53 protein-coding genes, 2 tRNA genes and 1 other RNA gene (2 of these 56 cut by a window edge) are annotated in these 56,548 nt (G+C 62.4%); 42 read left to right on the top strand and 14 right to left on the bottom strand.

Features of this window, described 5'->3' with window-relative positions; all coding sequences use genetic code 11:
* On the top strand, window positions 1–636 hold the 3' portion of the coding sequence (gene mta, locus U8L64_RS15940; RefSeq protein ID WP_333398264.1) for a glucan 1,4-alpha-maltotetraohydrolase. Its footprint begins 1,020 nt before the window's first position; only the last 636 of its 1,656 coding nucleotides appear in the window; its start codon lies off the left edge, out of view; its stop codon occupies window positions 634–636.
* Between the two features lie 169 nt (window positions 637–805).
* Here mta and U8L64_RS15935 read toward each other — a convergent pair whose 3' ends face one another.
* Both U8L64_RS15935 and U8L64_RS15930 read right to left on the bottom strand, forming a co-directional pair.
* Complete coding sequence (locus tag U8L64_RS15935) at window positions 806–1,924, bottom strand: hypothetical protein (protein WP_054094616.1); 1,119 nt, start codon at window positions 1,922–1,924, stop codon at window positions 806–808.
* Complete coding sequence (locus U8L64_RS15930) at window positions 1,921–2,064, bottom strand: hypothetical protein (RefSeq protein WP_156715329.1); 144 nt, start codon at window positions 2,062–2,064, stop codon at window positions 1,921–1,923. Before U8L64_RS15930 ends, U8L64_RS15935 begins: the two co-directional genes overlap by 4 nt.
* Window positions 2,065–2,314: 250 nt before the next feature.
* Here U8L64_RS15930 and malE point away from each other — a divergent pair, with 250 nt between their 5' ends.
* The 15 genes from malE to U8L64_RS15850 all read left to right on the top strand — a co-directional run bounded on the left by malE (window position 2,315) and on the right by U8L64_RS15850 (window position 18,146).
* Window positions 2,315–3,502: a maltose/maltodextrin ABC transporter substrate-binding protein MalE gene (gene malE / locus U8L64_RS15925; protein WP_333398263.1), complete on the top strand. Its 1,188-nt coding sequence runs from the start codon at window positions 2,315–2,317 to the stop codon at window positions 3,500–3,502.
* A gap of 67 nt (window positions 3,503–3,569) precedes the next feature.
* Entirely contained in the window at window positions 3,570–5,135 is a 1,566-nt protein-coding gene (malF, locus tag U8L64_RS15920; protein ID WP_333398262.1) for a maltose ABC transporter permease MalF, read from the top strand.
* Window positions 5,136–5,145: 10 nt separating this feature from the next.
* On the top strand, window positions 5,146–6,036 hold the full coding sequence (gene malG, locus U8L64_RS15915) for a maltose ABC transporter permease MalG (protein ID WP_003283570.1): 891 nt from the start codon (window positions 5,146–5,148) through the stop codon (window positions 6,034–6,036).
* Between the two features lie 99 nt (window positions 6,037–6,135).
* On the top strand, window positions 6,136–8,883 hold the full coding sequence (gene malT / locus U8L64_RS15910; protein WP_333398261.1) for an HTH-type transcriptional regulator MalT: 2,748 nt from the start codon (window positions 6,136–6,138) through the stop codon (window positions 8,881–8,883).
* Between the two features lie 109 nt (window positions 8,884–8,992).
* A complete protein-coding gene (locus U8L64_RS15905; protein ID WP_200629248.1) occupies window positions 8,993–9,541 on the top strand; it encodes a sugar O-acetyltransferase in 549 nt (182 codons plus the stop codon).
* 147 nt (window positions 9,542–9,688) lie between these two features.
* Window positions 9,689–11,317, top strand: coding sequence for an alpha-glucosidase (locus U8L64_RS15900; RefSeq protein ID WP_333398260.1), 1,629 nt, complete (start codon window positions 9,689–9,691; stop codon window positions 11,315–11,317).
* A gap of 74 nt (window positions 11,318–11,391) precedes the next feature.
* The gene (malK, locus tag U8L64_RS15895) at window positions 11,392–12,507 is read left to right on the top strand and encodes a maltose/maltodextrin ABC transporter ATP-binding protein MalK (protein WP_054094622.1); all 1,116 of its coding nucleotides are present in this window, start codon (window positions 11,392–11,394) and stop codon (window positions 12,505–12,507) included.
* A gap of 425 nt (window positions 12,508–12,932) precedes the next feature.
* Window positions 12,933–13,454: a hypothetical protein gene (locus U8L64_RS15890; RefSeq protein WP_333398259.1), complete on the top strand. Its 522-nt coding sequence runs from the start codon at window positions 12,933–12,935 to the stop codon at window positions 13,452–13,454.
* Between the two features lie 39 nt (window positions 13,455–13,493).
* Entirely contained in the window at window positions 13,494–14,069 is a 576-nt protein-coding gene (locus tag U8L64_RS15885) for a hypothetical protein (RefSeq protein WP_333398258.1), read from the top strand.
* A 532-nt stretch (window positions 14,070–14,601) separates the two neighbouring features.
* Window positions 14,602–14,820 (top strand): hypothetical protein, encoded by a 219-nt coding sequence (locus U8L64_RS15875; RefSeq protein ID WP_014852368.1) that lies wholly within the window; start codon window positions 14,602–14,604, stop codon window positions 14,818–14,820.
* A complete protein-coding gene (locus U8L64_RS15870; protein WP_333398257.1) occupies window positions 14,817–15,032 on the top strand; it encodes a hypothetical protein in 216 nt (71 codons plus the stop codon). The genes U8L64_RS15875 and U8L64_RS15870 overlap by 4 nt, the downstream gene beginning before the upstream one ends.
* Complete coding sequence (locus tag U8L64_RS15865) at window positions 15,025–15,414, top strand: hypothetical protein (protein WP_333398256.1); 390 nt, start codon at window positions 15,025–15,027, stop codon at window positions 15,412–15,414. The genes U8L64_RS15870 and U8L64_RS15865 overlap by 8 nt, the downstream gene beginning before the upstream one ends.
* A gap of 108 nt (window positions 15,415–15,522) precedes the next feature.
* Window positions 15,523–15,804: a hypothetical protein gene (locus U8L64_RS15860; protein ID WP_333398613.1), complete on the top strand. Its 282-nt coding sequence runs from the start codon at window positions 15,523–15,525 to the stop codon at window positions 15,802–15,804.
* A gap of 69 nt (window positions 15,805–15,873) precedes the next feature.
* Window positions 15,874–17,154 carry a hypothetical protein gene (locus tag U8L64_RS15855; RefSeq protein ID WP_333398255.1) on the top strand — a complete coding sequence of 427 codons (1,281 nt, stop codon included), beginning with the start codon at window positions 15,874–15,876 and terminating at the stop codon, window positions 17,152–17,154.
* Window positions 17,154–18,146 carry a phage integrase gene (locus U8L64_RS15850; RefSeq protein WP_333398254.1) on the top strand — a complete coding sequence of 331 codons (993 nt, stop codon included), beginning with the start codon at window positions 17,154–17,156 and terminating at the stop codon, window positions 18,144–18,146. The genes U8L64_RS15855 and U8L64_RS15850 overlap by 1 nt, the downstream gene beginning before the upstream one ends.
* Here U8L64_RS15850 and U8L64_RS15845 read toward each other — a convergent pair.
* The 8 genes from U8L64_RS15845 to U8L64_RS15810 form a co-directional block, all read right to left on the bottom strand.
* Window positions 18,117–18,797, bottom strand: a complete 681-nt coding sequence (locus tag U8L64_RS15845) for a PIN domain-containing protein (protein WP_247655407.1) — start codon at window positions 18,795–18,797, stop codon at window positions 18,117–18,119. The two genes, U8L64_RS15850 and U8L64_RS15845, sit on opposite strands and share 30 nt — an antisense overlap.
* Before the next feature lie 153 nt (window positions 18,798–18,950).
* Window positions 18,951–19,329: a transfer-messenger RNA gene (gene ssrA / locus U8L64_RS15840) on the bottom strand.
* Window positions 19,330–19,461: 132 nt separating this feature from the next.
* Complete coding sequence (locus U8L64_RS15835; RefSeq protein WP_008568977.1) at window positions 19,462–19,767, bottom strand: hypothetical protein; 306 nt, start codon at window positions 19,765–19,767, stop codon at window positions 19,462–19,464.
* A 180-nt stretch (window positions 19,768–19,947) separates the two neighbouring features.
* The gene (locus tag U8L64_RS15830) at window positions 19,948–22,797 is read right to left on the bottom strand and encodes an FAD-binding and (Fe-S)-binding domain-containing protein (protein WP_333398253.1); all 2,850 of its coding nucleotides are present in this window, start codon (window positions 22,795–22,797) and stop codon (window positions 19,948–19,950) included.
* Window positions 22,794–23,465, bottom strand: a complete 672-nt coding sequence (locus U8L64_RS15825; protein WP_043298177.1) for a LutC/YkgG family protein — start codon at window positions 23,463–23,465, stop codon at window positions 22,794–22,796. Before U8L64_RS15825 ends, U8L64_RS15830 begins: the two co-directional genes overlap by 4 nt.
* A complete protein-coding gene (locus U8L64_RS15820; protein ID WP_043298176.1) occupies window positions 23,462–24,922 on the bottom strand; it encodes a LutB/LldF family L-lactate oxidation iron-sulfur protein in 1,461 nt (486 codons plus the stop codon). Before U8L64_RS15820 ends, U8L64_RS15825 begins: the two co-directional genes overlap by 4 nt.
* Window positions 24,919–25,740: a (Fe-S)-binding protein gene (locus U8L64_RS15815; protein WP_273526181.1), complete on the bottom strand. Its 822-nt coding sequence runs from the start codon at window positions 25,738–25,740 to the stop codon at window positions 24,919–24,921. Before U8L64_RS15815 ends, U8L64_RS15820 begins: the two co-directional genes overlap by 4 nt.
* 96 nt (window positions 25,741–25,836) lie before the next feature.
* On the bottom strand, window positions 25,837–27,531 hold the full coding sequence (locus U8L64_RS15810; protein WP_234302778.1) for an L-lactate permease: 1,695 nt from the start codon (window positions 27,529–27,531) through the stop codon (window positions 25,837–25,839).
* Between the two features lie 283 nt (window positions 27,532–27,814).
* Between U8L64_RS15810 and U8L64_RS15805 the strand changes: the two genes are divergently transcribed.
* Complete coding sequence (locus U8L64_RS15805; protein ID WP_037020250.1) at window positions 27,815–28,606, top strand: GntR family transcriptional regulator; 792 nt, start codon at window positions 27,815–27,817, stop codon at window positions 28,604–28,606.
* A 52-nt stretch (window positions 28,607–28,658) separates the two neighbouring features.
* Here the strand turns inward: U8L64_RS15805 and smpB are convergent, their stop codons facing one another.
* Complete coding sequence (gene smpB / locus U8L64_RS15800; protein ID WP_003293251.1) at window positions 28,659–29,141, bottom strand: SsrA-binding protein SmpB; 483 nt, start codon at window positions 29,139–29,141, stop codon at window positions 28,659–28,661.
* A 198-nt stretch (window positions 29,142–29,339) separates the two neighbouring features.
* Here smpB and U8L64_RS15795 point away from each other — a divergent pair, with 198 nt between their 5' ends.
* Window positions 29,340–29,774, top strand: a complete 435-nt coding sequence (locus tag U8L64_RS15795; protein ID WP_008568970.1) for a type II toxin-antitoxin system RatA family toxin — start codon at window positions 29,340–29,342, stop codon at window positions 29,772–29,774.
* A complete protein-coding gene (locus tag U8L64_RS15790) occupies window positions 29,767–30,099 on the top strand; it encodes an RnfH family protein (protein WP_138300388.1) in 333 nt (110 codons plus the stop codon). The genes U8L64_RS15795 and U8L64_RS15790 overlap by 8 nt, the downstream gene beginning before the upstream one ends.
* Before the next feature lie 32 nt (window positions 30,100–30,131).
* On the opposite strand, the gene U8L64_RS15785 is transcribed toward U8L64_RS15790, so the two are convergent.
* Complete coding sequence (locus U8L64_RS15785; protein WP_043298172.1) at window positions 30,132–30,653, bottom strand: outer membrane protein assembly factor BamE; 522 nt, start codon at window positions 30,651–30,653, stop codon at window positions 30,132–30,134.
* Window positions 30,654–30,749: 96 nt separating this feature from the next.
* On the opposite strand from U8L64_RS15785, the gene fur reads away from it, so the two are divergent.
* Window positions 30,750–31,154 carry a ferric iron uptake transcriptional regulator gene (gene fur, locus U8L64_RS15780; RefSeq protein WP_043298171.1) on the top strand — a complete coding sequence of 135 codons (405 nt, stop codon included), beginning with the start codon at window positions 30,750–30,752 and terminating at the stop codon, window positions 31,152–31,154.
* Window positions 31,155–31,219: 65 nt separating this feature from the next.
* On the opposite strand, the gene recN is transcribed toward fur, so the two are convergent.
* Window positions 31,220–32,893, bottom strand: a complete 1,674-nt coding sequence (gene recN, locus U8L64_RS15775) for a DNA repair protein RecN (RefSeq protein WP_043298170.1) — start codon at window positions 32,891–32,893, stop codon at window positions 31,220–31,222.
* Window positions 32,894–33,111: 218 nt separating this feature from the next.
* Here recN and grpE point away from each other — a divergent pair, with 218 nt between their 5' ends.
* From grpE to U8L64_RS15735, 8 genes are all read left to right on the top strand, one after another.
* The gene (gene grpE / locus U8L64_RS15770) at window positions 33,112–33,675 is read left to right on the top strand and encodes a nucleotide exchange factor GrpE (RefSeq protein ID WP_043298169.1); all 564 of its coding nucleotides are present in this window, start codon (window positions 33,112–33,114) and stop codon (window positions 33,673–33,675) included.
* A gap of 97 nt (window positions 33,676–33,772) precedes the next feature.
* On the top strand, window positions 33,773–35,686 hold the full coding sequence (gene dnaK, locus U8L64_RS15765) for a molecular chaperone DnaK (protein ID WP_043298168.1): 1,914 nt from the start codon (window positions 33,773–33,775) through the stop codon (window positions 35,684–35,686).
* 122 nt (window positions 35,687–35,808) lie between these two features.
* Window positions 35,809–36,936 carry a molecular chaperone DnaJ gene (gene dnaJ, locus U8L64_RS15760; RefSeq protein ID WP_333398252.1) on the top strand — a complete coding sequence of 376 codons (1,128 nt, stop codon included), beginning with the start codon at window positions 35,809–35,811 and terminating at the stop codon, window positions 36,934–36,936.
* 70 nt (window positions 36,937–37,006) lie between these two features.
* On the top strand, window positions 37,007–37,813 hold the full coding sequence (gene dapB, locus U8L64_RS15755) for a 4-hydroxy-tetrahydrodipicolinate reductase (RefSeq protein ID WP_156715313.1): 807 nt from the start codon (window positions 37,007–37,009) through the stop codon (window positions 37,811–37,813).
* A 216-nt stretch (window positions 37,814–38,029) separates the two neighbouring features.
* Window positions 38,030–39,178 (top strand): glutamine-hydrolyzing carbamoyl-phosphate synthase small subunit, encoded by a 1,149-nt coding sequence (gene carA / locus U8L64_RS15750; RefSeq protein ID WP_043298165.1) that lies wholly within the window; start codon window positions 38,030–38,032, stop codon window positions 39,176–39,178.
* A 36-nt stretch (window positions 39,179–39,214) separates the two neighbouring features.
* Window positions 39,215–42,436 (top strand): carbamoyl-phosphate synthase large subunit, encoded by a 3,222-nt coding sequence (gene carB / locus U8L64_RS15745; protein ID WP_234302776.1) that lies wholly within the window; start codon window positions 39,215–39,217, stop codon window positions 42,434–42,436.
* Window positions 42,433–42,909, top strand: a complete 477-nt coding sequence (greA, locus tag U8L64_RS15740; protein ID WP_043298163.1) for a transcription elongation factor GreA — start codon at window positions 42,433–42,435, stop codon at window positions 42,907–42,909. The genes carB and greA overlap by 4 nt, the downstream gene beginning before the upstream one ends.
* A 10-nt stretch (window positions 42,910–42,919) precedes the next feature.
* On the top strand, window positions 42,920–43,318 hold the full coding sequence (locus U8L64_RS15735) for a hypothetical protein (RefSeq protein ID WP_043298162.1): 399 nt from the start codon (window positions 42,920–42,922) through the stop codon (window positions 43,316–43,318).
* A gap of 29 nt (window positions 43,319–43,347) precedes the next feature.
* On the opposite strand, the gene yhbY is transcribed toward U8L64_RS15735, so the two are convergent.
* The gene (gene yhbY, locus U8L64_RS15730) at window positions 43,348–43,659 is read right to left on the bottom strand and encodes a ribosome assembly RNA-binding protein YhbY (RefSeq protein WP_054095276.1); all 312 of its coding nucleotides are present in this window, start codon (window positions 43,657–43,659) and stop codon (window positions 43,348–43,350) included.
* 83 nt (window positions 43,660–43,742) lie between these two features.
* Here yhbY and rlmE point away from each other — a divergent pair, with 83 nt between their 5' ends.
* From rlmE to rpsO, 14 genes are all read left to right on the top strand, one after another.
* Complete coding sequence (rlmE, locus tag U8L64_RS15725) at window positions 43,743–44,375, top strand: 23S rRNA (uridine(2552)-2'-O)-methyltransferase RlmE (protein ID WP_043298160.1); 633 nt, start codon at window positions 43,743–43,745, stop codon at window positions 44,373–44,375.
* Window positions 44,376–44,563: 188 nt separating this feature from the next.
* Window positions 44,564–46,474: an ATP-dependent zinc metalloprotease FtsH gene (gene ftsH, locus U8L64_RS15720; RefSeq protein WP_043298265.1), complete on the top strand. Its 1,911-nt coding sequence runs from the start codon at window positions 44,564–44,566 to the stop codon at window positions 46,472–46,474.
* 16 nt (window positions 46,475–46,490) lie between these two features.
* Window positions 46,491–47,342 carry a dihydropteroate synthase gene (gene folP / locus U8L64_RS15715; RefSeq protein WP_054095275.1) on the top strand — a complete coding sequence of 284 codons (852 nt, stop codon included), beginning with the start codon at window positions 46,491–46,493 and terminating at the stop codon, window positions 47,340–47,342.
* Window positions 47,343–47,355: 13 nt separating this feature from the next.
* Window positions 47,356–48,693 carry a phosphoglucosamine mutase gene (gene glmM / locus U8L64_RS15710; RefSeq protein ID WP_333398251.1) on the top strand — a complete coding sequence of 446 codons (1,338 nt, stop codon included), beginning with the start codon at window positions 47,356–47,358 and terminating at the stop codon, window positions 48,691–48,693.
* A 64-nt stretch (window positions 48,694–48,757) separates the two neighbouring features.
* The gene (tpiA, locus tag U8L64_RS15705) at window positions 48,758–49,513 is read left to right on the top strand and encodes a triose-phosphate isomerase (RefSeq protein ID WP_333398250.1); all 756 of its coding nucleotides are present in this window, start codon (window positions 48,758–48,760) and stop codon (window positions 49,511–49,513) included.
* Between the two features lie 4 nt (window positions 49,514–49,517).
* Complete coding sequence (gene secG, locus U8L64_RS15700; RefSeq protein WP_077681978.1) at window positions 49,518–49,892, top strand: preprotein translocase subunit SecG; 375 nt, start codon at window positions 49,518–49,520, stop codon at window positions 49,890–49,892.
* Between the two features lie 9 nt (window positions 49,893–49,901).
* Window positions 49,902–49,987: transfer RNA gene (locus U8L64_RS15695), tRNA-Leu, on the top strand.
* Between the two features lie 92 nt (window positions 49,988–50,079).
* Window positions 50,080–50,156: transfer RNA gene (locus U8L64_RS15690), tRNA-Met, on the top strand.
* Window positions 50,157–50,283: 127 nt separating this feature from the next.
* A complete protein-coding gene (gene rimP / locus U8L64_RS15685; RefSeq protein ID WP_054095271.1) occupies window positions 50,284–50,742 on the top strand; it encodes a ribosome maturation factor RimP in 459 nt (152 codons plus the stop codon).
* 47 nt (window positions 50,743–50,789) lie between these two features.
* Window positions 50,790–52,271 (top strand): transcription termination factor NusA, encoded by a 1,482-nt coding sequence (gene nusA / locus U8L64_RS15680; protein WP_333398249.1) that lies wholly within the window; start codon window positions 50,790–50,792, stop codon window positions 52,269–52,271.
* Window positions 52,272–52,299: 28 nt separating this feature from the next.
* Entirely contained in the window at window positions 52,300–54,798 is a 2,499-nt protein-coding gene (gene infB / locus U8L64_RS15675) for a translation initiation factor IF-2 (RefSeq protein WP_333398248.1), read from the top strand.
* A 116-nt stretch (window positions 54,799–54,914) separates the two neighbouring features.
* Window positions 54,915–55,304 carry a 30S ribosome-binding factor RbfA gene (rbfA, locus tag U8L64_RS15670; protein WP_043298152.1) on the top strand — a complete coding sequence of 130 codons (390 nt, stop codon included), beginning with the start codon at window positions 54,915–54,917 and terminating at the stop codon, window positions 55,302–55,304.
* Between the two features lie 2 nt (window positions 55,305–55,306).
* Window positions 55,307–56,224: a tRNA pseudouridine(55) synthase TruB gene (truB, locus tag U8L64_RS15665; RefSeq protein WP_333398247.1), complete on the top strand. Its 918-nt coding sequence runs from the start codon at window positions 55,307–55,309 to the stop codon at window positions 56,222–56,224.
* Window positions 56,225–56,338: 114 nt separating this feature from the next.
* Window positions 56,339–56,548, top strand: partial view of a 30S ribosomal protein S15 gene (gene rpsO, locus U8L64_RS15660; protein ID WP_011914369.1) — the 5' portion only. The gene runs 60 nt beyond the window's last position; the window shows 210 of its 270 coding nt (coding positions 1–210); its start codon is at window positions 56,339–56,341; the stop codon falls past the right edge of the window.

Here is a 56,548-nt window from a genome sequence, read left to right as displayed (position 1 = left end):
GCCTACATCCTCACCAGCCCCGGCACGCCGGTGGTGTACTGGTCGCACATGTACGACTGGGGCTACGGCGACTTCATCCGCCAACTGATCCAGGTGCGTCGCGCCGCCGGCGTGCGCGCCGATTCGGCGATCAGCTTCCACAGCGGCTTCAGTGGCCTGGTCGCCACCGTCACCGGCAGCCAGCAGACCCTGGTGGTGGCGCTCAACTCCGACCTGGGCAATCCCGGCCAGGTCGCCAGCGGCAGCTTCAGCGAAGCAGTCAATACCAGCAATGGCCAGGTGCGCGTATGGCGCAGCGGCACCGGCAATGGTGGCGGGAATGACGGTGGCGAGGGAGGTCTGGTCAATGTGAACTTCCGCTGCGACAACGGCGTGACGCAACCCGGTGACAGCGTCTACGCGGTAGGCAACGTCAGCCAGCTCGGCAACTGGAGCCCGGCCTCCGCGGCACGGCTGACCGACACCAGCAGCTATCCGACCTGGAAGGGCCGTATCGCCGTGCCGGCCGGGCAGACGGTGGAATGGAAATGCCTGATCCGCAACGAGGCCAACGCCACCCAGGTGCGGCAATGGCAGAGCGGGGCGAACAACAGCCTGACGCCGAGCGAAGGTGCCACCACGGCCGGGCGGTTCTAGCCTTAAGCGGTAGCGATGGCCCGCCTCGCCGATAGGAGGCGGGCTTTTTGGGGCCTCATGGGCGCAGCGGCGGATTGTGGATAAGGTCGCGGCTGTTTCCGGGGCCGTTGTGGTGGGCTTCAGCCCACCGCCGCAATACCTTTCCGCCGGGGCGCAATCTGCGCACCGCTCACACCCCTTCGGCGCTCCGCGTATCGCGCAGCTGCCAGCGAATCGCCTGCGCTTCGGCCTGGCGCAGGTCGTCGAGCAGCGCCTCGCGGTCGGGTCGTCGTTCGTTGGCCAGCGCACCGCCGGCGAGCAGCTCGGCATGCTGGGTGGTGGCTTTGTCTCTGAGCCAGGCCAGACGCTGCAGGGTCAGCGGCGTGCAGCTCTGCCCGCTGAGGTCGTCCTTCACGTCCAGCCAGTGCGAGCGCCAGGCCTCCTGCAGGTACAGCGCGCCCAGATTGCCGGTCAGCGCCGCGCGCCAGCGACGCATGATGTCGTCCAGCCAGTCCAGCACCCCTTGGCTGGCGCCGCGGGCGGCGAGTTCTTGCTGCAGGCGCTGGTAGGCATCCAGCGCGATGCGTTTCTCCAGCTCGAAATCGGCCAGTGCCTGCGCCTCGCTCTCGCGTTCCAGCCGCAGCAGGCAGGCGAACAGCTGCCGCGTCTCGAAGCGTTCGGCGACGTGGAAGCCCGGCGAGGCCAGGCCGTCGCTGTTGTACTGGCGCAGTGGGTCGAAGGGGTAGAGGTAGCCGAAATCGAACAGGCGGATGCGCCCGTCGTCCAGCGTGTTGCCGGCGGCCAGGTCCCACTCGAACAGGCCGGCGAGCAGCAGGGCGATCAGCAGGTCGAACAGCTCGGTGAGCTGACGCTCGTCCCAGCGCTCGATGCGTCGGCCTTCGACCCACGGCGAGAGGATGATGCCCTGCTGCAGCGAGGCGTATTGCGTCGGCACGATGCCGGCCAGACGCTCGGCCTGTTCCGGCGTGCGCATCAAGCGGGCGAAGTCGCGGCGGCGCTGCAGTTCGTTGAGAAAGCTCGTCTGGCCGTCGGGGTTCTGCACCCGACAGGGGCGGCGGGCAACCTTGAGCGCCCAGTCGCGGCCAGCCAGCCGGAGGCGGTAGACACGAGCCGTTAGCCCATCATCGAGGCAGGCGCGCACCCAGGGCTCATCGCCGCTGACGGCGGCCAGCGCGGCCGGTGGCAGCGGGCAATCCTCGGCACGGCCCAGACGAAATTCGGTGCCGCTGGCGAGAAAGGTGAGCTGGGTCTGGCGCCGCGCCCAAGCGCTCAGCGAGGCAGCGCTCATCGGCGGCGTGCCTCGCCGCGCTCACCGGCTTGCGGCACTTCGTTGCGGTGGCAGCTGTCTGTGCCTGGTGCGTGGCTGGTGCGGCGAGTATCCGGCTCCACGCGGGCTAGCAGCAGGTCGAACGAGAGATTGGCAGGCATCGAGGCGGCTCCGTGATGATTTCGCTGCATTTGACTGCGCATCGGCGGCCCGCAACAGGCGTAAGCGCTAGGCTTGGCAGCGTATTTTGCGATGTCGCCAGCGGCAATCTACGCCCCGCTTCTACGCCCTTCGCCCCCTAGAGGAGGAGGATGCACTTGGCGCAGGACATGCCGAGGATGGAACGACTGTCAGAGCCTCAGGCCGGCAGCAGGTGGAACAACTAATAAGAAGCCACGAGGAACGCGAAGCATGAACACGAAATTCTGGTGTCTCGCCACCATTGGCCTGGCGGCCACCTTCAGCCTGCCGCTGCCGGCCCTGGCAGCGATCGAGGAAGGCAAGCTGGTCGTCTGGATCAACGGCGATAAGGGTTACAAGGGCCTGGCCGAGGTCGGCAAGCGGTTCACCGCCGAGACCGGCATCCCGGTCGAGGTGGCTCACCCGGACAGCGCTACCGACAAGTTCCAGCAGGCGGCGGCCACCGGCAACGGCCCGGACATCTTCATCTGGGCCCATGACCGCATCGGCGAATGGGCCAAGAGCGGCCTGCTCACCCCCGTCACCCCCAGCGCCGAAACCAAGTCCGGTATCGCCGACTTCTCCTGGCAGGCGGTGACCTACGACAACAAACTGTGGGGCTACCCGATCTCGGTGGAAACCATCGGCCTGATCTACAACAAGGCGCTGGTGGACACTCCGCCCAAGACCTTCGACGACGTTCTCGCGCTCAACGAGAAGCTCGCCGCCCAGGGCAAGCGCGCCATCCTCTGGGACTACAACAACACCTACTTCACCTGGCCGCTGCTGTCGGCCAAGGGCGGCTATGTGTTCGAGCAGACCGACGGCGGTTACGACGTCAAGTCCACCGGGGTCAACAACGCCGGCGCCAAGGCCGGTGCCAAGGTGTTGCGTGAGCTGATCGACAAGGGCGTGATGCCCAAGGGTGCCGATTACAGCGTGGCCGAGGCAGCCTTCAACAAGGGTGACTCGGCGATGATGATCAGCGGCCCATGGGCCTGGTCGAACATCGAGAAGAGCGGCATCGATTTCGGCGTGGCGCCGATCCCCGCCATCGATGGCGAGGCGGGCAAGCCTTTCGTCGGCGTCGCCGCCGCGCTGCTCAACGCCGCCAGCCCGAACAAGGACCTGGCCGTGGAGTTTCTCGAGAACTACCTGCTCGAGGTCGACGGCCTGAAGACTGTGAACGCCGACGTGCCGCTGGGTGCGGTGGCTAACACCGCCTACATGGAAGAGCTGTCCAGCAATCCGCACATCAAGGCGACCTTCGAGAACGCGCAGATGGGCCAGCCGATGCCCAACGTGCCGGAGATGGGTGCGTTCTGGTCGTCCATGGCCGCCGCGCTGACCAACATCACCTCCGGCCGGCAGGATGTCGACGCCGCCCTGGACGATGCCGCCAAGCGCATCACCCGATGAACCCGTCGCCGGCCGCCGCCTCGGGCGCGCCGGCGGACTATGCTCCGTTCTCAAAGGTTCCGCTCCCGTGAATGCCCGTGCCGAGTTGCCCAGCCCAGCCATGACCCGTACGACCTCCCGGGGCTTGCCCCGCTCCCTGACCAACGGCCTGCGCTGGCTGGCGTGGCTGACCTTCAATGCCTTCGCGCTGTACCTGGTGGTCGCCCTCTACGTCCAGAAGCAGATGGCCTTCGCCCTGCTCGGGCTGGTGATCACCGCGATCGCCAGCTACCTGTTCATCAACCGGCGCATGTACGCGCAGCGCTACATCTTCCCGTCGGTGGCGGGCATGCTGGTGTTCGTGATCTTTCCGCTGCTCTACACGGTGGGCATCGGTTTCACCAACTACAGCGGCAGCCACCTGCTCAGCCAGACCCAGGTCGAGCGCTATCACCTGAGCCAGACCTACCTGGCCGGCGAGCGCTTCCGCTTCAGCCTGCATCCAAGCCCTGATGGCGAGCGCCTGCGCATCGACAAGGGCGAGCAGGGTGCGTTCGTCAGCCCGCCGCTGACCGGCGAGCCGGATGCGGAAGCACCGCTGACGCTGCAGCCGGCCGATAGCGTCGAAGGGCTGGGCGAGGCGCTGCCGGTGCGCGAGGTGATCCAACGGCGCAAGGCGTTGGAGCAATGGGTATTCCAGGCGCCGGACGGCAGCCTGCTGCGCTTGTACGGCCTGCGTGAGGTGGCGGCGGTGGAACCGGTCTACCGGCAGGACGGCCCCGGTGTGCTGGTCGACACCCGCAGCGGTGCACGCCTGACCGCCGACATGGAGCGCGGCTTTTATGTGGACGAGACGGGCAAGGCGGTGCCGCCGGGCTTCACCGTGTTCGCCGGCTTCGCCAACTTCACCCGGGTGCTGAGCGAGCCGAGCATCCGTGAACCCTTCGTGCAGATCTTCGCCTGGACTTTCGCCTTCGCCGGGCTCACCGTGGTCTTCACCCTCGCCGTGGGGCTGGTGCTGGCCAGCCTGCTGCAATGGGAACTGGTGCGCGGCAAGGCCTTCTACCGGCTGATGCTGATCCTGCCGTATGCGGTCCCGGGGTTCATTTCCATCCTGGTGTTCCGCGGGCTGTTCAACCAGAACTTCGGCGAGATCAACCTGCTGCTCGAGGGATTGTTCGGCATCCGCCCGGACTGGTTCAGCGACCCGACCCTGGCACGCACGATGATCCTCATCGTCAACACCTGGCTCGGCTACCCCTACATGCTGCTGCTGTGCATGGGCCTCTTGCAGGCCATCCCGCGGGACCAGTACGAGGCCTCGGCGATCGATGGCGCCAGTCCGCTGGACAACCTGCTGCGCATTACCCTGCCGCAGCTGATCAAGCCGCTGATGCCGCTGTTGATCGCCTGCTTCGCCTTCAACTTCAACAACTTCGTGCTGATCACCCTGCTGACCCGTGGCGGCCCGGACATCATCGGCGCGACCACGCCGGCCGGCACCACGGACCTGCTGGTCAGCTACACCTACCGCATCGCCTTCCAGGATTCCGGGCAAGACTTCGCCCTGGCCGCGGCCATCGCCACGATGATCTTCATCCTCGTCGGTGCCATGGCGCTGCTGAACCTCAAACTCTCGAAAGTGAAGGTATAAGGAGACGGTCATGGCCATGGTGCAACCGAAATCCGCGCGTTACCGGCTGTGGGCGACCCACGCGGCGCTGCTGGCCTTCGTCGCGGCAATCCTCTTCCCGCTGCTGATGGTGGTGTCGATCTCCTTTCGCGAGGGCAACTTCGCCACCGGCAGCCTGTTTCCCGAGAACCCGACGCTGGAGCACTGGTCGCTGGCCCTCGGCATTCCCTACACCCACGAGGACGGCAGCGTGACGAACCCGCCGTTCCCGGTGCTGCTGTGGCTGTGGAACTCGGTGAAGATCGCCCTGGTCAGTTCGGCGCTGATCCTGCTCCTGTCGACCACCAGCGCCTACGCCTTCGCGCGCATGCGCTTCGGCGGCAAGGCGCCGATCCTCAAAGGCATGCTGATCTTCCAGATGTTCCCGCCGGTGCTCTCGCTGGTGGCGATCTACGCCCTGTTCGACCAGCTCGGCCAGCACGTCAGTTGGCTCGGGGTGAACAGCCACGGCGCGGTGATCGTCGCCTCGCTGGGCGGCATGGCGCTGCACATCTGGACCATCAAGGGCTACTTCGAGAGCATCGACGCCTCGCTGGAGGAGGCTGCTATCGTCGATGGGGCGACCACCTGGCAGGCGTTCTTCCATATTCTGCTGCCGATGAGCGTGCCGATCCTGGCGGTGGTGTTCATCCTCGCCTTCATCACCAGCGTCACCGAATACCCCATCGCCTCGGTGCTGCTGATGGACGTCGACAAGCTCACCCTCTCAGTCGGCGCGCAGCAGTACCTCTATCCGCAGAACTACCTGTGGGGCGACTTCGCCGCCGCCGCGGTACTCTCCGGGCTGCCCATCACCGCCGTGTTCCTCTACTGCCAGAAGTGGATCGTCGGTGGCCTGACCGCCGGCGGGGTGAAGGGCTGACGTGTGAGTTGAAACGAGGCGCGAGACCGGGGAGCGGATGCCATGCGAACCGGTGCGCCAGGCCCATAAGAAGAGCAGAACAAGAACAGGGAACCGCCCATGAATGCCGCGATGCCACCACTGCTGCCATTGATCCCCACCAAGCTGGCGATTCCCATGCTGCCGCCGGGCCTGCTCGAACGGCCGCGCCTGGACGAGTGGCAGCAGCGCCTGCCGCAGGTGCGCCTGGCGGTGCTGCACGCCGCCAGCGGTTTCGGCAAGACCACCCTGGCGGCGCAGTGGGCGCGAGCCTTCGATGGGCGTATCGCCTGGTTCCAGCTGCATGCCAACGACAACCTGGGGCTGCAGTTCGGTCGCTACCTGACCCAGGCGCTGGACCGCCAGCTGGACGCCGGCTGTCCGCTGGCAGTGGCGCTGGCCGAGCAGGGCCGGGTGTCGCTGGATGCGTTGTTCACTCAGCTACTGGCCGAACTGCCGGGCGAGCACGAGGCGATCCTGATCGTGCTCGACGAGTTCGAGGTGCTGCACGACGCCGAGTTGATCGCCGGGCTGCGCTTCTTCCTGCGCCATATGCCGAGCTGGATGACCCTGCTGGTGTGCAGCCGGCGCCTGCCCGAACTGGGTGTCGCCGAGCTGCGGGTCAAGCATCAGCTGCTGCTGCTCGACGCGCGCCAGCTGGCCTTCGAGGATGACGAGGTACAGGCGCTGCTGGAACTGGGTGTGCCGGCAAGCATCAACCGCGAGCAGGTCGAGCGTCTCAACCGCCGCATCGGTGGCTGGCCCTGCGCGCTGCAGTTGGCCCTGCAGGAGGTGCAGACCAGCCGCGGCATGGACCTGTTCCTGGAGAACCTGCAGCTCGGCCACCCGGACATCCGCGACTACATGCGCGAACAGGTGATCGAGGGGCTGCCCGAGGACCTGCGCGGTTTTCTCGAGGCGACCTGCCTGCTCGACCGCTTCGACGCCGCCCTGGCTGATCGTCTGACCGAAGCCTGTCACGGCCGCGAGATGCTCGAACGGCTCGAGCGTGGCGGCCTGTTCATCCAGCCGCTGGACAGCCTGCGCCGCTGGTACAGCTATCACCCGCTGTTCGCCGTGTTCCTGCAGGGCGAGCTGCGCACTCACCAGCCGCAGCGGGTCAGCCAGCTGCACCTGCGTGCGGCCTCCGCGCTGCTGGCCGAGAACATGCCCGAGGAAGCCGCGCGCCATGCCGTGCAGGCCGGCGACCCGCAGCAGGTCGACGAGATCCTGCAGCGCCACGGCCGGGCGTTCTATCGCCAGGGTCGTCTCGGGTTGCTGCAACAGTGCCTGGAAACCCTGCCGGAAGCGGTGATCGCCGGCTCGCCGCTGCTCACCCTGCTGCAGGCCTGGGTGTCGCAGAACTCCTATCAGTTCGATCACGTCGAGCGCTGGTTCAAGGCCGGCGAGCTGGCGCTGCAGCGTAGCTGCTCCGAGCAGGACTGGGCGCGCATCGTCTGCGAGTTCAATGCCGTACGTGCGCAGGTGGCGATGAACCAGGGCGACGAGCAGCGCGCCATCGCCCTGGCGCGGGAGGCGCTGACCCGCGAGCCGCTGATCATGCGCACCTCACGGGTAGCGGCGATGTCGGGCCTGGCCGAGGCGCATTTCGTCCAGGGCGAACTGCCGCAGGCGCAGAAACAGTACGAGGAGGCCGAACGCCGCGCGCGGGAGATCAATGCCTCGCACCTGGTGGTCTGGAGTCTCGGGCAGCTGTCGGAAATCGCCATCGCCCAGGGGCATCTGCAGAAGGCCTATACCCTGCAGGAGCGCGCCATCCAGTACATCGAGCAGCAGAACCTGCAGGCCACGCCCATCGTCGAGTTCATCTACCGGGTGCGCGGCCAGGTGCTGCTGGAGTGGCACCAGCTGGACGCTGCCGAGCAATGCGCGTTGCAGGGTATCCAGATACTCGACGAACTGGACGACCCACGCTGGCGCCTGCAGAGTTACGCGCTGCTGGCCGGCGTCGCCTACGCCCGCGGCCAGCAGCACGCCTGTGCCGACTACATCGCCCAGTTGCAGACGATGCTCGCCGACGACCGCTACCACATCGACTGGCTGGCCAATGCCCACGCGATCATGCTCGCCTACTGGGACTCCAGCCAGGATCGCGAGGCGATCCGCCAGTGGCTGCTCAGCGCGCCGCCGGTGAGCGGCGGCGCCAACCATTTCGCCCAGCTCAATGCGCGCAACCACGCCCGTGCCCACCTGGCGCTCGGGCAGCTGGAGCGCGCGCTACCGATCCTGCGCCAGCTGCTGACCGACGCCGAGCGCCACGGTCTGGAGATGGATCGCAACCGCAACCACATCCTCCTGGCGCAGCTGCACTGGTTGCGCGAGGAGCGCCAGCAGGCGCTGGATCACCTGCAGCGGGCCATGACCCTGGCCAGCGGCAGCGGCGCCATCGGCAGCTTCCTGCGCGTCGGCAAGCCGATCATCGGCATGCTCAAGTGCCTGCTGCACGAGCGCACCCTCGATGAAGCCGAGGCCCAGCGCGCCGCGCGCTTGATCCAGCTGGCGCAGCAGCAGCGCGATTTCAGCCGCGCCATTCGCATCACGCTGGACGAGGCGGTGATCCAGGACATCATCAACCGCCCCGACGTGCCCGAGCTGATCCGCCGTTCGCCGCTGACCCGGCGCGAATGGCAGGTGCTGAGCCTGATCCACGCCGGGCAGTCCAACGAGCAGATCGCCGATCACCTCAACGTCGCGCCGACCACCATCAAGACGCACATCCGCAGCCTCTACCAGAAGCTCAACATCACCCATCGCAGCGAAGCGGTGCAGCTGGCGCGCGACTTGCTGAGCAAGATTCAGGGCGACTAGCAGGTTTGGCTGACCGCCGGTCGTCCTCCCCGCGAGTGGACGCCCGGGGAGGAGGAGGGCGGCGCCCGTCTGTGGCACCTTCGAGGCTTCCCGCGATGGAGGCGCCACGATGACGATGAGCGAAAAGCAGAAGATGCTGGCCGGCGAGCTGTACCGCCCCGGCGACCCGGAAATCCTCGCCGACCAGGCCGCGGCCAAGGCCTGGATGGTGCGCTACAACGCGGCGCTGGCGGCCTCGCCAGACGAGCGCCGGGCGCTGCTGGCCGAGCGGCTGGCCTCGGTCGGTGCCGGCGCGGTGATCCGTCCGCCGTTCCACTGCGACTACGGCTACAACATCCACCTGGGCGAAGGCGCCTTTCTCAATTTCAACTGCGTGATTCTCGATGTGGTCGAGGTGCACATCGGCGCCGGTGCGCAGATCGGCCCGGCGGTGCAGCTCTACACCGCCGACCATCCGCGTGACCCCGAGGCGCGTCGTTCGGGTGTGGAGTTCGGTCGGCCGATCCATATCGGTCGCAACGTCTGGGTCGGTGGCGGGGCGATCATCCTCCCGGGTGTGACGGTGGGCGACGATGCGCTGATCGGTGCCGGCAGCGTGGTCACCCGCGACGTGCCGGCCGGCGCCACCGTGGTCGGCAACCCGGCGCGGGTGCGCTGACCGGCTCGCTGTTGCCGTCTACGCCCTCGGCCAGCGGACCGTCTACGCCCGGCCCTTACGCCTGCAGGAGCCCGCCGCCGGAGGATGTTGCGACCGCTTGCCGCACCTAGAGTGACCCCGTCTTCACGCTCACTCAAGGTACGTGGTATGTCCGAGCAACTTCAGAACTGGTGGCGCGGCGGGGTGATCTATCAGGTCTACCCGCGCAGCTTCTTCGACAGCAACGGCGACGGCGTGGGCGACCTGCCCGGCGTGCTGCACAAGCTGGACTACATCGCCAGCCTCAACGTCGACGCCATCTGGCTGTCACCCTTCTTCACCTCGCCGATGAAGGATTTCGGCTACGACGTGGCGGACTACCGCGGCGTCGACCCGCTGTTCGGCACGCTGGATGACTTCGTCCGCCTGGTCGAGGCCTGCCACGAACGCGGCATGCGCGTGCTGATCGACCAGGTGCTCAATCATTCTTCGGACCAGCACCCCTGGTTCGTGGAGAGCCGCTCCAGCCGCGACAACGACAAGGCCGACTGGTACGTCTGGGCCGACCCCAAGCCGGACGGCAGCGTGCCGAACAACTGGCTGTCGGTATTCGGCGGCCCGGCCTGGAGCTGGGACAGCCGGCGCCGGCAGTACTACCTGCACAACTTCCTCTCCAGCCAACCGGACCTGAACTTCCACTGCCCGGCCGTGCAGGATCAGTTGCTCGATGACATGGAGTTCTGGCTCAAGCTCGGCGTGGACGGCTTCCGCCTGGACGCCGCCAACTTCTACTTCCACGACCTCGAACTGCGCGACAACCCGCCGAACACGGAGGTCCGCGAAGGCAGCATCGGCGTACGGGTGGACAACCCCTACGCCTACCAGCGGCATATCTACGACAAGACGCGGCCGGAAAATCTGGAATTCCTCCGCCGTCTGCGTGCCTTGCTGCAGCGCTATCCCGGTGCCTCCTCGGTGGCCGAGATCGGCTGCGACGAATCGCTGCGCACCATGGCCGCCTACACCAGCGGCGGCGACACGCTGCACATGGCCTATTCGTTCGACCTGCTGACCGAGCAGTGCAGCCCGGCCTATATCCGTCGCACGGTGGAAGGCATCGAGCGCGAACTGGCCGATGGCTGGTCGTGCTGGTCCATGGGCAACCACGACGTCGTGCGGGTGATGACCCGCTGGGCCCTCAATGGTCGGCCCGATCCGGAGCGCGGTCGGCTGCTAATGGCGCTGCTGCTGTCCCTGCGCGGCAGCGTCTGCCTCTATCAGGGCGAGGAGCTGGGGCTGCCGGAAGCGGAACTGCGCTACGAGGATCTGGTCGATCCGTACGGCATCACCTTCTGGCCGGAATTCAAGGGCCGCGACGGTTGCCGCACGCCGATGCCCTGGGAGAGCGAGGCGCATCACGCCGGCTTCACCGGCAGCCAGCCGTGGCTGCCGGTGGACGACTCGCACCGCTCGCTGTCGGTGGCCGCGCAGGATGCCGACCCGCACTCGATGCTCAACTGCTACCGGCGCTTCCTAGGCTGGCGGCGCGAGCAGCGCCTGCTGATCGAGGGCGACATCCGTATGGTCTACCATGACGACGCCCTGCTGGTATTCGAGCGCCGGCTGGGCGAGGAAGCCTGGTTGTGCCTGTTCAACCTCGGCGACCTGCCACGCAGCTACGAGCTGCCGGCACAGGCGGTGCCGCTGATGGACGTGCCGGCGAGTTTCGCCGAGTACGATGACCATTGGGCGCGGCTGCCGGCGCATGGCTTCGGCTACGTGCGGCTGGCGCGGTAGGGAGCCGGCAGCGGCGGGGGGCCGCCGCTGCGAACGAACGAAGTGCATGGCGACATCTACGGAGAACAACAACGATGGCCAGTGTCACGCTGCGCGACATCTGCAAGAGTTACGACGGTACGCCGATCACCCGGCATATCGACCTGGATATCGAGGACGGTGAGTTCGTCGTCTTCGTCGGTCCATCCGGTTGCGGCAAATCCACTCTGCTGCGATTGATTGCCGGGCTCGAGGACATCACCTCGGGCGATCTGTACATCGGCAACCAGCGCGTCAACGACCTGCCGCCCAAGGACCGTTCGGTGGGCATGGTGTTCCAGTCCTACGCGCTCTACCCGCACATGACGGTGGCGGAGAACATGGCCTTCGGCCTCAAGCTCGCCCACGTCGACAAACAGGAGATCAAGCGCCGTGTCGACGCGGCCGCGGCCATCCTGCAACTCGACAAGCTGCTCGAACGCAAACCCAAGGACCTCTCCGGCGGCCAGCGCCAGCGCGTCGCCATCGGCCGCACCATGGTCCGCGAGCCGAAGGTCTTCCTCTTCGACGAACCGCTGTCGAACCTCGACGCCTTCCTTCGCGTGCAGATGCGCATCGAGATCGCCCGTCTGCATCAGCGCATCCGCTCCACCATGATCTATGTGACTCACGATCAGGTTGAAGCCATGACCCTGGCCGACAAGATCGTCGTACTCAACGCCGGCGAGATCGCCCAGGTCGGCCAGCCGCTGCACCTTTATCACTACCCGAAGAACCGCTTCGTCGCCGGCTTCCTCGGCTCGCCGCAGATGAACTTCGTCGAGGTGCGCGCCGTCTCCGCCAGCCCGGAAGCCGTCACCGTGGAACTGCCCAGCGGTTATCCACTGACCCTGCCGGTGGATGGCAGCGCCGTCAGCGCTGGCGACCTGCTCACCCTCGGCATCCGCCCCGAACACTTCGTCATGCCGGACGAAGCCGACTTCACCTTCCATGGCCAGATCACCGTGGCCGAGCGTCTGGGCCAGTACAACCTGCTCTACCTCACCCTTGAACGCCTGCAGGATGTGATCACCCTCTGCGTCGACGGCAACCTGCGTGTCACCGAAGGCGAAACCTTCGCTGCCGGCCTCAAGGCCGACAAGTGCCACCTGTTCCGCGCGAACGGCGAGGCGTGTGCGCGGCATTACCGGGAGCCGGCGATATATGGGTGAATTGCTAGCTAGAAACAGTCGGGGTTGCGGTGAGCTGGGATACGACTGTAGGACTGATTGGAGTAGGGCCAGAGCTGGCACATCTTGCGGCCAAGCATGCTGCCTGCGGCTAGATCGCGGTTGAAACCGTCGACAATAGCGGCCTGAGCGTCTTCGCTAAGCTTTCGACACGGCAAAGAAAAAGCCCCGAGACTCTTTCGAGTCTCGGGGCTTCGTGTTTGGTGGAGCCGGGGGGATTTGAACCCCAATTTTTTCTCTGCGTTGATCTGCAAAGCCCAGCATTACTGGGTCCGCTGCCTCGTTCGTCCACATTGAACCGCACTGATCAGCAGTGATTTCGACACTTTCTCGACAGAATGGCAGTGTGACATCATTGCTGCTTGGATCTTAATAAATGCCGCAAGGGTCGTAAGCCGTACCGGTCTATGAAAATGATGATGGATAAACAACCACGCAATAACAAAAAAATAATTCGATTTTGGCTCGGATGCGTTCTTCTTTCTGCTGCTGTCGCGTCAACCCTATACCCCTTAAAGCGCCTAAACGCAGAAATCAGCAATGAAATCTTGAGCGCAAATTGGTGCGGGTACCAAGGACGCGAAAAACCGTGGATCAGTAACTCACCCAAGTGTATTGAAGATAAGGAGAGAATTCCTATACTTCAGGAGGAACTTGAAACGAATGTACTGCTGACTGCCATAGCACAGGCATTTTCGATTCTTCTTCTTAGTATTCCCATAACTTTCCTGGCAATTATGCTAACAAAAAATAAAGTAATTGATCTGCTTTCATTAATTTTCAATAAACTAAAAGGCAGCTATAAAATAAACAGCGCAACCAAGCAGATGGAAAAGCACAGAAAACTTCTAGAGCTTGGCGTTTTAACTAGAGAGCAATATGAAGCCAAGGCTAAAGAGTTGCAAAAATCAATAATCGAAAATCTGTAAACCGTCATGATAGGTAAGGCATTATTTCAAGGAGGGAGCGTGCACAAATATCTATATCTAACTAAAGCCCAGTGGGTCGACACATGGGTTAATGGCGGCTCAATACCAATAGCCTTGGCAAGCTCATATCTATCCGATATCCGCGATGGAATAATGACGCCGGACGAAAATCTTATTCATGAGTCTAATATCCCTATTCCCAGCCTTCAGCAGCACGGCATTCACATAGAGAACACCCGAAACATAACAATTACCGGCTTCATAAGTAACGGCATAAGGCAGCCCGACATTCTTCATGCTAACTACTATAAAGAGGACGGATTGATATTGTCCTTTTGCAATTCTTTTAATAGGGAAATTGCCAAGCGCATGGGAAAAGAAGCATGCGTTAGAATCCTTAATATTGAAAAGCTTAGAAAGTCAATAGATAAGCAGATCGGTTGCAAGGGGATAATGAAAGATTGCGAATACACCTCAAGCCATAATCGCAATCATTTTTTGAAGCATGAATCCGACGCATGGCAAGACGAATATAGGATGTTTTGGCGAACCACTCGCGAAAGATGGGTTGTATTGCCTGAGGGCACCGCCGAGCTTGTTGCGATATTCGAGTAATACAAAATGCACTAGTCGGTTTAAACCGCAACAATCTGGTATGGCAATGACTTTGCCCGGTTATTGACTATTAGGATTAGTTGCACCTCACTTGCTCCCCTGCGCTCGGGCATACCATCGCCTAGCTACTTTCCGTGTGATTGCTATCCCGCGCTGGGTTGGCTCAAGTTTCGGTTGGCTTCGTCGTAATCGGGGCTGGTCTGGCCTACCTCTGGGGCGATCTGCCCACTTGCCAACCAAAGAGCGTACTGGGGGAAGATCTTCACCAGTACGTCTATCTCCTCTGTGCTTACTCGCACCACTCCCTTACTAACGCTTCTCCAGCGCTCGTAGTCCCCGCCGTGCTCGCTCGTTTTTTTCGGCCCTAGCTTCTTGAGAAGAAGCCGAGCCCTATCAGCCGCTGTCATTCGATAGACGATCATCATTGGGAAATTATTGACCATCGCTGGTAGATGGTAAATAATTCCTCCGTGGTTAATAGTTTCCCAGTTGCCGCTGGGGAGATACAGCAGAGCATAGTGGAGTAAAGCGGATGGATACGGAAGGTTTTGACCCGCAAAAGCTGCACGGCGCCCCGCCCCTGATGCCGTGGCCGAAGTTCGCCGAGTGGATCGGCATGGGCGACGAACCCATCGTGGTACGCACCTGGCTGGAGCGCGGCTATCTGCCTTCGCAGAAGGTCGGCAAGCGCACGATGGTCAACGTGGCCTTGCTGCATCAGCAGCTTCTCGAACAGGAGTGGACGCTATGAACAAGGCAGACGACAGCCTGGACCTGTGCAGTCTCAAGACCTTCGCCGAAATGAGCGGCGTATCTGTAGAAGAAGCCGCCGACTGGGCTGCTACCGGCACCATCCCGACCATGCGCCTCGCGGACTTCCGCATGGTCAACCTCGCGCGCCTGCGGGCCGACCTGAAGAAAGGCAAAAAGGAGTTCAAGGAAGGAGACTACAGCCATGCGTAAGCCCGGCATCACCCTGGATACCCAAGCCGCTATGGGCTACATCGGCCATACGGTTCTCGTTGAGCTGCACTGGGATGATGAGCCCGAGTCCTTCTGGTACTGCCTGCATATCGTCGGCGTGATGCTGCCCGTCGAAGGCGTGTATGAGCATGGCTGCTTCATGACCCTGGAGCTGAACACCCAAGACGATTTTCCCAACGAAGTGTTCTTCTCGAACATTCGCACGATCAGGGTGATGCGGCACCGCGACCGGCATGGTTCCGGCAACGTACTGGGCCGTATCGCCCTACCCACCTCAGCAAGGTCAAGGGCCGCGCTCCCGGCTCGTCGGAACAGCTTCACCGTTCCGTCGAACGGAAGCACGGGCGCAGCGCACCCTTGACCCTGCACGCTCATGAAAAGCCTATCGCGGGGAGTGTGGGGTAGCTTTTCCACCCCACGCTCCCGAGCCCTCGGCGGCAAGAGCGGGATGACAAGGGCAGCGCCCTTGGTGTTATTCGTCCTCGCGCGCCGCGCCAATTTCTGCCTTCCGCACCTGCTTCTCGGGCTGGCCAGCCTCGTGCTCTGCATCGCCCTTGCCGGCACGCCGCCGCCCGACCGCCCGTACCTCCCGCCATTCACCCTGGAACAACCCTGTGTGGATGACCCAATCGAGTTCTTCATCGACGCCGTTACTGCATGGCAGCTAATGAGCGCGCGCACGGCAGCACAGTTCTACGCCGAGCGTAGCGAGCGCGTCGCCTGTGCCGGCGTGCGCGCGCCCCCGCGCTGACGTCCCTGTAACACGTCAGATAAACGAAGGTTGAGAACCGCATTAATCAGCATTAGGAAGTGAAACCAAATGGCCAAACCAAAAGATTTTCTCCGTCTGGACATGCTCGCCCGTGAAGATCGCAACGGACGTTTGTTCGTCGATCCGGGCACGGCGGCAATCGTCGATCTGTCCAAGGTCCGTTTGCTGCGCTGCGGCGTCGATACGGTCCGTCAGCTGTACCGAGGGCTGATTCGGCCCGAAGTCATGGCGCTGTTCGAGAAGCCGGGCGCAATGGTCGAGTTCGCCGGGGAGATCTGGCACTCAGGACGGGTGGGCCGCGACTCGGGTTACCAGTACAAGCTGCAGAACGCCGATCTCGGCTTCGTCCTGCTCATCAAGAACTTCAACGCCAAGCTGGAACAGATCGGCCCTCACCTGAAAATCGAGGTGTCACCGCACGCCATCGATGCGCTGTCACCTGAGCGCCTGCAAGAGCGGATGGACTACTACGCTGCAGCCGTGATGACCCACCGCGAACGCAACCAGTGTGCGGTCCATCTGGCGTTGGACCTCCAGGGCTGGAAACCGCCGGTGGATCTGGTGGCACGCCTGCATTGCCGGGCCAGAACACATCGGGATATCTCGGGCATCAATCAGGTGGAGTGGGCGACCAAGTCCAGCGTCTACGGGCGTGGGGAAACGTCCATGTTCGGCTCCGCTGGTGGCGTCCAGCTCTGCATCTACAACAAGACCGAGCAGGCCCGCGCAACGGACAAGCTCGACTACTGGGAAAGCGTCTGGCGTCGCCGGGATTCGTTCGATGCCAAGGACCCGGAGAACTACAACCCAGCCCAGGACGTGTGGCGAGTCGAGCTGCGTTATCACCATTCGATCATCCAGCAGTTCGCCAGCGGCTCGACCGATGTGAAGACCGGGCAAGCCATTGATACGGACTCGTTCGCAGCGTTTTCGGGCCATCTGGACGGCCTGTGGCGCTATGGCCTGAGCCAGTTCAAGCTGCTCGCTCGCCCCGGCTACTTCGATCCGATCTGGACGCTGATGCGCGACGATGCGCGGGTCGATCTGCCGGTCGATTCCCTGGTCGATGAAACCGAGTACAAGCGGTACTACAAGACCTCTCGAGGCTTCTCAGGGAAGAACGTGGAACTGTTCCTGGGAAACTTCGTAAGCCTGCTGGCAAGGGAGCGAGTGGGCGCTAAGAAAGCATTCGAGACCTTGAAGCAATGGGATTGCTGGCCGGTCATCCGTGATCACTATGCCGCCAAGGATATGAGCGAGCGCGACCTCTACAAGCACATCAAGGATCTGCTGCAGGAACGCCATGTGAGGTGGGGCAGGGCGATCTGATGGCGATCCAGCAAACCGACGATGGCCGCTGGAAAGTCGATGTAGAGCCGATCAAGGGCAAGCGCTTCCGCAAGACCTTCAAGACCAAGGGCGAAGCTCAGCGGTTTGAGGCGACGTGTCGGGCGAAGGTGATAGAGAACCGGGAGTGGTCGCCCAGCACGACAGATACGCGACGGCTGAGTGCGCTGATCGAATCCTGGTATGACCTGCACGGCCATTCACTGAGGGACGGTCTGCGGCGTCGCAAGAAGCTCGATGCTCTGGCCAAGCGGCTGCGAGATCCCATCGCCTCACGGATCGACCCGCAAGCCTATGCGCATGATCGCCGGGTTCGCATGGAGGCGGGCGCCTCGCCGAAGACGCTCAACAATGAGCTGGGCTATCTGCGCTCGGTCTACAACGAGCTTCGCGGCTTGGGTGTCATCAAGTACGAGAATCCGCTCGCCCTGGTGAAGCCGTTGAAGATCCAGGAGCGTGAGCTTTCATGGCTGACGAACGAGCAGATCGCTGAACTGCTGGAGTCGATCCGCAACGGCTGCGATAACCCGCATGTGGAGCTGGTCGCCATGATCTGTCTGGCAACCGGGGCACGATGGTCCGAAGCCGAAAGGCTGCAGCCGGGATCTATCCGAAACGGGGTCATCACCTTCAGCAGGACCAAGAGCGGCAAGGTTCGGTCGGTCCCGATCTCGCCGGAGCTGGAGAAGAAGATAACCAAGCACTGGAAGCGCCACGGGCATTTCACCCCGGCGATAACCTCGTTCCGGCGTGCGCTGGCGCGAACCACGATCAGGCTTCCGAAAGGGCAGGCCGCTCATGCACTGCGGCATACCTTCGCCAGCCACTTCATCCAGAACGGCGGCAACATCCTCACGCTACAGAAGATCCTGGGCCATTCGAGCTTGGCCATGACCATGCGCTATGCGCATCTGGCGCCGGATCATCTTTTAGACGCAGTGAAGCTAGGCCCCTTGCGTAGCTTTGGGGAGTGAGTAGGAGACGTTTTTCCCGTTCTCCTTCACATATCCTCTTTTGCGCAGTGTTGCGTAGATTTGCTCAATCTCTTTGATTGGGGTTGATTTACCGACCTTCGAATGGATGGTGTTGAGTAGTGTCTTGGTCGTCTTTGGCTTAGATGTCTTTCGCCCAATTAGATCGGCTACTACGGCTTTGACCACAGGATCTTCAGCCGCTGGCGCAGGAGCTTTTGGAGTAGCTTGAGGCTTTGGCTTGGGGGGCGGACTGACCGGCTTAGGGGGTGCCTCACCGGGAGTCTTGAAGCAGGGCATCTCTTCAATCGATTCTGAGCGTAACGCGAAGATTCCCTTGCTCTTTAGGTGCTTCAGAAGCGGGTCGAAGCCTTTATCCCGGGAGATGATGTGGTAGAACCCGGAAGGGTCCGCATTAGCCAACTGCCCGAGGTAATAGGCAATGTGAAAGTCCAATGCATTAGCGCCAGGGGTGTCGAGCTGGATGTAGTCGGCTCGCTGACCTAGTCGATGTACCGATACCGCCAGCTCTGTAGGAAGCCTGGTGTTATTTGGGCCTAAAAAAACCCTCAGGCAGAAGTGCGGTTCGCTGAGCAGCGCCAGGGACGACGCTTGGACATTCTCGTAATCGATCAAAACGTAATTGGTGCGCATCCTTTCGTCCCTGGTCTTCCTTGCGAACATCTGCCGCCGTGCTCAAAGGTTGGAATGCCGCCTAAGCTGCGACACTTTTTCGACATCGTCCACCCCAGAAAGCAAAAAACCCTGAAATTCTCTAGGAAAATCAGGGGTTTAAGTGCTTCTAATTGGTGGAGCCGGGGGGATTTGAACCCCCGTCCGCCAGCTCTCCGCTATCGGTTCTACATGCTTAGCCAGATCTACTGAGTTAACTCCGCGCCGCCCGATTGGCAGGGTGCTTGGAGCGAGCTGTATAAGTTTTAGCCGTTACGTCTACAGCGAACTTGGCGGCGATCCTGTTCTGTCTGACGGTCATTTCGGGTTTACAGGCATCCCCTAGTGACCGCTGGCGCCGAAGCGACCAGATGAAGGTTAGGCGGCTAGCGCGTACCCTTCGTAGTTGTCGTCGTTGGCAACTATAGGTTTGCAACAGTTTATTTACGAGTTCTGTTACCAACTCGGCATGCCCCTCAAGTTTCGTTACCGGCGTCGAATCCTAATCGGCCCCTGGTGTCGCTTGTGGTGCTGGCGGCGAGTGTACGGTGATCGTTACACGGTGTCGATCACTTTTTAATCATGATGGTTACAGAATGTACAGCTGGACGCGGCGGGATCGCCAGGGCGGACCCGCCGCGGTACCTCAGTTGCCGGCGCCCGAACCCGAGCCGCTGGAGCCGCCACTGCCGGAGCTGCCGGGGCCTTTGAGTTCCTGCAGGGCCTTGGTGGAGTGAGCGATGCAGCCCTCGGTGTCGCCAGCTTGCTGGGCCTGCTTGGCCTGCATGACATGTTCTTCGACCTGGCTCTTGGCTGGTTCGCCGAGTGTGGTGCTCTGGGTGGCCATGTTGTCTTCGATCTCCTGAAGATTGGTCTGGCACAGGTCCTGGGCGGCGAAGACGGCGGGACTGGCGAGCAGTACGGCGGATGCGAGCAGTGCGTGAATTTTCATGGTGGGTCCTCCAGTCTTGTGGACTTCCCGGGCCTGCCTGAAAACTGCGGAAATGGCGGCGCCGAGTCGAATCGAACCCGTCAGGGGCTCTGAAATTCCGACTGCGATTGCGCATGAGCGTTCATCGAAATGCCATAAACGAAACGGCCCCCGGCATTGCGCGCGGGGCCGTTTCGCCATTCAGGCCGGCGTGGCCGCCTTACGCCGGGTGACGCGGTCGACCAGGTAGACCAGGCCGTGATAGTCGATCTCGCCATGCCGCGACAGGCCGATCTCGCAGGTGCGGCTGGTGGAGATGCCTTCCTCGCAGATCTGCACGGCGTTCTTCAGGCTGCGCAGTGCGTGCTCGTTCAGCTCCGGCGTGGTGAAGCCCTTGTCGCCGGCGAAGCCGCAGCAGTGGATGCCTTCCGGAATGACCACCTCGTTTGCGCAGCGGCGGGCGATATCGATCAGTGCCTGTGCTTCCCCAAGATGCTGGGTGCTGCATGTGACGTGCACGGCGATCGGCTTGTCCTGCGGGACGAAATCCAGCTTGTCGAGCAGATGCGTGCGGATGAAGCGCACCGGGTCGTACATGTCGAGGCGTTGATCGGTCAGGCCCTGGACCAGGCGCAGGGTACAGGGGCTGGTATCGCAGTAGATCGGGTCGAGCCCGCCGCGGCTGGCCTTGAGCAGCGCGTCGAGCATTTCCTGCCGCTTGCGTTCGCCCTGTTCGGCATAGCCCTTGGAGGCAAACGGCTGGCCGCAGCACAGGTCGTTCAACTCATCGGGGAAGATCACTTGGTAGCCGGCCTTTTCCAGCAGACTGCGGGTCTTGTCGAGCAGCGGCTCCTGTTCCTGATCGCGTGCCGCCGGGCCCATTGCACGGGAAACGCAGGCGGCCAGATAGACCACGCGCGGACGTTCGTCCTGCACGGCTGCTTTGGGCAGATGCAGGCGTTGCAGCGGCTGCGGTGTCGCAGGGGTCCACTGCGGCACGCGGCCCTTGCTGGCGTTGGTCATGGCCGCAGACAGCTTGGCCAGGCGCTTGGTGCCGAGAATGATGTGCGCGCCATTGGCGGCATGCAGCATGAAGCGGGTGCCCTGCACGGCCGTGGAGAAATGATCGGCCAGCCAGTTGGCAGTGCCGGTGCGGTTCGCCTCGCGCCCGCGCAGCTTGCGCACCAGGTCGCCGGTGTTGATGCCCACCGGGCAGCGCTGGGCGCAGAGGCCGGTGGCGGCGCAGGTCTCGACGCCGTGGTAGTGGTAGAGCCGCTCGATTTCCGTGGTGTCGACACCGGCGCGCTTGCGCGCCTGGATGTCGCGCCAGATGACGATGCGCTGGCGTGGCGTCAGGGTCAGCCCATTGGATGGGCAGACCGGCTCGCAGAAGCCGCATTCGATGCACTTGTCGACGATCTCGTCGGCGGCCGGCATCGGCTTGAGATTCTTCAGGTGGATGTCCGGGTCTTCGGAGAGCACCACGTCCGGATTGAGGATGCCGGCGGGGTCGAGCAGGCGCTTGATCTTCCACATCAGCGCATAGGCCTCGCTGCCCCATTCCAGCTCGACGAAGGGCGCCATGTTGCGCCCGGTGCCGTGCTCGGCCTTGAGCGCGCCGCCGAACTCGACAGCCACCAGCTGTGCCACTTCGCCCATGAAGGCCTCGTAACGGGCGACCTGCGCCGGATCATCGAAGCCCTGGGTGAAGACGAAGTGCAGGTTGCCTTCCAGGGCGTGGCCGAAGAGGATCGCCTCGTCGTAGCGGTGCTTGTCGAGCAACTCGATGAGCCGATTGACGCCCTCGGCCAGGCGCTCGACAGGGAAGGTCACGTCCTCGATGATCACCGTGGTGCCGGTCTGGCGCACGGCGCCGACCGCTGGGAAGGTGTCCTTGCGGATTTTCCACAGCTGGTTGTAGACCACCGGGTCTTCGCTGAAGTCGACCTGTTTCTCCACCGGGAAGTGCGCGATGGAGGTCATGATCAGATTGATTTGCTCGTGCAGCAGCGACTGACTGGCGGCGCGTGATTCGATCAGGAGCGCGCAGGCCGTCGGTGACAGTTCCTTCACCCACTCGGGCATGCCGGCCTTGTGCTCGACCGAGCGCAGGCTGCGGCGGTCGAGCAGCTCCACCGCGGACACCGGTTGCTGCTTGAGCACCGGCACGGCGAGGCAGCAGGTTTCCACGTCGGGGAACACGACCAGCGCGCTGGCCTTGTGCGGATGGTCCGGCACGGTGTCGTAGGTCACTGCGCTGATGAAGCCCAGCGTGCCTTCGGAACCGACCATCAGGTGGTTGAGGATGTCCAGCGGCTCGTCGTAGTCGACCAGCGCATTGAGCGAAAAGCCGGTGGTGTTCTTCAGCCGGTACTTGTGGCGGATCTTCGCGGCCAGTTCGGTATTGGCGCGGGTTTCGCGACCCAGCTCGGCCAGCTGCTCGAGCAGGGCGGCGTGGCTCTGGCGGAACGCGGCAACGCTGGCGGCATCTTCGCTGTCGACCACGGTGCCATCGGCCAGCACGACGCGCAGGCCGGCGAGTGTTTTGTAGGTGTTCTGCGCCGTACCGCAGCACATGCCGCTGGAATTGTTGGCGACGATGCCGCCGATCTTCGCCGCGTTGATCGAGGCCGGGTCGGGGCCGATCTTGCGCTGGAAGGGTGCGAGCACGGCGTTGGCATTGGCACCGATCACGCCCGGCTGCAGGCGGATTTGCTCGCCGCCGTTGCGAATCTCGCGGCCGTTCCAGTTGTCGCCGAGCACGATCAGCACCGAGTCGCTGATCGCCTGGCCGGACAGGCTGGTGCCGGCGGCGCGGAAAGTCACCGGGACGTTTTCCGCGTGGGCCAGCTTGAGCAGGGCGATCACCTCGGCTTCGGATTCGACGCGCACCACCAGCTTGGGGATCAGCCGGTAAAAGCTCGCGTCTGTGCCGAAGGCGAGGGTGGAAAGCGGGTCGTCGAAGCGGCGCTCGGCAGGGATCAGCCGCTCGACCTCGGCGAGGAACGCCGCCGGCAGCGGAGTGCGTTCGAGGGGCAGGGCGGCGTTCATGCGTCCTCCAGGATCAGCAGGATCAGATCCTTCGGGCCATGGGCGCCGTAGGCCAGCACCTGTTCGATATCGGCGGTTTTCGACGGGCCTGAGACCAGCAGCGCATTGGTCGGCATGCCGGCGGCCCACTGGAACTTCTGCTGGATCTCGTAGAAGTTGTCGTGGATTTCGCTGGCCTTGAGGATGGCGAAATGGACCGGCGGCACCAGACTCATCAGGCGCGGCTCCTCGCGAGTCGGCCACATGATCAGGCTGCCGGTGGAGGCGATGGCGCCGAGGGTGCCGGTGAGGCTCGCCGGGGTGTCGTTGAACAGCTCGTCCTTCCAGTCCTCGACCGGGCGGTCGTAGGCCTTCAGCGTCGGCAGGCCTTCACGGCCGGCGCAATGCGCGGTGAAGCGCTGGCCGTACGGCGTGGTTGGGGCGATCAGCAGACTCGGTAGCTGGCGGTCGTGCAGCAGCTGTTCCAGCAGGGCGGGCCAGCCGGCGTCCGTGGTCAGGTGAATCTCGGTGTGCACCGCTTCCATCAGCTGGCGCAGGCGGGCGATGCGCTGCTCGGGTGCGTAGCTCCACGGCTGGGTGACCAGCGACTCGTCGTAGTCATCGACGATCGGCGTGGTGCCCTCCAGGCTTTTCTTCAGCTTGGCGAGGATATTGGCCTTGGCGCTCATCGTTTGCCCTCCAGGTGTTCCTTGGCCAGCTCGTGCAGCGAGCGGGCGGCGGGTTTCGGTGCGCTGTGGTTCTGCGTCCAGGGGCCGATGTTCGATGGCGTCAGGCCGCGCAGGCGGGTGGCGAAGAAGCCGAATACGCGGTACAGCGTCGGGCTGGTGTTGAGCAGGCGCCAGCCGGCCCAGATCAGTCGTTCCTGCTTCGAGTATTTGCTGCCCTGGCCGCGCATGACTTTGTGCGGATCGTCCGGCGCCTTGACGTTCTCCTCGCGCAGGCGCCGCAGGATGGACGGAATCGGAATCTTCACCGGGCAGACTTCGCCGCAGGCGCCACACAGCGACGAGGCGCTGGGGTGGTCCGGCACCTTGTCCAGGCCGACCATGTGCGGCGTGATGATCTTGCCGATCGGCCCGGGATAGACCTCGCCGTAGGTGTGGCCGCCGACGCGGGTGTACACCGGGCAGTGGTTCATGCAGGCGCCGCAACGGATGCAGTTGAGCGTCTGGCGCAGCTCGCTGTCGGCGAAGGCCTGGCTGCGGCCGTTGTCCAGCAGGATCAGGTGCACTTCCTGCGGGCCATCCAGCTCATGGGCCTTGCGCGGGCCGGAGATCATGTTGACGTAGGTAGTGATGGGCTGGCCCAGCGCGGAGCGGGTCAGCAAGGAGAGCAGCGGGACCACATCGCGCAGATTCTCCACCACCTTCTCGATGCCGGTGACGGCGATGTGCACCGGCGGCACGGTGGTGCTCATGCGGCCGTTGCCTTCGTTCTCCACCAGCAGCAGGGTGCCGGTTTCGGCTACCGCGAAGTTCACGCCGGAGACGCCGATATCGGCCTCGAAGAACTTCTGGCGCAGGGTGCGGCGGCCGATCTGAATGAGTTGGTCGACGTCCTTGGTGTATTCCACGCCAAGTTTCTCGTGGAACAAGGACGCGACCTGGCCGGCGTTCTTGTGGATGGCCGGCATGATGATATGGGAAGGCTTCTCGTGGTCGAGCTGGACGATGTACTCGCCCATGTCCGATTCCAGGCATTCGATGCCATGGCCTTCGAGGAAATGGTTCATCTCCATCTCTTCGCTGACCATCGATTTGCCCTTGATCACTTGTCGCGCCTCGTGAGCACGGGCGATCTCGAGGACGATGTTGTTCGCCTCGTCCACCGTCTCCGCCCAGTGCACGTGCACACCGTTGCGGGTCAGGTTGGTTTCCAGCCGCTCGAGCAGTTCGGGCAGCTTGGACAGTGCGCGGGCGCGGATATGGTTGCCCATCTCGCGCAGCCGCTCGCGTTCGTCGGCATCGCTGAACGCCGCGGCGCGCTTGGTCATCAGCGAGTCCATCGCGGTGCGGAAGTTGCGCCGCAGCTGCTCGTCCTTCAGCGACTTGCGGGCACGGGCGCGGAAGTCCGGGTCACCGGCGTTCTCGATCTGGATCGCGGGGATGCGCTGTTCGGCGTTCATCGGGCACCTCCGGTGCGTTGCCAGAGGAAGCTCGCCAGATGCTGGCCGCGCAGGGCTTCGCGCTGCTTTTCCAACGAGCCGTTGATGTTCATTAGGCAGCCGCAATCGGCGCTGACCACCTGATGCGCGCCAGACTCCTTCAGCGCTCGGGTCTTGTCCAGCACCATGGCGCCGGAGATGTCGGGCATGCGCACGCTGAAGGTACCGCCGAAGCCGCAGCATTCGCTCTCGTGGTCATGCTCGACCCGCTCGACCTGGCCCAGCTGGGCGAGCAGGGCGCGGCCGTGCAGGTGGGTGTTCATCTCGCGGCGGGCCGAGCAGGAGGTGTGCAGGGCGACCTTGGTCGGCGTGCCGGCATCCTTGAACTCGACCTGGCAGACGTTGAGCAGGAACTCGGCCAGCTCGAAGGTGCGCTCGGCCAGTGCCTGTGCCTTCTTGAGCGTTTCCGGCTCGTCCTTGAACAGCTCCAGATAATGGTGGCGCAGCATGCCGGCACAGGAGCCGGAGGGCACTACCACCGGCCAGTCGTTGGCGAACAGCGCCAGCTGCGCGCGGGCGACCTTGCGTGCTTCGTCGGTGTAGCCGGTGGTGTAGGCCGGCTGGCCGCAACAGGTCTGCCCCTGCGGGTAGTGTACGGTCAGTCCTTCGCGTTCGAGCAGACGGATGGCGTCCAGGCCAGCCTCGGGATAGAACAGATCCACCACGCAGGTACCGAACAGGTAGACCTGAGTCGGCTTGGCCGGGTACTCGCGTGGCTTGGGCAGCGGCGGCGCGACGCGGGTGGCGTTCGGCGCGGCGTTGTAGAAGAGTTCGCTCATCGGCTTGGTCTCCGGGTGGGCCCGGTTATCCGCAAACTGCGGGATGTTGGAAACGCTCTTGCCCCGCGCAAGGCGGGGCAAGACTTCACGGTTGAATCACACTCCGACCAGCGGGTCGGTCACGCCGACCACGTAGATCGCGATCAGCGTCAGCAGGCCCGAGACCAGAACGTAGTACAGCGTCGGCCATACCGTCTTGCGAAGCGTAGTTCCTTCGCGGCCGAGCAGTCCGACTGTAGCGGAAGCGGCGACGACGTTGTGGATCGCCACCATGTTGCCCGCCGCGGCGCCTACCGCCTGAGCGGCGACGATCAGTGCACCGGAGATGCCGAGGTTCTGCGCGACGCCGAACTGGAACTGGCTAAGCATCATGTTGCTGACGGTATTCGAGCCGGCGATGAAGGCACCCAGTGCCCCGATGCTCGGCGCCAGCAGCGGATAGACCGAGCCGACACTGTCGGCCACGTAGCGCGCCATGGTGATCGGCATGCTCGCCAGTTCCGCGGTGTTGACGCCGGAGTTGATCAGGATGCGCACCATGGGAACGGTGAACAGCAGAACGAAGCCGGCGCCGACCAGCACCTTGCTCGATTCGCCGACGGCGGCGGCCAGCTCGCGAACCTTCATGCCGTGCAGGAAGAACGTGGCGAGAACCACGGCGACCAGAATGCCGCCCGGCAGGTACAGCGGCATGAAGTCGGCCTTGATGCCGGCCTCGCCGAGGATATCCGGGAACACCAGCACGATGGACTTCATGAAGGCGCCGACTTCCGGAATGGTGCGGCTGATCACCAGCAGCGCGCCGACCAGCACGTAAGGCAGCCAGGCGCGGAAGGTGCTCATCGGCTTGGCGGTCAGATCCTCAAGCTTCATCTCGATGCTGCCGAGCCACTCGCTCGGCCAGTCTTTGGCATCAGCGAAATCCCAGGACTTCTTCGGCACCAGGAATCCGACGCGCGCGGCGCTGGTGACGATGGCCAGGCCGATCAAGCCGCCCAGCAGGGAGGGGAACTCCGGGCCGAGGAAGAGGCCGGTGGCGACGTAGGGCACGGTGAAGGCCAGGCCGCCGAAGATGGCGAACGGCAGGACTTCGAAGCCGGCCTTCCAGCTTTTTTCCTTGCCGAAGAAGCGGGTCAGCATCAGCACCATGATCAGCGGCATGATGGTGCCGGTCAGCGCGTGGAGAATCGCCACTTCACTGGTGATCAGTTGCAGGAACGCTGCCCAGCTGGAGCCTTGGGCAGTCAGTTGGGTGCCGAGTGTAGCGGTGTCCAGACCACCGTTGATGCCGATGATGATCGGCGTGCCGACGGCGCCGAAGGACACCGGCGTCGATTGCACCAGCATGCCGAGGATGACCGCAGCCAGGGCTGGGAAGCCGATGGCGACCAGCAGCGGTGCGGCGATGGCCGCCGGCGTACCGAAGCCGGAGGCGCCCTCGATGAAGCAGCCGAACAGCCAGGCGATGATGATGGCCTGGATGCGGCGATCAGGGCTGATAGTGGTAAAACCAGCGCGGATGGCGGTGATGCCGCCGGAGTGCTTGAGCGTATTGAGCAGCAGGATCGCGCCGAAGATGATCCACAGAACGCCCGCGGTGATCACCAGACCTTGTACGGTCGAGGCGAGTACGCGGTTGAAGCTCATGTCCCAGACATACAGTGCAATACCCGCGGTGAGCAGGTACACCAGCGGCATGGCGCGCTTGGCCGGCCAGCGCAGGCCGATCAGCAGGACGGCGGCAAGCAGAATGGGGGAGAAGGCGAGAAACGCGAGAAGACCGTTTGACATGGATTCAGACTCCCGCCGTCACGAGGCGCTGGAGGGGGCCGGCAAGCGGCAATTGGCGGATTCGATACGGCGTCATGGAGTGCACCTCTTCTTGTTGGGAACGCACTGTAAAGTGGTAATACCAATTTACAGCAGCGAAATGCCAGCGTAAGAGTTCGCGCTCAAGTGCGTCAATTCGCCAACTTTAGACATTGGTAGTACGCGTCAATGTTGCGAGGCGTTTCCTTGATCGTTAGGCTGACGTAATTCTTAAAGTGGTCAAACCAATCGAGAGCGAGTCGCGATGGAAGTTGGAGTGGTGCGCCAGCGGCGGCTGGCTGATGACATCGTTGCGCAACTGGAAACCATGATTCTCGAGGGCACGCTCAAGGCCGGTGAGCGGCTGCCCGCCGAGCGTGCGCTGGCCGAGCAGTTCGGCGTGTCGCGGCCCTCGCTGCGCGAGGCGATTCAGAAGCTGGCGGCCAAGGGCCTGCTGATCAGTCGCCACGGCGGCGGGAACTTCGTTGCCGAATCGTTGGGCTCAACCTTCAGCGATCCGTTGCTGCATCTACTGGAAAACAATCGTGACGCTCAGCGGGACCTGCTGGAGTTTCGTCACACGCTGGAAGGCAGTTGCGCCTACTACGCAGCCTTGCGCGCTACCGAGGTGGATCAGCAGCGTCTGACCGAAGCGTTTATGGCTCTGCAGGACTGCTATGACCGCGAGGGCACGGTGACCCGGGCCGAAGAGGGGGCTGCCGACGCGCAGTTTCATCTGGCCATAGCCGAAGCCAGCCACAACGCCGTGCTGTTGCATACGATTCGCGGCCTGTTCGATCTGCTCAAGCGCAACGTGGTGACCAACATCGGCGGCATGTACGCCTTACGGGATGAAACCCGGGACATGCTGTTGCGTCAGCATCGCGAGCTGTACGAGGCGATCATGGCCCGGCGCGCCAGCGAGGCGCGTGAAGTGATTCATCGGCACATCAACTATGTGCAGGAGGTGCTTGCGGAGGGGCAGCAGGAAGCCCAGCGCCTGGCGCGCGCGCAGCGTCGACACGGTGATCGGAGCGTGATCGGTCACAAGGCTTGAGTGTTCGGCGCGCTTTCTGGGCGCGCGACGGGGGCTTCGACCGGGGAGAGGCTCAGTCGTCCTTGCCCTTGGTGCGCATCGCTCGCTGGATCTCGCGATCGGAGTCGCGCTCCTTCTCGGTGTGGCGCTTGTCGAATTCCTTCTTGCCCTTGGCCAGCGCGATTTCGCACTTGATCATGTGCTTCTTCCAGTACAGCGACAGCGCCACGCAGGCGTAGCCCTTCTGCTGTACCGCACCGAACAGCTTGCCCAGCTCGCGCTTGTTCAGTAGCAGCTTGCGGGTGCGGGTCGGATCGGCAATCACGTGGGTGCTGGCGCTGGTCAGCGGCGTGATATGCGCGCCCATCAGCCAGGCCTCGCCGTCCTTGAGCAGCACGTAGCTGTCGACCAGCTGCGCCTTGCCGGCGCGCATGCTTTTCACTTCCCAGCCAGCCAGAACGAGGCCGGCCTCGAACTTCTGCTCGATGAAGTAATCGTGTAGCGCCTTCTTGTTCAGCGCGATGGTCCCGGGGGACTGTTTCTTCTGTTTGGCCATAGGGCGCGCATTATAGGCAGTCGCATCGCGGCTGGCGACAAGCAGCGGCGGCGTTGCGGCAGGAAACTTGAGGGGCGCGTGCTTATCCCTGACAATGTGTCGGTTTTTTGCGCGCGCCGTGGTGCGGGGGAGTCCGGCTTTCCTGTGTGACGGTCCGGCGGGTCGCGCTTCTGGCGCATGAAGAAGTAGAAGGTCTGCATGACGACGCATATTCAACGATCGGCGCTGTTGCCGTACCCGGCAGGCGCGCTGTTCGACATGGTCAACGACGTGGCCAGCTATCCGCAATTCCTGCCCTGGTGCTCGGCGACCGAGGTGCTGGCCAGCAGCGCCACGCAGATGCATGCCAGCATGACCGTGGCCAAGGCGGGCCTCAGCCAGAAGTTCATGACGCGCAATGAATTGCAGGCCGGCAAGCGCATCGAGATGACGCTGGAGGAAGGGCCGTTCAGTCATCTACACGGCATCTGGGAATTCAAGGCGCTCGGCGAGAAAGCCTGCAAAATAAGCCTTGATCTGACCTTCGACTATGCCGGTCCGCTGGTGAAGGCGACGCTGGGCCCGCTGTTCAATCAGGCGGCCAATACCTTGGTCGATGCGTTCTGCGAGCGAGCTAAACAACTATATGGATAAGTCGGTAGTCGCGATCGAGGTAGTTTACGCCCTGGCCGACAAGCAGAAACTGCTGCGCCTGACCGTGCCGGCCGGAACCACCGTCCGCGACGCGGCGCTGGGGTCAGGAATGGATGCGTTCTTTCCGGGCCTGGATTTGGCGAATGCACCGCTGGGTATATTCGGTAAAGCCGTGGCCAAGCCGGATGAGCGAGTGCTGGAGGATGGTGAGCGGGTGGAAATCTATCGGCCATTGATTGCCGATCCGAAAGAGGTGCGCAAGCAGCGCGCCGCTCGTGCGGCGAAGAGCAAAAGCGACGACGCCGAGACCGAAATGAAGGAATAAAAAAGCCCGGTATGAACCGGGCTTTTTTTTAATCACTCGACGTCGAGAGGCTCGGGAATCGGCACCGGCACCGGCTCGGCGGCATCGACTTCGCGCTGGATCTGTTCCAGCAGCGAGCCCGGCGCGGGTTTCTCCTGCGTCTGTTGCGGCTTGTTGTCGCGCTCGGCAGGAGTCTGGGTGGTGGTCGACGAGGTGCCCAGAATGGCTTCGTCGCGGCTGACGCCTGGCATGAAGTCGCCGGCCAGGCCGACCAGTTGGTCGCTGCCGTCGAACACCAGGCTTACGCGCTCCTGCTGCCGGACGCTGCCGCCGGGCTGGATGCTGTACAGATAGTCCCAGCGATTGGCGTGGAAGGTGTCGGTGATCAGCGGGTTGCCCATGATGAAGCGCACCTGCTTGCGGGTCATTCCGGGGCGCAACTGGTCTATCATGTCCTGCGTGACGACATTGCCCTGTTGAATATCGACCTTGTAAACCCCGGGAAAAGAACAACCGGCGATTGCGAACAAGCCCACGAGCGTGAGGCTGGTCAGCATGAGCTTGGTGTTTTGCATCGGTGGGTGACTTCCACTATCTTGGCTGGGCAACGAAACCCGGATCATACCTGCATTGAAGGAGGCTGCGAAACAGCAGCAGCGAGAAAGCCACCCATGGTTGAAAATAACGAACTACGAAAAGTTGGTCTGAAAGTCACCCTGCCTCGGGTCAAGATCCTGCAGATGCTGGATACCGCGGATCAGCGGCACATGAGTGCGGAAGATGTCTACAAGGCGCTCATGGAGGCGGGTGAAGATGTCGGATTGGCGACGGTCTATCGCGTGCTGACGCAGTTCGAGGCCGCGGGGCTGGTGGTTCGGCACAACTTCGATGGCGGGCACGCCGTATTCGAATTGGCCGATAGCGGTCACCACGACCATATGGTCTGCGTCGACAGTGGCGAGGTCATCGAATTCTTCGATCAGGAAATCGAGAAGCTCCAGAAAGAGATCGTCAAGCGTCATGGTTATGAGCTGGTCGATCACAATCTGGTGCTTTACGTACGTAAGAAGGACTGAGCTCCTTCGGCGAAATGAAAAAGGCGACTCGTGAGTCGCCTTTTTCATGCGTGACGTACCTGCGGTCAGGCCTGCGCTGCTGTGACCATCTGCTGCGCGTGTGCCAACGACTGCTCGGTGATATCGACGCCTCCGAGCATGCGCGCGATTTCCTCGATGCGGTCGCGGCCACGCAGCTCGGCGACGGCGGTACGCGTCTGCTCGTTGTCGCGGGCCTTGTGCACGAACAGATGATGGTGGCCTTGGGCAGCGACCTGAGGCAGGTGGGTAACGGTCAGCACTTGGCCGCGCTCGCCGAGCCGACGTAACAGCTGGCCGACGATTTCCGCAGTTGGGCCGCCGATGCCGACATCTACCTCGTCGAAGACCAGCGTTGGAACGCGCGAGGTCTGCGCGGTGATGACCTGAATCGCCAGGCTGATGCGCGACAGTTCGCCACCGGAGGCAACCTTGGCCAGCGGACGTAGCGGCTGCCCGGGGTTGGCGCTGACGAGAAATTCCACCTGCTCGAACCCGTAGGGCGGGTAGTCGCCCTCGGCGACCGGTTTCAACGTCACGCTGAAGCGTCCGCCGGGCATGCCCAGACGCTGGATTTCGGCTTCCACGGCGAGCGACAGCTCCCCGGCCGCCGCCTGGCGGATGCGGCTCAGCTCTGTGGCTTTTTCCTCGTAGTGGCGAGCATAGGCCGCCAGTTCCTCGCCCAGTCGTTCAATGGCTTCGTCGTCCGCGTTCAGGCCTTCCAGTTCGTCCAGCAGGCGCTGCTGCAGCGCGACCAGGTCGACAGGCTGCACGCGGTGCTTGCGGGCCAGCGTATAGATGGTGTCCAGGCGTTCTTCCAGCACTTGCTGGCGTTGAGGATCGGCATCGAAATGATCGACGAAGCGATTGAGCTCACCGACCGCCTCCTCGACCTGGATCTGCGCGCTGGCCAGCAGGTTGACGGCCTCGCCGAGCGCCCCCGCCTGATTCTGGAACGCGGCCAGGCGCTGCAGGCTCGAGGTCAGTGCGGAAAGCACATTGCCGGCGTCGCTCTCGCTGCACAGTTCTGTCACCTGGCGGCAGGCGTCCAGTAACTGGCCGGCGTTGGCGAGGTTCTTGTGTTCCTGTTCCAGCTGTTCGAGTTCGCCTTCGGCGAGCGCAAGATTTTCCAGTTCTTCGAGCTGATAGCTGAGCAACTGCTGGCGCGCGCGTTGCTCGTCGCTGCTGTTGCTCAGCCGTTCGAGCGCCTGTTGCGTCTGGCGCCAGCGCTGGGCCGCAAGTTGCACCTGGCGGGCAAGCTCCTGGCCGGCGCTGTATTCATCGAGCAGGCGTCGGTGGGTGTCGGGTTTGAGCAACGACTGGTGCTCGTGCTGGCTGTGGATGTCGATCAGCAGTTCGCCGAGCGCCTTGAGATCGCCTTGCGGGCAGGGGGCGCCGTTTATGTAACCGCGCGAGCGCCCTTCGGCAGTGATGACCCGGCGCAGGATGCACGGGCCGTCGTTGTCCAGGTCGCGCTCGGCGAGCCAGGTGCGGGCGTCGGGAATGTCGTCCAGGTCGAAGCTGGCGAGAATGTCCGCCTTGTCGGCGCCCAGGCGTACCACGCTGCTGTCGGCACGGTCGCCCAGCGCGAGACCGAGGGCGTCGAGCATGATCGATTTGCCCGCGCCGGTTTCGCCGCTGATGACGCTCATGCCGCGTTTCAGTTCGAGGTCCAGGTGTTCGACGATGGCGTAGTTGTGAACCGAAAGATGAACCAGCATAGATGCGCTCCGGGCTGTGAGGCTGTCTATTTATACAGTGCTTTTCGGGGCGGCCACAATACGCCTCCGACGGATTTGGATTTGTGAACGGAGTGCAACTGGCTGGCGCGCGTCAATCGGTGTCGGCGCGACCTGCCCTTGAACCGCGCGAGGGTGCCCCCATATAGCGGCACAAGCGCGGGCGCTCGCCCGCAATCGTATCGAGAGGAGGAGGACGCATGGCCGACGAGCAGAACCTGGAAAACCAGACCTTTGACGAGCAGGATCAGGCTGCTGCCAGCGACGATCTGGCTGCTCGCGTGCAGTCGCTCGAAGAGCAGTTGGCGGCCGCCCAGGATCAGTCGCTGCGTGTCGCGGCCGAGATGCAGAACATCCGTCGGCGCGCCGAGCAGGACGTGGAGAAGGCGCACAAGTTTGCGCTGGAGAAGTTCGCCGGCGATCTGCTGGCCGTCGCCGACAGTCTGGAGCGGGGCCTCGAGCTGTCGAAGCCGGACGACGAAGCGGTCAAACCGGTGCGCGAGGGGCTCGAGCTGACCCTCAAACTGCTGCTCGACACGCTGGCGCGCCACCAGTTGACGCAGATCGATCCGCATGGCGAGCCCTTCAATCCGGAGCATCACCAGGCAATGGCGATGGAAGAGAGCACCCATGCCGAGCCGGGCAGCGTGCTCAAGGTGTTCCAGAAGGGCTACTTGCTCAATGGCCGCTTGTTGCGCCCGGCGATGGTCGTGGTGAGCAAGGCGCCTTCGCAAGCGGTGCCTTCGATCGACGAGCAGGCTTGAATTCGGGCGGGCGACCCCCATCTGGTAGCCAAGCGTTTTTGTGTTACCGCAGCCGGTAAACAGGCGCGGACCAATCGAAATTCGGGAGAGAGATTAAATGGGCAAAATCATCGGTATCGACCTGGGGACCACCAACTCCTGTGTCTCCATTCTGGAAAACGGCAACGTCAAGGTCATCGAGAACGCCGAAGGCGGCCGTACCACTCCGTCGATCATCGCGTACACCAATGATGGCGAGACGCTCGTCGGTCAGTCTGCCAAGCGTCAGGCGGTCACCAACCCGCAGAACACCCTGTATGCAGTCAAGCGTCTGATCGGCCGTCGCTTCGAAGAAGACGTCGTGCAGAAAGACATCAAGATGGTGCCGTACAGCATCGTCAAGGCCGACAACGGCGACGCCTGGGTGGAAGTGAAGGGCCAGAAAATGGCGCCGCCGCAGATTTCCGCCGAAGTGCTGAAGAAGATGAAGAAGACCGCCGAGGATTATCTGGGCGAGCCGGTCACCGAAGCGGTCATCACCGTGCCGGCCTACTTCAACGACAGCCAGCGTCAGGCCACCAAGGACGCCGGTCGCATCGCCGGTCTGGACGTCAAGCGCATCATCAACGAGCCGACCGCGGCGGCGCTGGCCTATGGCATGGACAAGGCCAAGGGCGACCACACCGTAATCGTCTATGACCTGGGTGGCGGTACCTTCGACGTGTCGGTGATCGAGATCGCCGAGGTCGACGGTGAGCATCAGTTCGAGGTGCTGGCCACCAACGGTGACACCTTCCTCGGTGGCGAGGACTTCGACATCCGGCTGATCGACTACCTCGTCGAGGAGTTCAAGAAAGAAACCGGCATGAACCTCAAGGGTGACCCGCTGGCCATGCAGCGCCTGAAGGAAGCCGCCGAGAAGGCCAAGATCGAGCTGTCCTCCAGCCAGCAGACCGACGTCAACCTGCCGTACATCACCGCCGATGCGTCCGGTCCAAAGCACCTGAACGTGAAGATCTCCCGTGCCAAGCTGGAATCGCTGGTCGAGGATCTGGTCGAGCGCACCATCGAGCCTTGCCGCATCGCGCTGAAGGATGCCGGTATCGACGTGTCGAAGATCGATGACGTGATTCTGGTCGGCGGTCAGACCCGTATGCCGCTGGTGCAGCAGAAGGTCGCCGAGTTCTTCGGTAAGGAAGCCCGCAAGGACGTCAACCCGGACGAAGCCGTCGCCATGGGTGCCGCCATTCAGGGCGCGGTACTGGCCGGTGACGTCAAGGACGTGTTGCTGCTCGACGTGTCGCCGCTGACCCTGGGTATCGAAACCCTCGGTGGCGTGATGACCCCGCTGATCGAGAAGAACACCACCATCCCGACCAAGAAGTCGCAGGTGTTCTCCACTGCCGATGACAACCAGAGCGCCGTGACCATCCACGTGCTGCAGGGCGAGCGCAAGCAGGCGGCGCAGAACAAGTCGCTGGGCCGCTTCGACCTGGCTGACATTCCGCCGGCACCGCGCGGCATGCCGCAGATCGAGGTCACCTTCGACATCGACGCCAACGGCATCCTGCATGTGTCCGCCAAGGACAAGGCCACCGGCAAGCAGCAGTCGATCGTGATCAAGGCCAACTCCGGTCTGTCCGAGGAGGAGATCGAGCAGATGGTGCGTGACGCCGAGGCCAACGCCGAGGAAGACCGCAAGTTCGAGGAGCTGGCGACCGCCCGCAACCAGGGCGATCAGTTGGTCCACGCCACTCGCAAGATGCTGACCGAGGCCGGCGACAAGGCCAGTGCCGATGACAAGACGGCCATCGAGAAGGCCATCGGCGAACTGGAGCTGGCGATCAAGGGCGACGACAAGGCTGAGATCGAGGCCAAGATCGCTGCGGTCTCCCAGGCCTCCACGCCGCTGGCGCAGAAGATGTATGCCGAGCAGCCGCAGGGCGCCGAAGGTCAGCCGGCCGCGGACAAGGACCAGGCGGGCGACGATGTGGTCGATGCCGAGTTCGAAGAGGTCAAGGACAACAAGTAAGCCCCGGCTTGCTTCCGCTCCAACCCGTTCCGGCTTCGGCCGGGCGGGCGTAACCGCTGCGCGGGGGCTTGCTCCCGCGTCGGCGTGTCTGGAGGGCACGAATTTGAGGGTTCAGGAAACATATGGCCAAACGTGATTTTTACGAGGTGCTGGGTGTCGAGCGCGGCGCCAGCGAGGCGGAGCTGAAGAAGGCCTATCGTCGCCTTGCGATGAAGCATCACCCCGACCGCAATCCGGGTGACAAGGCGGCCGAGGAGGCTTTCAAGGAAGCCAACGAAGCCTACGAAGTGCTCTCCGATGCGAGCAAGCGCGCGGCGTACGACCAGTATGGCCATGCCGGTGTAGATCCGCAGATGGGGGCCGGCGCGGGTGCTGGCTACGGTGGTGCCAATTTCTCCGATATCTTCGGCGATGTGTTCAGCGACTTCTTCGGCGGTGCGCGTGGTGCCTCGCGGGGCGGCGCGCAGCGTGGCAGCGATCTGCGTTACACCCTGGAGCTGGATCTGGAAGAGGCCGTGCGCGGCACTACGGTCACCATCCGCGTGCCGACGCTGGTCGAGTGCAAGACTTGCGATGGTTCCGGTGCGAAGAAGGGTACCAGTCCGGTGACCTGTACCACCTGCGGCGGTATCGGTCAGGTGCGCATGCAGCAGGGCTTCTTCTCGGTGCAGCAGACCTGCCCGCGCTGCCACGGCAGCGGCAAGATGATTTCCGATCCGTGCGGCAGCTGTCACGGCCAGGGGCGGGTGGAGGAGCAGAAAACGCTGTCGGTCAAGGTGCCGGCAGGCGTCGATACCGGCGACCGCATCCGTTTGTCCGGCGAAGGCGAGGCCGGCACTCAGGGTGGGCCAGCGGGCGATCTGTATGTGGTGGTCAACGTGCGCGAGCACCCGATCTTCCAGCGCGATGGCAAGCATCTGTACTGTGAGGTGCCGATCAGCTTCGCCGATGCGGCGCTCGGCGGCGAGCTGGAAGTGCCGACGCTCGATGGTCGGGTCAAGCTGAAGATTCCCGAAGGCACGCAGACCGGCAAGCAGTTCCGCCTGCGCGGCAAGGGTGTGGCGCCTGTGCGCGGTGGCGCGGCAGGCGATCTGATGTGCCGGGTGGTGGTCGAGACGCCGGTCAATCTGGGCAGGCGCCAACGCGAGCTGCTCGAGGAGTTCCGCAGCACGCTGCAGGGCGACACATCGCACTCGCCGAAGGCCAGTGGCTGGTTCGAGGGCGTGAAGCGCTTTTTTGGTGATGTTTGATCGCTGCAGGCGGCGAGTGGTCTAGACGAGACCGCCCGCCGCTTGGGGCTTGCAGCTTGGAGCTGATGCTATGCGACGTATTGCAGTGATGGGCGCCGCCGGGCGCATGGGCAAGACCCTGATCGAGGCGGTGCAACAGACGGCGGGTGCCGCCGGTCTGACGGCAGCGGTGGATCGGCCGGACAGCACCCTGGTCGGTGCCGACGCGGGAGAGCTGGCGGCGATCGGTCGTATTGGCGTGCCGCTCAGCGGCGATCTGGCGCGAGCGGTGGACGAGTTCGACGTGGTGATCGATTTCACTCATCCCTCGGTGACGCTGAAGAATCTCGAGGTCTGTCGGCGTGCTGGCAAGGCGATGGTGATCGGCACCACCGGCTTCTCGCCAGAGGAAAAGGAGCGTCTGGCTGCTGCCGCCAAGGAAATTCCGATCGTTTTCGCTGCGAACTTCAGCGTTGGTGTGAACCTCTGCCTCAAGCTGCTGGATACCGCGGCGCGGGTGCTGGGCGACGAGGTGGACATCGAGATCATCGAGGCGCATCACCGGCACAAGGTGGATGCACCTTCGGGCACCGCGCTGCGCATGGGCGAGGTGGTGGCCGAGGCGCTCGGGCGTGATCTGCAGAAGGTGGCTGTATACGGCCGCGAAGGTCAGACCGGTGTGCGTCAGCGCGAAACCATCGGTTTCGCCACGGTGCGCGCCGGTGACGTGGTGGGCGATCACACGGTACTGTTCGCGGCCGATGGCGAGCGGGTGGAGATCACGCACAAAGCTTCCAGTCGCATGACCTTCGCCAAGGGCGCGGTACGCGCTGCGCTTTGGCTGGAAGGCCGGCCCGCAGGGCTCTACGATATGCAGGATGTACTGGGGCTCAAGTGAGTTTTTGCGCACGCGGATGCCGTCCCGTCTGGCCGCGCTCGGCTTGCGGGCTATATTGGCTGGACCGGAAAGTGGATTTTCTGTAAGCTTCCCGCTTTAGTGTGTCCACTAAAAGTTGCGCAGAAATGAATCAAATAAAAAGCGGGATGACCTTCACACGTCATCCCGCTTTTTTACAATCTGCGTCTGCTCCAGCCTTGATCTACGGGAGGTCTCTTGACTAAGCCAGCCACTACGCCAGCCATTCTGGCCCTAGCCGATGGCAGCATCTTTCGCGGCGAATCCATCGGCGCCGATGGGCAAACCATTGGCGAGGTGGTCTTCAACACCGCCATGACCGGCTATCAGGAAATCCTCACCGATCCTTCCTACGCCAAGCAGATCGTCACGCTGACTTATCCGCACGTCGGCAACACCGGTACCACGCCGGAAGATGCCGAGGCCCGTCAGGTATGGGCGGCCGGCCTGGTCATTCGCGATCTGCCGCTGCTGGCCAGCAACTGGCGCAACAAGCAGTCGCTGCCTGACTATCTGAAGGCCAACGGCACTGTCGCCATCGCCGGAATCGACACCCGCCGGCTTACCCGCATCCTGCGCGAGAAAGGCGCCCAGGATGGCTGCATCCTGGCCGGTGCGGATGCCACCGAAGAGAAGGCGCTGGAACTGGCGCGCAGCTTCCCGGGCCTCAAGGGTATGGATCTGGCCAAGGTGGTCAGCACCGCCGAGCGCTACGAGTGGCGTTCCAGTGTGTGGGATCTGAAGACCGACAGTCACCCGGAAGTTCCCGCCGCAGAGCTGCCTTACCACGTGGTGGCGTATGACTATGGCGTCAAGTTGAACATCCTGCGCATGCTGGTCGCGCGCGGTTGCCGCGTCACCGTGCTGCCGGCGCAGACGCCGGCTAGCGAAGCGCTGGCGCTCAATCCGGACGGCATCTTCCTGGCCAATGGTCCGGGCGACCCCGAGCCTTGCGACTACGCGATCAAGGCGATTCAGGAAATTCTCGAGACCGATATTCCGGTGTTCGGCATCTGCCTGGGCCATCAATTGCTGGCATTAGCGTCGGGCGCCCGGACGATGAAGATGCCGAACGGCCACCACGGCGCCAACCATCCGGTGCAGGATCTGGACAGCGGTGTGGTGATGATCACCAGCCAGAACCACGGTTTTGCGGTGGATGAGGCGAGCCTGCCGGCCAATCTGCGTGCCACCCACAAGTCGCTGTTCGACGGCACCCTGCAGGGCATCGAGCGCACCGACAAGGTCGCCTTTAGTTTCCAGGGCCACCCCGAGGCCAGCCCCGGCCCGCACGATGTCGCGCCGCTGTTCGACCGTTTCATCGAAGCCATGGCCAAGCGCCGCTAAGCCTGCCGACTGACCAAAGGATTCGAGAGTAATAAAATGCCAAAACGTACAGATATCAAAAGCATCCTGATCCTCGGTGCCGGCCCCATCGTTATCGGCCAGGCCTGTGAGTTCGACTATTCCGGCGCGCAGGCCTGCAAGGCGCTTAAGGAAGAAGGCTTCCGCGTCATCCTGGTGAATTCCAACCCGGCTACCATCATGACCGACCCGGCGATGGCCGACGCCACCTATATCGAGCCGATCAAGTGGGCCACCGTGGCGAAGATCATTGAGAAGGAGCGTCCCGACGCGCTGCTGCCGACCATGGGTGGCCAGACCGCGCTGAACTGCGCGCTGGATCTGGAAAAGCACGGCGTGCTGGAGAAGTTCGGCGTCGAGATGATCGGTGCCAATGCCGACACCATCGACAAGGCCGAGGATCGCTCGCGCTTCGACAAGGCGATGAAGAACATCGGCCTGGCGTGCCCGGTTTCCGGCATCGCGCACAATATGGACGAAGCCTACGGCGTGCTCGATAAGGTCGGCTTCCCCTGCATCATCCGTCCGTCGTTCACCATGGGCGGCACCGGCGGCGGCATCGCCTACAACCGTGAGGAGTTCGAGGAGATCTGCGCGCGTGGCCTGGATCTGTCGCCGACCAGCGAGCTGCTGATCGACGAGTCGCTGATCGGCTGGAAGGAGTACGAGATGGAGGTGGTCCGCGACAAGAAGGACAACTGCATCATCGTCTGCTCCATCGAGAACTTCGATCCGATGGGCGTGCACACCGGCGACTCGATCACCGTGGCTCCGGCACAGACGCTGACCGACAAGGAATACCAGATCATGCGCAACGCCTCCCTGGCGGTGCTGCGCGAGATCGGCGTAGAAACCGGCGGGTCCAACGTGCAGTTCGGTATCTGCCCGAACACCGGCCGTATGGTCGTCATCGAGATGAACCCGCGTGTGTCGCGTTCCTCGGCGCTGGCCTCCAAGGCCACCGGCTTCCCCATCGCCAAGATCGCCGCCAAGCTGGCCGTCGGCTATACCCTCGACGAGCTGCAGAACGACATCACTGGCGGCCGCACCCCGGCCTCCTTCGAGCCGGCGATCGACTACGTGGTGACCAAGGTCCCGCGTTTCGCCTTCGAGAAATTCCCCAAGGCGGATGCCCGTCTGACTACCCAGATGAAGTCGGTGGGTGAAGTCATGGCTATCGGTCGGACGTTCCAGGAGTCCATGCAGAAGGCCCTGCGTGGTCTGGAAGTTGGCGCCACCGGCTTCGATCCGAAGCTGAACCTCGCCGACGCCGAGGCCGAGAGCACGCTCAAGCGCGAGCTGACCGTGCCGGGTGCTGAGCGCATCTGGTACGTCGCTGACGCCTTCCGCGCCGGCAAGAGCGTCGAGGACGTATTCGCCCTGACCAAGATCGACCCGTGGTTCCTGGTGCAGATCGAGGATCTGGTCAAGGAAGAAGAGCAGGTCAAGACCCTAGGGCTGTCCAGCATCGACCGCGATCTGATGTACAAACTCAAGCGCAAGGGCTTCTCCGACGCGCGCCTGGCCAAGCTGCTCGGCGTGACCGAGAAGAACCTGCGCAGCCACCGCCACAAGCTCAAGGTGCTGCCGGTCTACAAGCGCGTCGACACCTGCGCCGCCGAGTTCGCCACCGACACCGCCTACATGTACTCGACCTATGAGGAAGAGTGCGAAGCCAACCCGTCGAGCCGCGACAAGATCATGATTCTCGGTGGTGGCCCCAACCGCATCGGCCAGGGCATCGAGTTCGACTACTGCTGCGTGCACGCCGCGCTGGCCATGCGTGAAGACGGTTACGAGACCATCATGGTCAACTGCAACCCGGAAACCGTCTCCACCGACTACGACACCTCAGACCGGCTGTACTTCGAGCCGGTGACCCTTGAAGACGTGCTGGAGATCGTCCGCGTCGAGCAACCCAAGGGCGTGATCGTGCAGTACGGTGGCCAGACGCCGCTGAAGATTTGCCGTGCCCTGGAAGAGGCCGGCGTGCCGATCATCGGCACCAGCCCGGACGCCATCGATCGCGCCGAAGACCGCGAGCGCTTCCAGCAGATGGTGCAGCGCCTGAACCTGCGCCAGCCGCAGAACGCCACCGCACGCAGCGAGGAAGAAGCCATCGCGGCGTCCAAGGCCATCGGTTATCCGCTGGTGGTGCGTCCGTCCTACGTACTCGGCGGCCGCGCGATGGAGATCGTCTACGAGGAAGAGGAGCTCAAGCGCTACATGCGCGAAGCGGTGCAGGTGTCCAACGACAGCCCGGTGCTGCTCGATCACTTCCTCAACTGCGCCATCGAGGTGGACGTGGATGCGGTGTGCGACGGCGAGCAGGTGGTGATCGGCGCGATCATGCAGCACATCGAACAGGCCGGCGTGCACTCCGGTGACTCCGCCTGTTCGCTGCCGGCCTATTCGCTGCCGCAGCACATTCAGGACGAGATCCGCGAGCAGGTGCGCAAGATGGCCCTCGAGCTCGACGTGGTCGGCCTGATGAACGTGCAGATGGCGGTGCAGGGCGAAGACATCTACGTGCTGGAAGTGAACCCGCGTGCTTCGCGCACCGTGCCGTTCGTGTCCAAGTGTATCGGTGAGTCGTTGGCCAAGGTCGCCGCGCGCGTCATGGCTGGCAAGACGCTGGCCGAGATCGGCTTCACCAAGGAAATCATCCCGCCGTTCTTCAGCGTCAAGGAAGCGGTATTCCCCTTCGCCAAGTTCCCCGGCGTGGATACCATCCTCGGCCCGGAAATGAAGTCCACCGGCGAAGTGATGGGCGTTGGCGACAGCTTTGCCGAGGCCTTCGCGAAGGCCCAGCTGGGTGCCAGCGAAATCCTGCCGACTTCCGGTTGCGCATTCATCAGCGTGCGCGAAGACGACAAGCCCTACGTCGAGCAGGTCGCCCGCGATCTGATCGGGCTGGGCTTCGAGGTGGTCGCGACCGCCGGTACGGCGCGCATCATCGAGGCGGCCGGATTGCCGGTGCGCCGCGTGAACAAGGTGACCGAGGGGCGGCCCCACGTGGTCGACATGATCAAGAATGACGAGGTCACACTGATCATCAACACCACCGAAGGACGGCAGTCGATCGCCGATTCGTATTCCATTCGTCGCAATGCCCTGCAGCACAAGATCTGCATCACCACTACCATTGCCGGTGGTCAGGCGATCTGTGAGGCGCTCAAGTTCGGTCCCGAGAAGACCGTGCGCCGCTTGCAGGATCTCCATGCAGGAATCCACGCATGACCAAGTTCCCCATGACCGTCCAGGGTGCTCGCGCCCTGGAAGAAGAACTCAAACACCTGAAAACCATACTGCGCCCGCAGATTACCCAGGCCATCGCCGAAGCACGCGAACTGGGTGACCTCAAGGAGAACGCCGAATACCACGCCGCCCGCGAGCAGCAGGGGATGGTCGAAGCGCGGATTCGCGATATCGAAGGTCGCCTGCAGAATGCGCAGGTCATTGATATCGCCAATATCACTCCGACCGGCAAGGTGATCTTCGGCGCTACGGTGGATATCGCCAATGTCGAAACCGACGAGCAGGTGACCTACCAGATCGTCGGCGACGATGAGGCGGACATCAAGCAGGGCAAGCTGTCGGTGAGTTCGCCGATCGCCCGCGCGTTGGTCGGCAAGGAAGAAGGCGATGTGGTCGCGGTGAAGACGCCTAGCGGACTGATCGAGTACGAAATCGTCGAGGTTCGTCATATCTGAACTTCGTCCCGTGCGCGGCGGTACCATCGCCTGGCTGCTGGCCCAGACGTTCTGGGTCGGCGGCCTGTGGTTGCTGCACTTCGTCGTGCTGCCCGCGTCGGCCAAGGTAGGACTGGCGCCGCTGCTGGTAGACGAGCTGGCGGAGGCGCTGCGGCCGTTGCTGGTAGGGTTCGCCGGTTTCTGCGTGGTTTTGCAGGCGTTGGTGCTGCTTCCGCTGACAGGGCTCGCACGATTTGCGGCCGAGTTGCGCGGTCAGTTGCTGCTGGCGACATTGCTACTGGCCATCAGCTTCTTCATCGAGCGCAGCGGTGTTTTCGAATCGAATTACTGGTCGCTGTTCAGCTATCTGGCGATGGCGTTTTGCGGACTGTTGCTGGTGCTGCAACCCCCACCGGGGCGTGAGGGCTGAGTATTCGCGAAGGCTAGGCCCTGTGAGAGTTAGGCCTGGAAGCGGTGAATGTTGGAGAGCTGCTTGTTGGCCTTGGGATTCTTGCGATAGACCAGCGCCATCTTGCCGATGTTCTGGACCAGTTCGCAGCGGGCGGCCTTGCAGAGTTCTTCCATCAGCGCGTGACGATCCTCGCGCTCGGTGATTCGGAACTGCACCTTGATCAGTTCGTGATCGTTCAGTGCGCGCTCCAGTTCGGCCAGCACGCCTTCGCTGAGGCCGTTTTCGGCTACGATCAGAACCGGTTTCAGATGGTGGCCGATGGACTTGTAGTGTTTTTTCTGCTCGTTGGTGAGCGGCATATTTCGACCCTTGCGTCAGAACCCTTGAAAAACGGCGGCTAGTGTAACCGACAGGTTCGGGGCCGCACAGATGAGGTATCAGCTTGGCACGCTCCAAGACCAGCCCGCGTTGGCTGAAAGAACATTTCGACGATCCCTACGTGAAGATGGCGCAGAGGGACGGCTACCGCTCCCGCGCCAGCTACAAGCTACTGGAGATTCAAGATAAGGATCGAATCCTGCGTCCGGGCATGACCGTGGTTGATCTCGGCGCGGCGCCCGGCGGTTGGTCACAGGTCACCAGCCGAGTTATCGGCGACAAGGGGCGGCTCATCGCCTCCGATATCCTACCGATGGACAGCATCGCCGATGTGACCTTCATTCAAGGCGACTTCACCGAGGACGAGGTGTTCGCGCAGATTCTCGAGGCCATCGGCGAGCATCCGGTGGACCTTGTTATCTCCGATATGGCCCCCAACATGAGTGGAGTGAGGGCGTCCGATCAGCCGCGCGCGATGTTTCTCTGCGAGCTCGCACTGGATCTCGCCACGCGTGTACTGCGCCCCGGTGGCGATTTTCTGATCAAGATATTCCAAGGCGAAGGCTTCGATACCTATTTGAAGGATGTGCGGCAGAACTTCGACAAGGTGCAGATGCGCAAGCCACTGTCCTCCCGCGACCGCTCGCGTGAGCAATATCTGCTGGCGCGAGGTTTCAAGGGTCAGCAGGGCGAGTGAAGGCGATTGAGGAAAGTCGGCCGGGCGATAGTCAGGGGCTGTTTTGCCGGTCGGGCCGTTTCATATAGGGTTACAGACGAGCTGTCAGCTCGTGCGCGTTGTGTAGTAAGTTAGGCTGAGCAAGCATCCGGCCGTCATGCAGATCCCGTCTGACGGGCCTGCTCCAGAGGGTAGTGAATTTGAACGACATGGCTAAGAACCTCATCCTGTGGCTGATCATCGCCGCTGTACTGGTGACGGTGATGAACAATTTTTCCAGCCCGAACGAGCCGCAGACGCTCAACTATTCCGACTTCATCGAGCAGGTCAAGGATGGCCGTGTCGAGCGTGTGACCGTCGACGGCTTCGTGATCATCGGCAAGCGCAGCGACGGCGAAACCTTCAAGACCATTCGTCCTGCGATCCAGGACAATGGCCTGATTGGCGATTTGATCAACAACAATGTGATCATCGAAGGCAAGCAGCCGGAGCAGCAGAGCATCTGGACGCAGCTGCTGGTGGCGAGCTTCCCGATTCTGGTGATCATCGCGGTGTTCATGTTCTTCATGCGGCAGATGCAGGGCGGCGCGGGTGGCAAGGGCGGCCCGATGAGCTTTGGCAAGAGCAAGGCGCGCCTGCTGTCCGAAGACCAGGTCAAGACCACCTTTGCCGATGTTGCCGGTTGTGACGAGGCCAAGGAGGAAGTGCATGAGCTGGTCGAATTCTTGCGTGATCCCGGCAAGTTCCAGCGGCTCGGTGGCCGAATTCCGCGCGGCGTGTTGATGGTCGGTCCTCCCGGTACCGGTAAGACGCTGCTGGCCAAGGCCATCGCTGGCGAGGCCAAGGTACCGTTCTTCACCATTTCCGGTTCCGACTTCGTCGAGATGTTCGTCGGTGTCGGCGCCAGCCGTGTGCGCGACATGTTCGAGCAGGCTAAGAAACATGCGCCGTGCATCATCTTCATCGACGAGATCGATGCGGTGGGTCGCCACCGTGGCGCGGGTTTAGGCGGTGGTCATGACGAGCGTGAGCAGACCCTCAACCAGTTACTGGTGGAGATGGATGGTTTCGAGATGAATGACGGCATCATCGTCATCGCCGCCACCAACCGTCCGGACGTGCTCGATCCGGCCCTGCTGCGTCCCGGTCGCTTCGACCGCCAGGTCGTGGTGGGACTGCCGGACATCCGCGGTCGCGAGCAGATTCTCAAGGTGCACATGCGCAAGGTTCCGGTGGGCGATAACGTCGAACCGGCTGTGATCGCTCGTGGTACTCCAGGCTTCTCCGGCGCCGATCTGGCCAATCTGGTCAACGAGGCCTCGTTGTTCGCCGCGCGAGCCAACAAGCGCATCGTTGAAATGAAGGAGTTCGAGCTGGCCAAGGATAAGATCATGATGGGCGCCGAGCGCAAATCAATGGTCATGTCCGAAAAGGAGAAGCTCAATACCGCGTATCACGAGGCGGGGCACGCAATCGTCGGTCGCGTGGTGCCCGAGCACGATCCGGTCTACAAGGTATCGATCATCCCGCGCGGTCGCGCGCTCGGCGTGACGATGTTTCTTCCTGAAGAAGATCGCTACAGCCTGTCCAAACGCGCATTGATCAGCCAGATATGTTCGCTGTTCGGTGGGCGCATCGCCGAGGAAATGACGCTCGGCTTCGAGGGTGTGACCACTGGCGCGTCCAACGACATCATGCGGGCTACGCAACTCGCGCGAAACATGGTCACCAAGTGGGGGCTTTCGGAAAAGCTTGGACCGCTGATGTATGCCGAAGAAGAGGGCGAGGTGTTCCTCGGTCGCAGTGCCGGAAGCCAGCACACCAACGTTTCGGGCGAGACGGCCAAGCTGATCGATCAGGAGGTGCGCAGCATCATCGATCATTGCTACGGCACTGCCAAACAGATACTGGCGGATAATCGCGATCGGCTGGACATGATGGCTGAGGCGCTGATGAAATACGAAACCATCGATGCCGAGCAGATCGACGACATCATGGCTGGACGGCCTCCGCGCGAACCGCGTGATTGGCAGGGTGGTTCGGGGGCGTCGGGCAAATCAACCCAGCCCGAGAGCGGGCGGCCGGAAACGCCGATCGGAGGCCCGGCCGGCGAACATTAAGCCTCAAGGCGTTCAAATGAGCGAAACGTTGTCTGTGGCCCGGCTATCCTGTGGTAGCCGGGTTCTTGATTTAACCCGTCCGCAAGTGATGGGTATTCTGAATGTCACCCCTGATTCTTTCTCCGATGGTGGGCGCTACGCGCTGAAAGATGCGGCGTTGAAGCATGCCGAGTCGATGGTGCGTGCCGGCGCAACGCTGCTTGATGTCGGTGGTGAGTCGACGCGCCCCGGGGCGCGTGCGGTTTCGCCGACAGAAGAGCTCGAGCGTGTGGCGCCGGTGGTGGAAGCGATTGCGCGCGAGCTGGACGTGGTGATTTCTGTCGATACGTCGACTCCGGCGGTGATTAGAGAGGTTGCGCGGCTTGGTGCTGGTCTGGTCAATGACGTGCGCTCGCTGCGTCGCGACGGCGCATTGGATGCGGCGCTCGATACTGGCTTGCCAGTTTGTCTGATGCACATGCGGGGTGAGCCTGGCGATATGCAGGACGACCCGCAGTACTCCGACGTGACCAGCGAGGTGTGCGATTTCCTCGCACAGCGAATGGCCGAGTGTGTGGCCGCTGGCATCAAGGCTGAGCGAATCGTGCTCGATCCAGGATTCGGCTTTGCCAAGACGCTCGAACACAATCTCAGTCTGTTCAAGCATCTTGAGCGGCTGCATGCGCTTGGGCGGCCGCTGCTGGTCGGTGTGTCGCGCAAGACCATGATTGGCAAGGTGCTCGGGCGCGAGGTGAATGAACGGCTCTATGGCAGCCTCGCACTGGCAGCGCTAGCGGTTACCAAGGGGGCACAGATTATTCGCGTGCACGACGTAGCCGAGACGATTGATGTGGTTCGAATGATAGCTGCAGTCCAATCTGCAGAATAAAGGGACGGTGTTCATGGGTAGAAAGTACTTCGGCACGGACGGAATTCGCGGGCATGTCGGGCAGTTTCCGATCACGCCGGATTTCATGCTCAAGCTGGGTTGGGCGGCAGGCATGGCTTTTCGTAAGCAGGGCAAGTGCCGCATCCTGATCGGTAAGGACACCCGCATTTCCGGTTATATGTTCGAATCTGCATTGCAGGCCGGGCTGTCTGCGGCGGGTGCCGATGTGTTGTTGCTGGGGCCGATGCCGACGCCGGCAGTGGCATATCTGACGCGCACGTTCCACGCCGAGGCCGGTATCGTGATCAGCGCCTCGCACAATCCGCATCACGACAATGGCATCAAGTTCTTTTCCGGTCGTGGCACCAAACTGCCGGACGAGGTCGAGCTGATGATAGAGGAGTTGCTGGATGCGCCGATGACGGTTGTCGAATCGGCTCAGTTGGGCAAGGCGTCGCGGATCAACGACGCGGCTGGGCGCTACATCGAGTTCTGCAAGAGCAGCGTGCCGACAAGTACCGATTTCAGTGGCCTCAAGTTGGTTATCGATTGCGCGCATGGCGCCACCTATAAGGTTGCGCCGAGTGTATTCCGCGAACTCGGCGCGCAGGTGGTCGTGATTGGCGTGCAGCCTGATGGGCTGAATATCAACGCAGATGTCGGTTCGACCCATGTCGGCCAGTTGCAGAAGGCTGTGGTCGAGAACGGCGCCGATATGGGTATCGCCTTCGATGGCGATGGCGATCGCGTGATGATGGTCGATCATACGGGGGCAGTCGTGGATGGCGATGAGCTTCTGTACATCATTGCTACCGACCTGCAGGAGCGCGAGCGCCTGAGCGGTGGTGTGGTGGGTACGTTGATGAGCAATCTCGGTCTGGAGCTGGCGTTGAAGGCGCGCGAGATTCCGTTCGTGCGTGCCAAGGTGGGCGACCGCTACGTCATTGCCGAGATGCTGGAGCGTGGTTGGCCGCTAGGGGGGGAGAATTCCGGGCATATCGTTTGCGCTCAGCATACGACAACCGGGGATGCCATCATTGCAGCGCTGCAAGTCGTACTGGCGCTGCGTCGCCGAGGCCAATCCCTCGCGCAGGAGCGCCTCGCGTGGCACAAATGTCCACAAGTGCTGATAAACGTTCGCTACGCTGGCGGAATCGATCCACTTTCACATCCTGACGTGCAGGCAGCCTGCGACGACGTTACTGAGCGTATGGCTGGGCGCGGGCGCGTATTGCTGCGCAAGTCCGGTACAGAACCGTTGGTACGGGTCATGGTAGAGGGCGACGATGAGAAGCAGGTGCGCGAGTATGCTGAGGCGTTGGCGAAAGTAGTAGCAAAAGTTTGTGCGTGATCTGCTTGCCAGGGTGGGGGCGGTTGAGTAACATCTGCGCCCACTTTGACCGACGAGGTAAAGCATGCGCCGCAAGATGGTAGCTGGTAACTGGAAGATGAACGGTACCCGCGCTAGCGTCGCAGAGCTGATTGGCTCCCTTCGGTTTGAAGAGCTTCCAGGTGATGTGGATGTCGTAATTCTGCCTTCATCTATTCATCTTGCGCAGGTCTTAAGTGATCTCCGGGGTGAAGCTATCGCGGTGGGAGCGCAGGATTGTTCGACAGAGCCTGGTTTTGGGGCCTTTACCGGCGAAGAGTCAGCCGCCCAGTTAGGTGATTTGGGCTGTGCGTGGGTTCTGGTTGGGCACTCTGAGCGGCGATCGCTGTTTGCCGAAAGCGATCAGGTTGTATGTCGAAAGTTTTCTTCAGCGCAGGCGAATGGATTGAAGCCCATCCTCTGTGTTGGTGAGGTGCTAGAAGATCGTCAGCTGGGAAAGACGCTTGATGTGGTGTCGCAACAGCTAAATAGTGTGCTCGACGTGGTTGGTGTGAAGGCGTTTGAGTCGGCTGTGGTTGCGTATGAGCCGGTCTGGGCGATAGGTACCGGGCTGACTGCGACGCCGGAGCAGGCGCAAGAGGTTCATGCGGCCATTCGAGCGGTGGTGGCGCAGCGGGATGCGCGTATTGCCGGTGACTTGCGGATTCTTTATGGCGGAAGCGTCAAGCCGGACAATGCCGTTGCATTGTTTGCTCAGGCTGATGTAGACGGCGGGCTTATCGGCGGTGCCTCTTTGAAAGCGAACGAATTTGGCGCGATCTGTCGTGCTGCGGGGAAGTGATCAGATGTTGCAGACTGTTGTGATCGTGGTGCATCTGCTGGTCGCCCTGGGTGTGGTTGTATTGGTGTTGCTGCAGCAGGGCAAGGGCGCGGATGCGGGGGCCTCATTCGGTTCGGGTGCTTCGGCTACCGTATTCGGAAGCCAAGGTAGTACTACCTTTCTGAGTCGGTTTACTGCTATACTTGCCGGCGTTTTTTTTGTGACAAGTCTGGGTTTGGCGTTTTTTGCCAAGGAGCAGGCTGACAATATTTCGCAGGCGGGCCTGCCCGATCCAGCGGTGCTTGAGGTTCCGGCAAGCAAGCCTGCAGTAAATGATGTTCCGGTTCTGGAAGAGCGTGACCCGGCAGGTAACGTTCCTCCTGTGCAAGAGAAGCAGTAAAGGGTTTTTGCCGAGGTGGTGGAATTGGTAGACACGCTACCTTGAGGTGGTAGTGGCCATAGGCTGTAGGGGTTCGAGTCCCCTCCTCGGTACCATACAAGTAGGCCCGCCTAGTGCGGGCTTTCTTGTTATTAGGGTTTCGGTTGACCGATTGTCAAGATGATCGTACAATTCGTGCCCAGTTTGTCGCGGGGTGGAGCAGTCTGGTAGCTCGTCGGGCTCATAACCCGAAGGTCGTTGGTTCAAATCCAGCCCCCGCAACCAGTGAAGTGAAGAGCCCCTGTATAGGGGCTTTTTATTGGCTTCAGGCTAGGTCGTCGGCATTTCAGGCGATCACAGGGATGGGCGTTTCGCCCATTTTTCGTTTGTACAGCATGCGCGAGGGACTTCGATGTCGAGCAAGCTAGAACAGTTGCAGGCCTTGTTGGCCCCGGTGGTAGAGGCGCTCGGGTATCAATGTTGGGGTATCGAGTTCCTCTCTCAGGGAAGGCATTCGCTGCTGCGAGTCTACATCGATCACGCCAACGGTATTCTGATCGACGATTGTGAGAAGGTCAGCCGTCAGCTCAGTGGCGTGCTCGATGTCGAAGACCCCATCAGTGTCGATTACACCCTTGAGGTGTCCTCTCCCGGTATGGATCGGCCATTGTTCAAGTTGGAACAATACGCCGCCCATGTGGGCGAGCAGGTAAAAATCAAACTGCGTTCCCCCTTCGAGGGGCGACGCAATTTCCAAGGGCTTCTCCGCGGGGTGGAGGAGCAGGATGTGGTGATACTCGTTGATGATCATGAGTATCTATTGCCTGTCGATCTGATCGACAAGGCCAACATAGTCCCCCGTTTTGACTAAATGCGGATCCCGCGGACCCCAATGGATTGCGAAAGGCGAGGCGTACGATGAGCAAAGAAGTACTGCTGGTTGTGGAGTCGGTGTCCAACGAAAAGGGCGTACCGGCTGGTGTCATTTTTGAAGCGTTGGAGCTGGCTCTGGCCACTGCAACCAAAAAGCGCTACGAGGACGAAGTCGACCTGCGCGTGGAGATCAACCGCCAAAACGGCAGCTATGAAACCTTCCGCCGCTGGACGGTGGTCGATGATGAGCATTTTGAGGATCCGGCTTATCAGCTGGCGCTCGATCAGGCGCAGGAGCGCAAGGCGGATGCAAAGCTCGGCGATTTTTTCGAGGAAAAGATCGAGTCCATCGAGTTCGGCCGTATCGCCGCGCAGACCGCCAAGCAGGTCATCGTGCAGAAGGTACGTGAGGCTGAGCGCGCGCAGGTGGTCGAAGCCTATCGTGATCGTCTCGGCGAGATTATTTCCGGAACGGTAAAGAAGGTTACCCGCGACAGCGTGATTGTCGATCTGGGCAACAATGCCGAGGCTCTGCTGGCGCGCGAGGACATCATCGCTCGCGAGACCTTCCGCGTCGGTGCCCGCGTGCGTGCGCTGCTGAAGGAGATTCGTACGGAAAACCGCGGTCCGCAGCTGATCCTGTCGCGTACTGCCCCGCAGATGCTGATCGAGCTATTCCGCATCGAAGTGCCGGAAATCGCCGAGGGTCTCATCGAAGTGATGGGTGCGTCGCGAGATCCGGGATCGCGCGCCAAGATTGCGGTCCGTTCCAAGGACAAGCGCATTGATCCGCAAGGCGCTTGCATCGGCATGCGCGGCTCACGCGTGCAGGCGGTTTCCGGCGAAATTGGCGGTGAGCGCGTGGATATCGTTCTGTGGGACGACAATCCGGCCCAGTTCGTGATCAACGCGATGGCGCCGGCGGAAGTGGCGGCGATCATCGTCGATGAGGATGCGCACGCGATGGATATCGCTGTCGCCGAGGACAACTTGGCGCAGGCGATCGGTCGCGGTGGGCAGAACGTCCGTCTAGCCAGCCAATTGACGGGCTGGACGTTGAACGTGATGACCGAGGCCGATATCCAGGCCAAGCAACAGGAAGAGACCGGCGACATCCTGCGCAGTTTCATCGATGAGCTGGATGTCGATGAGGAGCTGGCCCAGGTGCTGGTCGAAGAAGGCTTCACCTCTCTGGAGGAAGTCGCCTACGTCCCGATGGAGGAGATGCTCGGCATCGAAGGGTTCGATGAGGACATCGTCAACGAACTGCGTACACGTGCCAAGGATCGCCTGCTGACCAAGGCTATCGCCACAGAAGAGAAACTGGCGGACGCGCAACCGGCCGAGGACCTCCTCGCGCTGGATGGCATGGACAAAGAATTGGCGGTCGAGTTGGCTGTGCGGGGTGTGATTACCCGCGAAGACCTGGCCGAGCAGTCGATCGACGACTTGCTCGACATAGACGGCATCGATGAAGAGCGTGCCGGCAAGCTGATCATGGCCGCCCGAGCCCATTGGTTCGAGTAAGTAATTAGCGGCCTGAGGAGAGAGATGCATGACGCAAGTCACGGTGAAAGAACTGGCCCAAGTGGTCGACACACCGGTCGAGCGACTGCTGCAGCAGATGCGTGAGGCAGGACTGCCGCACACCAGCGCCGAGCAAGTAGTGACCGATAACGAAAAGCAGGCCCTGCTGGCTCATTTGAAAAGCAGTCACGGCGCCAAGATGGACGAGCCGCGCAAGATCACCTTGCAGCGCAAGACCACCACCAAACTAAAAGTTGGCGGCAGCAAGACCATCAGCGTCGAGGTGCGCAAGAAGAAAACCTTCGTCAAGCGCAGCCCGGATGAGATCGAGGCCGAGAAGCAGCGCGAACTGGAAGAGCAGCGCGTTGCGGAAGAAGCGGCTCGCTTGAAGGCAGAGGAAGAGGCGCGCGTGCGTGCCGAGGAAGAAGCCCGTCGCCAGGCGCAGCAAGAGCAGAGCACGGTTGCCGCAGTTCCGCCCAGTGCCGCTGAAGTTGCCGTCGAGCCGGCAGCTGTCGAAGTTGCAGTCGCGGTCGCTCCGAGCGATGAGCGCAAGAAAGAAGAAGCGCGCCGTGCCGAGAAGCCGCGCAGCGACGACGACGATCGTCGTGATCGCAAGCATGCACAGCATCGCCCGTCGCTCAAAACCAAGGCGCCGCTGACACGCACCGTGCGCAGTGGCGAGGACGACGCCGACGGCTTCCGTCGTGGCGGTCGCGGCAAGTCCAAGCTCAAGAAACGCAATGCGCATGGCTTCCAAAGTCCGACCGGACCGGTCGTACGCGAAGTTTCAATCGGCGAAACCATCACCGTGGCCGAGCTGGCCCAGCAGATGTCGGTCAAGGCTGCCGAAGTCATCAAGTTCATGTTCAAAATGGGCTCGCCGGTCACCATCAACCAGGTGCTCGACCAGGAAACCGCGCAGCTTGTGGCCGAGGAGCTCGGCCACAAGGTCAAGCTGGTCAGCGACAATGCGCTGGAGGAACAGCTGGCCGAACTGCTGAAGTTCGAAGGCGAGGAGATGACCCGGGCGCCCGTGGTAACCGTGATGGGCCACGTCGACCACGGCAAGACCTCCCTGCTCGATTACATCCGCCGAGCCAAGGTTGCGGTCGGAGAAGCGGGTGGCATTACTCAGCACATCGGTGCTTACCACGTCGAAACCGAGCGTGGCATGGTTACGTTCCTCGATACCCCTGGTCACGCGGCGTTCACCGCCATGCGCGCCCGCGGGGCGAAGGCGACCGACATCGTCATCTTGGTGGTGGCAGCGGACGACGGCGTCATGCCGCAGACCCAGGAGGCCGTGCAGCACGCGAAGGCGGCGGGTGTGCCGATCGTGGTTGCAGTGAACAAGATCGACAAGCCGGAAGCCAATCCGGACAACATCAAGAACGGCTTGGCCGCGCTCGATGTGATCCCCGAGGAGTGGGGTGGCGACACGCCGTTTATTCCGGTTTCCGCGAAGATGGGTACCGGCGTCGACGAGTTGCTGGAAGCCGTTCTGCTGCAGGCCGAGATTCTCGAACTCAAGGCTACGCCGTCGGCGCCCGGTCGCGGCGTGGTCGTCGAATCGCGCCTGGACAAGGGCCGCGGCCCGGTGGCTACCGTACTGGTTCAGGACGGCACGCTGCGCCAAGGCGACATGGTCCTGTGTGGCGTGAACTTCGGCCGCGTGCGCGCCATGCTCGACGAGAACGGCAAACCGGTGAAGGAAGCCGGTCCGTCCATTCCGGTGGAAATCCTCGGTCTGGATGGTACGCCCGAAGCCGGTGACGACCTCACCGTGGTCGCCGACGAGAAGAAGGCGCGCGAAGTTGCCTTGTTCCGTCAGGGCAAGTTCCGCGAAGTGAAACTGGCACGTGCCCACGCGGGCAAGCTGGAGAACATCTTCGAGACGATGGGGCAGGACGAGAAGAAGACGCTCAACATCGTGCTCAAGGCCGACGTACGCGGCTCGCTCGAAGCGCTCCAGGGCTCGCTCAACGGTCTGGGCAACGACGAGGTGCAGGTGCGCGTAGTCGGTGGCGGTGTCGGTGGTATCACCGAATCCGATGCCAACCTGGCACTGGCGTCCAATGCGGTGATCTTCGGCTTCAACGTGCGTGCCGACGCTGGCGCGCGCAAGATCGTCGAGGCCGAAGGCCTGGATATGCGCTATTACAACGTCATCTACGACATCATCGAGGACGTCAAGAAGGCGCTCACCGGTATGCTCGGCAGCGATGTGCGCGAGAATATCCTGGGTATCGCCGAGGTGCGCGATGTGTTCCGTTCGCCGAAGTTCGGCGCGGTTGCCGGTTGCATGGTTACCGAGGGCATGGTGCACCGCAATCGCCCGATCCGCGTTCTGCGCGACGACGTGGTGATCTTCGAAGGCGAGCTGGAGTCCTTGCGCCGCTTCAAGGACGACGTCTCGGAAGTCCGTGCCGGCATGGAATGCGGTATCGGTGTGAAGAGCTATAACGACGTCAAGGTCGGCGACAAGATCGAAGTGTTCGAGAAGGTCCAAGTGGCCCGTTCACTGTAATCCGAGTTGCAAACTTCCAGCGGCAAGCGTCGAGTGTGATCACTTGACGCTTGCCGTTTGGCTTTGCGGTATCACGAATTTTTCAAGCCTGCAGCGTGCAGCCAGAGGCAGTTTTTATGGCCAAAGAATTCAGCCGTACCCAGCGTATCGGCGATCAGATGCAGCGCGAGCTGGCCCAGTTGATCCAGCGCGAGATCAAGGATCCGCGGCTGGGCCTGGTCACCATCACCGGCGTTGACGTCAGCCGGGATCTGTCCCACGCGAAGATCTTCATCACCATCATGGGGCAGGACGACAACGAGGAGGCGGTCAGGGATAACCTGCGCATTCTCAACGAGGCTGCCGGCTTCCTGCGCATGCAGTTGGGCAAGAGCATGAAGCTGCGCAGCGTGCCGCAGCTGCATTTCAACTATGACGCCAGCATCCGTCGTGGCGTCGAGTTGAGTTCGCTGATCGAGCGCGCGGTCGCCGAAGATCGCAAGCACAGCGACGGAAGCGGAGAGTAAGCGTGGTCCAGGTCAAGCGTGTTCGACGCGATGTGAACGGCATCATCCTGCTCGATAAGCCTCGCGGATTCACTTCCAATGCGGCGCTGCAGAAGGTTCGCTGGCTGCTCAATGCGGAGAAGGCCGGACATACCGGAAGTCTCGATCCGCTGGCGACCGGGGTACTGCCGCTGTGCTTCGGCGAGGCGACCAAGTTCTCGCAGTATCTGCTCGATGCCGACAAGGCCTATGAGACGGTCATGCAGCTGGGCGTCACTACCACGACGGCGGATGCTGAAGGCGAAGTGCTCGAGCGCAAGCCGGTGGCGGTTTTGCGTGAACAGTTCGAAGCGCTGCTGCCGCGCTTTCGCGGCGACATCCAGCAGGTGCCGCCGATGTATTCGGCTCTCAAGCGTGACGGCCAGCCGTTGTACAAGCTGGCGCGCGCCGGCGAGGTGGTGGAGCGCGAGCCGCGTTCTGTTAATATTGCGCGCCTGGAGCTGCTCGCACTCGAGGGCGACAAGGCGCGCTTGGCCGTGGCGTGTAGCAAGGGTACCTATATCCGCACGCTGGTCGAAGATCTTGGCCAGCTGCTGGGCTGCGGAGCGCATGTCGCCGAGCTGCGCCGGACTCAGGCCGGGCCGTTCAGTCTTGCGCAGACCGTGACACTCGAGGCTCTGGAGCAAGCGCGTGCAGAAGGCGGTGCCGAGGCGCTGGACCGGTTCCTGCAACCGGTGGACAGCGGACTGGAACATTGGCCGCTGCTGCAATTGTCCGAACATAGCGCTTATTACTGGCTGCACGGGCAGCCAGTGCGGGCGCCGGAGGCGCCGAAATACGGCATGGTCCGCGTACAGGATCACGCCGGACGCTTCATCGGTATCGGTGAGGTGAGCGAAGACGGGCGCATCGCGCCGCGTCGACTGATTCGGTCGGAATGACCGGTACGCATCGCGTTCGCGCGTTGCGTCAGAGGGTGGCTGTCAACAGGCGCGGTCATTCCTCTCTATTAAACACGGGACCCGTTCCCGGCCTGTTCACTCAAGGAGCCCATCATGGCACTGAGCGTTGAAGAGAAAGCCCAGATCGTTAACGAGTACAAGCAAGCTGAAGGCGATACCGGTTCTCCGGAAGTGCAGGTTGCCCTGCTGACCGCCAACATCAACAAGCTGCAGGACCACTTCAAGGCCAACGGCAAGGATCACCACTCCCGTCGTGGTCTGATCCGTATGGTCAACCAGCGCCGCAAGCTGCTGGACTACCTG

Source organism: Pseudomonas sp. FIP_A4 (assembly GCF_036701605.1).
Classification (GTDB): domain Bacteria; phylum Pseudomonadota; class Gammaproteobacteria; order Pseudomonadales; family Pseudomonadaceae; genus Stutzerimonas; species Stutzerimonas phenolilytica.
This window is presented reverse-complemented; position numbering and strand designations above follow the sequence as displayed.

What these genes read in the sequence shown, in the direction of transcription:
- U8L64_RS15935 (WP_054094616.1), bottom strand. Translation starts at nt 1,924, where the DNA reads ATGAGCGCTGCCTCGCTGAGCGCTTGGGCGCGGCGCCAGACCCAGCTC.
- U8L64_RS15930 (WP_156715329.1), bottom strand. Translation starts at nt 2,064, where the DNA reads ATGCCTGCCAATCTCTCGTTCGACCTGCTGCTAGCCCGCGTGGAGCCG.
- malE (WP_333398263.1), top strand. Translation starts at nt 2,315, where the DNA reads ATGAACACGAAATTCTGGTGTCTCGCCACCATTGGCCTGGCGGCCACC.
- malG (WP_003283570.1), top strand. Translation starts at nt 5,146, where the DNA reads ATGGCCATGGTGCAACCGAAATCCGCGCGTTACCGGCTGTGGGCGACC.
- malT (WP_333398261.1), top strand. Translation starts at nt 6,136, where the DNA reads ATGAATGCCGCGATGCCACCACTGCTGCCATTGATCCCCACCAAGCTG.
- U8L64_RS15905 (WP_200629248.1), top strand. Translation starts at nt 8,993, where the DNA reads ATGACGATGAGCGAAAAGCAGAAGATGCTGGCCGGCGAGCTGTACCGC.
- U8L64_RS15900 (WP_333398260.1), top strand. Translation starts at nt 9,689, where the DNA reads ATGTCCGAGCAACTTCAGAACTGGTGGCGCGGCGGGGTGATCTATCAG.
- malK (WP_054094622.1), top strand. Translation starts at nt 11,392, where the DNA reads ATGGCCAGTGTCACGCTGCGCGACATCTGCAAGAGTTACGACGGTACG.
- U8L64_RS15890 (WP_333398259.1), top strand. Translation starts at nt 12,933, where the DNA reads ATGAAAATGATGATGGATAAACAACCACGCAATAACAAAAAAATAATT.
- U8L64_RS15875 (WP_014852368.1), top strand. Translation starts at nt 14,602, where the DNA reads ATGGATACGGAAGGTTTTGACCCGCAAAAGCTGCACGGCGCCCCGCCC.
- U8L64_RS15870 (WP_333398257.1), top strand. Translation starts at nt 14,817, where the DNA reads ATGAACAAGGCAGACGACAGCCTGGACCTGTGCAGTCTCAAGACCTTC.
- U8L64_RS15865 (WP_333398256.1), top strand. Translation starts at nt 15,025, where the DNA reads ATGCGTAAGCCCGGCATCACCCTGGATACCCAAGCCGCTATGGGCTAC.
- U8L64_RS15855 (WP_333398255.1), top strand. Translation starts at nt 15,874, where the DNA reads ATGGCCAAACCAAAAGATTTTCTCCGTCTGGACATGCTCGCCCGTGAA.
- U8L64_RS15850 (WP_333398254.1), top strand. Translation starts at nt 17,154, where the DNA reads ATGGCGATCCAGCAAACCGACGATGGCCGCTGGAAAGTCGATGTAGAG.
- U8L64_RS15845 (WP_247655407.1), bottom strand. Translation starts at nt 18,797, where the DNA reads ATGCGCACCAATTACGTTTTGATCGATTACGAGAATGTCCAAGCGTCG.
- U8L64_RS15835 (WP_008568977.1), bottom strand. Translation starts at nt 19,767, where the DNA reads ATGAAAATTCACGCACTGCTCGCATCCGCCGTACTGCTCGCCAGTCCC.
- U8L64_RS15830 (WP_333398253.1), bottom strand. Translation starts at nt 22,797, where the DNA reads ATGAACGCCGCCCTGCCCCTCGAACGCACTCCGCTGCCGGCGGCGTTC.
- U8L64_RS15825 (WP_043298177.1), bottom strand. Translation starts at nt 23,465, where the DNA reads ATGAGCGCCAAGGCCAATATCCTCGCCAAGCTGAAGAAAAGCCTGGAG.
- U8L64_RS15820 (WP_043298176.1), bottom strand. Translation starts at nt 24,922, where the DNA reads ATGAACGCCGAACAGCGCATCCCCGCGATCCAGATCGAGAACGCCGGT.
- U8L64_RS15815 (WP_273526181.1), bottom strand. Translation starts at nt 25,740, where the DNA reads ATGAGCGAACTCTTCTACAACGCCGCGCCGAACGCCACCCGCGTCGCG.
- U8L64_RS15810 (WP_234302778.1), bottom strand. Translation starts at nt 27,531, where the DNA reads ATGTCAAACGGTCTTCTCGCGTTTCTCGCCTTCTCCCCCATTCTGCTT.
- U8L64_RS15805 (WP_037020250.1), top strand. Translation starts at nt 27,815, where the DNA reads ATGGAAGTTGGAGTGGTGCGCCAGCGGCGGCTGGCTGATGACATCGTT.
- smpB (WP_003293251.1), bottom strand. Translation starts at nt 29,141, where the DNA reads ATGGCCAAACAGAAGAAACAGTCCCCCGGGACCATCGCGCTGAACAAG.
- U8L64_RS15795 (WP_008568970.1), top strand. Translation starts at nt 29,340, where the DNA reads ATGACGACGCATATTCAACGATCGGCGCTGTTGCCGTACCCGGCAGGC.
- U8L64_RS15790 (WP_138300388.1), top strand. Translation starts at nt 29,767, where the DNA reads ATGGATAAGTCGGTAGTCGCGATCGAGGTAGTTTACGCCCTGGCCGAC.
- U8L64_RS15785 (WP_043298172.1), bottom strand. Translation starts at nt 30,653, where the DNA reads ATGCAAAACACCAAGCTCATGCTGACCAGCCTCACGCTCGTGGGCTTG.
- fur (WP_043298171.1), top strand. Translation starts at nt 30,750, where the DNA reads ATGGTTGAAAATAACGAACTACGAAAAGTTGGTCTGAAAGTCACCCTG.
- recN (WP_043298170.1), bottom strand. Translation starts at nt 32,893, where the DNA reads ATGCTGGTTCATCTTTCGGTTCACAACTACGCCATCGTCGAACACCTG.
- grpE (WP_043298169.1), top strand. Translation starts at nt 33,112, where the DNA reads ATGGCCGACGAGCAGAACCTGGAAAACCAGACCTTTGACGAGCAGGAT.
- dnaK (WP_043298168.1), top strand. Translation starts at nt 33,773, where the DNA reads ATGGGCAAAATCATCGGTATCGACCTGGGGACCACCAACTCCTGTGTC.
- dnaJ (WP_333398252.1), top strand. Translation starts at nt 35,809, where the DNA reads ATGGCCAAACGTGATTTTTACGAGGTGCTGGGTGTCGAGCGCGGCGCC.
- dapB (WP_156715313.1), top strand. Translation starts at nt 37,007, where the DNA reads ATGCGACGTATTGCAGTGATGGGCGCCGCCGGGCGCATGGGCAAGACC.
- carB (WP_234302776.1), top strand. Translation starts at nt 39,215, where the DNA reads ATGCCAAAACGTACAGATATCAAAAGCATCCTGATCCTCGGTGCCGGC.
- greA (WP_043298163.1), top strand. Translation starts at nt 42,433, where the DNA reads ATGACCAAGTTCCCCATGACCGTCCAGGGTGCTCGCGCCCTGGAAGAA.
- yhbY (WP_054095276.1), bottom strand. Translation starts at nt 43,659, where the DNA reads ATGCCGCTCACCAACGAGCAGAAAAAACACTACAAGTCCATCGGCCAC.
- ftsH (WP_043298265.1), top strand. Translation starts at nt 44,564, where the DNA reads ATGGCTAAGAACCTCATCCTGTGGCTGATCATCGCCGCTGTACTGGTG.
- folP (WP_054095275.1), top strand. Translation starts at nt 46,491, where the DNA reads ATGAGCGAAACGTTGTCTGTGGCCCGGCTATCCTGTGGTAGCCGGGTT.
- glmM (WP_333398251.1), top strand. Translation starts at nt 47,356, where the DNA reads ATGGGTAGAAAGTACTTCGGCACGGACGGAATTCGCGGGCATGTCGGG.
- tpiA (WP_333398250.1), top strand. Translation starts at nt 48,758, where the DNA reads ATGCGCCGCAAGATGGTAGCTGGTAACTGGAAGATGAACGGTACCCGC.
- secG (WP_077681978.1), top strand. Translation starts at nt 49,518, where the DNA reads ATGTTGCAGACTGTTGTGATCGTGGTGCATCTGCTGGTCGCCCTGGGT.
- rimP (WP_054095271.1), top strand. Translation starts at nt 50,284, where the DNA reads ATGTCGAGCAAGCTAGAACAGTTGCAGGCCTTGTTGGCCCCGGTGGTA.
- nusA (WP_333398249.1), top strand. Translation starts at nt 50,790, where the DNA reads ATGAGCAAAGAAGTACTGCTGGTTGTGGAGTCGGTGTCCAACGAAAAG.
- infB (WP_333398248.1), top strand. Translation starts at nt 52,300, where the DNA reads ATGACGCAAGTCACGGTGAAAGAACTGGCCCAAGTGGTCGACACACCG.
- rbfA (WP_043298152.1), top strand. Translation starts at nt 54,915, where the DNA reads ATGGCCAAAGAATTCAGCCGTACCCAGCGTATCGGCGATCAGATGCAG.